This window comes from Lederbergia ruris, assembly GCF_018332955.1.
GTDB classification, from domain to species: Bacteria; Bacillota; Bacilli; order Bacillales; family Bacillaceae_C; genus Lederbergia; species Lederbergia ruris.
In genome coordinates this window covers 57,672-115,342 of the sequence record NZ_BORB01000003.1, presented here as the reverse complement: position 1 = coordinate 115,342, position 57,671 = coordinate 57,672, and the positions used below count along the sequence as shown (strand labels likewise).

The 57,671-nt window shown below is 39.6% G+C and carries 55 protein-coding genes and 2 riboswitches (2 of these 57 cut by a window edge); of the genes, 11 read left to right on the top strand and 44 right to left on the bottom strand.

The window, feature by feature from the left end:
- Nucleotides 1–118, bottom strand: partial view of a biotin synthase BioB gene (gene bioB, locus KI363_RS02980; protein WP_212965497.1) — the 5' end (the start) only. 911 nt of this gene lie to the left of the window's left edge; only the first 118 of its 1,029 coding nucleotides appear in the window; it begins with the start codon at nucleotides 116–118; its stop codon lies off the left edge, out of view.
- A gap of 12 nt (nucleotides 119–130) precedes the next feature.
- On the bottom strand, nucleotides 131–721 hold the full coding sequence (locus KI363_RS02975; RefSeq protein WP_373306707.1) for a biotin transporter BioY: 591 nt from the start codon (nucleotides 719–721) through the stop codon (nucleotides 131–133).
- Nucleotides 722–872: 151 nt separating this feature from the next.
- On the opposite strand from KI363_RS02975, the gene KI363_RS02970 reads away from it, so the two are divergent.
- Genes KI363_RS02970 through KI363_RS02960 form a run of 3 tightly spaced genes read left to right on the top strand, consistent with a single transcriptional unit; the run spans nucleotide 873 to nucleotide 2,617 of the window.
- Nucleotides 873–1,370, top strand: coding sequence for an RNA polymerase sigma factor (locus KI363_RS02970; RefSeq protein ID WP_212965457.1), 498 nt, complete (start codon nucleotides 873–875; stop codon nucleotides 1,368–1,370).
- Entirely contained in the window at nucleotides 1,363–1,932 is a 570-nt protein-coding gene (locus tag KI363_RS02965) for a zf-HC2 domain-containing protein (protein WP_212965456.1), read from the top strand. Before KI363_RS02970 ends, KI363_RS02965 begins: the two co-directional genes overlap by 8 nt.
- A complete protein-coding gene (locus KI363_RS02960) occupies nucleotides 1,901–2,617 on the top strand; it encodes a YfjL-like protein (RefSeq protein ID WP_212965455.1) in 717 nt (238 codons plus the stop codon). Before KI363_RS02965 ends, KI363_RS02960 begins: the two co-directional genes overlap by 32 nt.
- A 60-nt stretch (nucleotides 2,618–2,677) precedes the next feature.
- Here KI363_RS02960 and KI363_RS02955 read toward each other — a convergent pair whose 3' ends face one another.
- Both KI363_RS02955 and KI363_RS02950 read right to left on the bottom strand, forming a co-directional pair.
- Nucleotides 2,678–3,754: a lactonase family protein gene (locus KI363_RS02955; protein WP_212965454.1), complete on the bottom strand. Its 1,077-nt coding sequence runs from the start codon at nucleotides 3,752–3,754 to the stop codon at nucleotides 2,678–2,680.
- 127 nt (nucleotides 3,755–3,881) lie between these two features.
- The gene (locus KI363_RS02950; protein WP_212965453.1) at nucleotides 3,882–4,490 is read right to left on the bottom strand and encodes a nitroreductase family protein; all 609 of its coding nucleotides are present in this window, start codon (nucleotides 4,488–4,490) and stop codon (nucleotides 3,882–3,884) included.
- A 199-nt stretch (nucleotides 4,491–4,689) separates the two neighbouring features.
- On the opposite strand from KI363_RS02950, the gene KI363_RS02945 reads away from it, so the two are divergent.
- The 3 genes from KI363_RS02945 to uraA all read left to right on the top strand — a co-directional run bounded on the left by KI363_RS02945 (nucleotide 4,690) and on the right by uraA (nucleotide 8,039).
- Nucleotides 4,690–5,013: a winged helix-turn-helix transcriptional regulator gene (locus tag KI363_RS02945; protein WP_158322027.1), complete on the top strand. Its 324-nt coding sequence runs from the start codon at nucleotides 4,690–4,692 to the stop codon at nucleotides 5,011–5,013.
- 147 nt (nucleotides 5,014–5,160) lie between these two features.
- Nucleotides 5,161–6,390 (top strand): peptidase T, encoded by a 1,230-nt coding sequence (gene pepT, locus KI363_RS02940; protein ID WP_212965452.1) that lies wholly within the window; start codon nucleotides 5,161–5,163, stop codon nucleotides 6,388–6,390.
- 380 nt (nucleotides 6,391–6,770) lie between these two features.
- Nucleotides 6,771–8,039 (top strand): uracil permease, encoded by a 1,269-nt coding sequence (uraA, locus tag KI363_RS02935; protein ID WP_212965451.1) that lies wholly within the window; start codon nucleotides 6,771–6,773, stop codon nucleotides 8,037–8,039.
- A gap of 49 nt (nucleotides 8,040–8,088) precedes the next feature.
- Here uraA and queE read toward each other — a convergent pair whose 3' ends face one another.
- The 5 genes from queE to katA all read right to left on the bottom strand — a co-directional run bounded on the left by queE (nucleotide 8,089) and on the right by katA (nucleotide 14,050).
- A complete protein-coding gene (gene queE, locus KI363_RS02930) occupies nucleotides 8,089–8,811 on the bottom strand; it encodes a 7-carboxy-7-deazaguanine synthase QueE (protein ID WP_212965450.1) in 723 nt (240 codons plus the stop codon).
- Complete coding sequence (gene queD / locus KI363_RS02925) at nucleotides 8,808–9,245, bottom strand: 6-carboxytetrahydropterin synthase QueD (RefSeq protein WP_212965449.1); 438 nt, start codon at nucleotides 9,243–9,245, stop codon at nucleotides 8,808–8,810. The genes queE and queD overlap by 4 nt, the downstream gene beginning before the upstream one ends.
- A complete protein-coding gene (gene queC, locus KI363_RS02920; RefSeq protein ID WP_212965448.1) occupies nucleotides 9,242–9,907 on the bottom strand; it encodes a 7-cyano-7-deazaguanine synthase QueC in 666 nt (221 codons plus the stop codon). The genes queD and queC overlap by 4 nt, the downstream gene beginning before the upstream one ends.
- Nucleotides 9,908–10,289: 382 nt before the next feature.
- Nucleotides 10,290–10,336: riboswitch (PreQ1 riboswitch) on the bottom strand.
- Between the two features lie 550 nt (nucleotides 10,337–10,886).
- The gene (gene gnd, locus KI363_RS02915) at nucleotides 10,887–12,302 is read right to left on the bottom strand and encodes an NADP-dependent phosphogluconate dehydrogenase (RefSeq protein WP_212965447.1); all 1,416 of its coding nucleotides are present in this window, start codon (nucleotides 12,300–12,302) and stop codon (nucleotides 10,887–10,889) included.
- A gap of 281 nt (nucleotides 12,303–12,583) precedes the next feature.
- Nucleotides 12,584–14,050: a catalase KatA gene (gene katA / locus KI363_RS02910; protein WP_158322020.1), complete on the bottom strand. Its 1,467-nt coding sequence runs from the start codon at nucleotides 14,048–14,050 to the stop codon at nucleotides 12,584–12,586.
- Between the two features lie 853 nt (nucleotides 14,051–14,903).
- Between katA and KI363_RS02905 the strand changes: the two genes are divergently transcribed.
- Complete coding sequence (locus KI363_RS02905; RefSeq protein WP_212965446.1) at nucleotides 14,904–15,791, top strand: hypothetical protein; 888 nt, start codon at nucleotides 14,904–14,906, stop codon at nucleotides 15,789–15,791.
- Nucleotides 15,792–15,998: 207 nt separating this feature from the next.
- Here KI363_RS02905 and KI363_RS02900 read toward each other — a convergent pair whose 3' ends face one another.
- From KI363_RS02900 to KI363_RS21935, 11 genes are all read right to left on the bottom strand, one after another.
- Nucleotides 15,999–16,199 (bottom strand): hypothetical protein, encoded by a 201-nt coding sequence (locus KI363_RS02900; protein ID WP_212965445.1) that lies wholly within the window; start codon nucleotides 16,197–16,199, stop codon nucleotides 15,999–16,001.
- 1,102 nt (nucleotides 16,200–17,301) lie between these two features.
- Entirely contained in the window at nucleotides 17,302–18,315 is a 1,014-nt protein-coding gene (locus KI363_RS02895; RefSeq protein ID WP_212965444.1) for a ThiF family adenylyltransferase, read from the bottom strand.
- The gene (locus tag KI363_RS02890; RefSeq protein ID WP_212965443.1) at nucleotides 18,312–19,085 is read right to left on the bottom strand and encodes a thiazole synthase; all 774 of its coding nucleotides are present in this window, start codon (nucleotides 19,083–19,085) and stop codon (nucleotides 18,312–18,314) included. Before KI363_RS02890 ends, KI363_RS02895 begins: the two co-directional genes overlap by 4 nt.
- Nucleotides 19,086–19,087: 2 nt before the next feature.
- Nucleotides 19,088–19,288 (bottom strand): sulfur carrier protein ThiS, encoded by a 201-nt coding sequence (gene thiS / locus KI363_RS02885; RefSeq protein ID WP_212965442.1) that lies wholly within the window; start codon nucleotides 19,286–19,288, stop codon nucleotides 19,088–19,090.
- 27 nt (nucleotides 19,289–19,315) lie between these two features.
- A complete protein-coding gene (locus KI363_RS02880; protein WP_212965441.1) occupies nucleotides 19,316–19,918 on the bottom strand; it encodes a thiamine phosphate synthase in 603 nt (200 codons plus the stop codon).
- Between the two features lie 101 nt (nucleotides 19,919–20,019).
- Nucleotides 20,020–20,128: riboswitch (TPP riboswitch) on the bottom strand.
- Between the two features lie 194 nt (nucleotides 20,129–20,322).
- Nucleotides 20,323–21,177, bottom strand: coding sequence for a glycerophosphodiester phosphodiesterase (locus KI363_RS02875; RefSeq protein WP_158322015.1), 855 nt, complete (start codon nucleotides 21,175–21,177; stop codon nucleotides 20,323–20,325).
- Nucleotides 21,178–21,350: 173 nt separating this feature from the next.
- Nucleotides 21,351–22,466, bottom strand: a complete 1,116-nt coding sequence (locus tag KI363_RS02870; protein WP_212965440.1) for an NAD(P)/FAD-dependent oxidoreductase — start codon at nucleotides 22,464–22,466, stop codon at nucleotides 21,351–21,353.
- A gap of 190 nt (nucleotides 22,467–22,656) precedes the next feature.
- Nucleotides 22,657–23,625: a sugar phosphate isomerase/epimerase family protein gene (locus tag KI363_RS02865; protein ID WP_158322013.1), complete on the bottom strand. Its 969-nt coding sequence runs from the start codon at nucleotides 23,623–23,625 to the stop codon at nucleotides 22,657–22,659.
- A gap of 67 nt (nucleotides 23,626–23,692) precedes the next feature.
- Entirely contained in the window at nucleotides 23,693–24,715 is a 1,023-nt protein-coding gene (locus tag KI363_RS02860) for a Gfo/Idh/MocA family protein (RefSeq protein WP_158322012.1), read from the bottom strand.
- A 38-nt stretch (nucleotides 24,716–24,753) separates the two neighbouring features.
- Nucleotides 24,754–25,254, bottom strand: coding sequence for a carboxylesterase family protein (locus KI363_RS02855; protein WP_246516731.1), 501 nt, complete (start codon nucleotides 25,252–25,254; stop codon nucleotides 24,754–24,756).
- Nucleotides 25,251–25,415, bottom strand: a complete 165-nt coding sequence (locus tag KI363_RS21935; protein ID WP_246516726.1) for a hypothetical protein — start codon at nucleotides 25,413–25,415, stop codon at nucleotides 25,251–25,253. Before KI363_RS21935 ends, KI363_RS02855 begins: the two co-directional genes overlap by 4 nt.
- 192 nt (nucleotides 25,416–25,607) lie before the next feature.
- Between KI363_RS21935 and KI363_RS02850 the strand changes: the two genes are divergently transcribed.
- Complete coding sequence (locus KI363_RS02850) at nucleotides 25,608–26,585, top strand: LacI family DNA-binding transcriptional regulator (protein WP_212965439.1); 978 nt, start codon at nucleotides 25,608–25,610, stop codon at nucleotides 26,583–26,585.
- Nucleotides 26,586–26,709: 124 nt separating this feature from the next.
- Here the strand turns inward: KI363_RS02850 and KI363_RS02845 are convergent, their stop codons facing one another.
- The gene (locus KI363_RS02845) at nucleotides 26,710–27,039 is read right to left on the bottom strand and encodes a type II toxin-antitoxin system PemK/MazF family toxin (protein WP_158322052.1); all 330 of its coding nucleotides are present in this window, start codon (nucleotides 27,037–27,039) and stop codon (nucleotides 26,710–26,712) included.
- Nucleotides 27,039–27,170 (bottom strand): hypothetical protein, encoded by a 132-nt coding sequence (locus KI363_RS22200; RefSeq protein WP_281414050.1) that lies wholly within the window; start codon nucleotides 27,168–27,170, stop codon nucleotides 27,039–27,041. Before KI363_RS22200 ends, KI363_RS02845 begins: the two co-directional genes overlap by 1 nt.
- 204 nt (nucleotides 27,171–27,374) lie before the next feature.
- On the opposite strand from KI363_RS22200, the gene KI363_RS02840 reads away from it, so the two are divergent.
- Complete coding sequence (locus tag KI363_RS02840) at nucleotides 27,375–28,385, top strand: LLM class flavin-dependent oxidoreductase (protein WP_158322009.1); 1,011 nt, start codon at nucleotides 27,375–27,377, stop codon at nucleotides 28,383–28,385.
- A gap of 15 nt (nucleotides 28,386–28,400) precedes the next feature.
- A complete protein-coding gene (locus KI363_RS02835) occupies nucleotides 28,401–29,012 on the top strand; it encodes a phosphatase PAP2 family protein (protein WP_212965438.1) in 612 nt (203 codons plus the stop codon).
- A 155-nt stretch (nucleotides 29,013–29,167) separates the two neighbouring features.
- Here KI363_RS02835 and KI363_RS02830 read toward each other — a convergent pair whose 3' ends face one another.
- From KI363_RS02830 to KI363_RS02770, 13 genes are all read right to left on the bottom strand, one after another.
- Nucleotides 29,168–31,666 (bottom strand): phosphodiester glycosidase family protein, encoded by a 2,499-nt coding sequence (locus tag KI363_RS02830; RefSeq protein WP_158322007.1) that lies wholly within the window; start codon nucleotides 31,664–31,666, stop codon nucleotides 29,168–29,170.
- Between the two features lie 28 nt (nucleotides 31,667–31,694).
- Nucleotides 31,695–32,477: an HAD family hydrolase gene (locus KI363_RS02825; RefSeq protein ID WP_158322006.1), complete on the bottom strand. Its 783-nt coding sequence runs from the start codon at nucleotides 32,475–32,477 to the stop codon at nucleotides 31,695–31,697.
- 37 nt (nucleotides 32,478–32,514) lie between these two features.
- A complete protein-coding gene (locus KI363_RS02820) occupies nucleotides 32,515–33,291 on the bottom strand; it encodes an endonuclease/exonuclease/phosphatase family protein (protein ID WP_212965437.1) in 777 nt (258 codons plus the stop codon).
- Between the two features lie 199 nt (nucleotides 33,292–33,490).
- Nucleotides 33,491–35,116 carry an extracellular solute-binding protein gene (locus KI363_RS02815; RefSeq protein ID WP_158322004.1) on the bottom strand — a complete coding sequence of 542 codons (1,626 nt, stop codon included), beginning with the start codon at nucleotides 35,114–35,116 and terminating at the stop codon, nucleotides 33,491–33,493.
- 98 nt (nucleotides 35,117–35,214) lie between these two features.
- A complete protein-coding gene (locus tag KI363_RS02810; RefSeq protein ID WP_158322003.1) occupies nucleotides 35,215–36,828 on the bottom strand; it encodes an extracellular solute-binding protein in 1,614 nt (537 codons plus the stop codon).
- Nucleotides 36,829–36,863: 35 nt separating this feature from the next.
- Entirely contained in the window at nucleotides 36,864–37,748 is an 885-nt protein-coding gene (locus KI363_RS02805) for a carbohydrate ABC transporter permease (RefSeq protein ID WP_158322002.1), read from the bottom strand.
- 15 nt (nucleotides 37,749–37,763) lie between these two features.
- A complete protein-coding gene (locus KI363_RS02800) occupies nucleotides 37,764–38,723 on the bottom strand; it encodes an ABC transporter permease (protein ID WP_212965436.1) in 960 nt (319 codons plus the stop codon).
- Between the two features lie 91 nt (nucleotides 38,724–38,814).
- A complete protein-coding gene (locus KI363_RS02795) occupies nucleotides 38,815–41,403 on the bottom strand; it encodes a phosphodiester glycosidase family protein (RefSeq protein ID WP_212965435.1) in 2,589 nt (862 codons plus the stop codon).
- Between the two features lie 37 nt (nucleotides 41,404–41,440).
- Nucleotides 41,441–42,199 (bottom strand): Cof-type HAD-IIB family hydrolase, encoded by a 759-nt coding sequence (locus KI363_RS02790; RefSeq protein ID WP_212965434.1) that lies wholly within the window; start codon nucleotides 42,197–42,199, stop codon nucleotides 41,441–41,443.
- 310 nt (nucleotides 42,200–42,509) lie between these two features.
- Nucleotides 42,510–43,247 carry a glycerophosphodiester phosphodiesterase gene (locus KI363_RS02785; RefSeq protein WP_158321998.1) on the bottom strand — a complete coding sequence of 246 codons (738 nt, stop codon included), beginning with the start codon at nucleotides 43,245–43,247 and terminating at the stop codon, nucleotides 42,510–42,512.
- 57 nt (nucleotides 43,248–43,304) lie between these two features.
- A complete protein-coding gene (locus tag KI363_RS02780; RefSeq protein WP_158322051.1) occupies nucleotides 43,305–43,757 on the bottom strand; it encodes an MgtC/SapB family protein in 453 nt (150 codons plus the stop codon).
- Between the two features lie 602 nt (nucleotides 43,758–44,359).
- Nucleotides 44,360–45,049: a copper homeostasis protein CutC gene (locus tag KI363_RS02775; protein WP_212965433.1), complete on the bottom strand. Its 690-nt coding sequence runs from the start codon at nucleotides 45,047–45,049 to the stop codon at nucleotides 44,360–44,362.
- 29 nt (nucleotides 45,050–45,078) lie between these two features.
- Nucleotides 45,079–46,089 carry an asparaginase gene (locus KI363_RS02770; RefSeq protein ID WP_212965432.1) on the bottom strand — a complete coding sequence of 337 codons (1,011 nt, stop codon included), beginning with the start codon at nucleotides 46,087–46,089 and terminating at the stop codon, nucleotides 45,079–45,081.
- Nucleotides 46,090–46,232: 143 nt separating this feature from the next.
- Here KI363_RS02770 and KI363_RS02765 point away from each other — a divergent pair, with 143 nt between their 5' ends.
- Nucleotides 46,233–46,361 (top strand): small acid-soluble spore protein P, encoded by a 129-nt coding sequence (locus tag KI363_RS02765; RefSeq protein WP_158321995.1) that lies wholly within the window; start codon nucleotides 46,233–46,235, stop codon nucleotides 46,359–46,361.
- Between the two features lie 255 nt (nucleotides 46,362–46,616).
- On the opposite strand, the gene KI363_RS02760 is transcribed toward KI363_RS02765, so the two are convergent.
- From KI363_RS02760 to KI363_RS02720, 9 genes are all read right to left on the bottom strand, one after another.
- Nucleotides 46,617–47,546 carry an ROK family protein gene (locus KI363_RS02760; protein ID WP_212965431.1) on the bottom strand — a complete coding sequence of 310 codons (930 nt, stop codon included), beginning with the start codon at nucleotides 47,544–47,546 and terminating at the stop codon, nucleotides 46,617–46,619.
- A gap of 160 nt (nucleotides 47,547–47,706) precedes the next feature.
- Complete coding sequence (locus tag KI363_RS02755) at nucleotides 47,707–49,050, bottom strand: ABC transporter substrate-binding protein (RefSeq protein WP_246516730.1); 1,344 nt, start codon at nucleotides 49,048–49,050, stop codon at nucleotides 47,707–47,709.
- Nucleotides 49,051–49,221: 171 nt separating this feature from the next.
- Nucleotides 49,222–50,070: a Gfo/Idh/MocA family oxidoreductase gene (locus tag KI363_RS02750; protein ID WP_158321992.1), complete on the bottom strand. Its 849-nt coding sequence runs from the start codon at nucleotides 50,068–50,070 to the stop codon at nucleotides 49,222–49,224.
- Nucleotides 50,067–51,122, bottom strand: coding sequence for a Gfo/Idh/MocA family protein (locus tag KI363_RS02745; protein ID WP_212965429.1), 1,056 nt, complete (start codon nucleotides 51,120–51,122; stop codon nucleotides 50,067–50,069). Before KI363_RS02745 ends, KI363_RS02750 begins: the two co-directional genes overlap by 4 nt.
- Before the next feature lie 111 nt (nucleotides 51,123–51,233).
- A complete protein-coding gene (locus KI363_RS02740) occupies nucleotides 51,234–52,613 on the bottom strand; it encodes an ABC transporter substrate-binding protein (protein WP_212965428.1) in 1,380 nt (459 codons plus the stop codon).
- A gap of 242 nt (nucleotides 52,614–52,855) precedes the next feature.
- Nucleotides 52,856–53,782 carry an AraC family transcriptional regulator gene (locus tag KI363_RS02735; RefSeq protein WP_212965427.1) on the bottom strand — a complete coding sequence of 309 codons (927 nt, stop codon included), beginning with the start codon at nucleotides 53,780–53,782 and terminating at the stop codon, nucleotides 52,856–52,858.
- Between the two features lie 120 nt (nucleotides 53,783–53,902).
- Nucleotides 53,903–55,480 carry an FAD-dependent oxidoreductase gene (locus KI363_RS02730; RefSeq protein ID WP_212965426.1) on the bottom strand — a complete coding sequence of 526 codons (1,578 nt, stop codon included), beginning with the start codon at nucleotides 55,478–55,480 and terminating at the stop codon, nucleotides 53,903–53,905.
- A 36-nt stretch (nucleotides 55,481–55,516) separates the two neighbouring features.
- Nucleotides 55,517–57,079, bottom strand: coding sequence for a DUF4127 family protein (locus KI363_RS02725; RefSeq protein ID WP_212965425.1), 1,563 nt, complete (start codon nucleotides 57,077–57,079; stop codon nucleotides 55,517–55,519).
- Nucleotides 57,080–57,153: 74 nt separating this feature from the next.
- Nucleotides 57,154–57,671 carry the 3' portion of a MurR/RpiR family transcriptional regulator gene (locus KI363_RS02720; RefSeq protein WP_246516725.1) on the bottom strand. It continues 343 nt past the right edge of the window, so the window shows 518 of its 861 coding nt (coding positions 344–861); its start codon lies off the right edge, out of view; it ends in the stop codon at nucleotides 57,154–57,156.

The following is a 57,671-nucleotide window of genomic DNA, read 5'->3' as shown; positions in this document are numbered from 1 at the left end:
CCGCCTGCAATAAAGGAAGAAGCTCCTCATCAGAGCATTGCAATATCGCCATTGCCTCTGCATCCGATAATTCTTCTCCTGCCAAAACCCTAGCAGCCATTTCTTCAAAGCATTGCATTTCCATTCCTTCTTACCCTCCCCTTTTCACAATCTTCCGCATTCTGTGAGCGAACATACCAGCAAGAATCGCTAATAAAATATCTTTCGGTAATGGGAAAGCCATCCAAATCCAGACAAGTTTATAGGAAAATGCTTCTGGAGCTTGGGCCCATACTTTATAGGCTGCATACATCCAGTTCGGTCCAATTATGTAGCTAATCAATGTACCGATAAGGGCAGCCAAAATATAACTAGGTAGACTATTCTTTTTCTCAATCATTTTACCGGTAATATAGGCTGTTAAAATGAAGGCTAAAACAAAGCCAAATGTTGGATTGAGAATTTGCGCAAATCCTCCCTGAAACTTAGCAAACACAGGGGCTCCCACCAGACCGATAAATGCATAGACAGCCATGGATATAGCACCAAGGCGGCTACCTAGAATAGCACCAGCTAAAACGGCAAAAAAAGGCTGCAAGGTAATCGGAACTCCTCCTACCACAAGAAACGGAACAAAGGAAGTTATGTTTGCTCCGATCATCATAAGTGCCGCAAACATCCCTACATATGTGATATCTAGTGCGGTTAACTTATTATGAGTTCTGGTTGTTACTGTATTCACTTTCTTCACCTCATTTTTTAATATAGTTTAAGAATAAAGGAAATAGAATATATGTCAACCTTATTTTAAAAATGGTTAACATATATTTCTATGAAACGAATCTGTCATTCATGCTACTACAATATTGAAAAGGGAAAACGGAGGGGGCATTATGCAAGAGCTTGAAAAGCTATATAAGGAGATTCAACCTAAGATTTTCGCCTTCTTTTATGTAAAAGTACAAGATCGATCGATTGCAGAGGAATTAACACAAGATGTATTTTATCAGGCAGTGAAGGGTTTTCACTCTTTTTCCGGAAAATCTACATTAAAAACTTGGATTTTTTCGATTGCCAACAATCGTTTAAAAACCTATTATCGCTCTAAAAAATATGCGCGTTCCCTAAATGAGAAAATGACCCTTCAAACTGAGCAGCACCAAATTTCTCCAGAAGAATCGTTTATTCATAAGGAAGAATATTATCGGCTTCAAACACATTTAGAGCAATTACGCTCTTCGCTAAGAGAGATTGTGATTTTACGTCTTTACGGCGAATTATCTTTTAAAGAAATCGGTGAGTTAGTGAGTCAAAGTGAAAATTACGTGCGCCTTGCCTTCCATCGAGCGAAAATCAAACTCAAAAAGGAAATGAGGGAAAAAGATGAATAGAGATTGTTATATTGTAGAGGATTTACTCCCTCTTTATCACGAGGGGTTACTGCAAGAGGAAACTACTCATTGGTTAGAGTCCCATTTACAATCGTGTGATCACTGCCAAGAGCTCTCTTCCCTTTCCCAAGAGCCGATTGATCAGGAACCCATTTGTTCGCCCATAGATAATGAAAAGATGCTGAGAAAAATTCATTTGAAGCTCTCATTTTATCAAATTATTTTGATTGCGATTTCTTTCGTTGTAGCAATCAAAACATCACTATTAAACGAGAGTTTCGGGTTTATTTTAACCTATACGATTCTCGGGTTCATCACGTATCTTTTCTATAGAAAAATGGCCATTGTCCTGATCATTGCCTTTTTACCCAATTTTATATGGTCGCTGGTCGATAGCTTGTCTAATGAATCAACCCTTGTAAACGCCATGATCGGCTCCATCTTTCTAGCCTGTCTCCATTTAGTTTTTGCGATCATTGGCGGCGTCATTGGATTTCTCGTATTAAAATTAAAAGAAAATGGTGATGAGAATGAAAAAGAAGAAAAAATGGATATACGTTAGTTTGATTATGATTCTTGTTCTACCGATACTATTTTTCTATAACGCATTTAATGGAAATCCTCTCTCAAAATGGATAGCCGCTTCTACCCTTGATAAATATTTGCAAGACACCTATCCAAACCAGGAATTTAACGCAGATAAAGGCTTTTACAATTTTAAAATTGGCGGGTATTCCTTCGAGGTCAACAAGATTGGGGCAGAAGACCAACATAACTATGAATTTGAAGTGACTGGGTTCTTTCGGCCAACCGTTAGCTATGATGAAATCTATTACGCTAATCTGGATGAACCACTGATTGAAAAGTGGGAAAAGGAGGTGGCCGTTGAAATACAAGACATTTTCCAAGATATAAAAGGGGTTGTCCGCACCAATGTTCAAATCGAGGTTCTCAAAGGATCCTATGACCCTGAAACAGATTGGAACAAGGATTTACAGCTTGAAAAGCCGATGTATATTGATGTTTTAATGGATGCCAAGCAGCTATCTAAAAGGGAGCTTGTCGAAGAAATGAAAAAGATGCAAAGTCATTTAAAGTCCGCAGGATACACATATGATATGGTCAATATCAATGCCAATCTATTTGATGAGGATTCCAAGGACGATCAGGGCTATGTCAAATACGCAAGCTCTTTTACGGAAGGCCAAAAGATTTCTTTGCGGGATATTGAGGAATATAATCAATAACAAACGAGAGACCATCGATATTTGTCGATGGTCTCTTAGAAACATAGGTCGATCACGTTTTTATAAAAACTTTACACAAACTCCCTCTGGAACTTTTACTTCAGAATCCAATTTAGTTAATGTTCCAGTCTCTTGATCACGAGCAAAGAGGACAAGATTGCCCGTATGCTGGTTTGCTACAACCAGATAAGCGCCACTTGGATCCAAGCAAAAATCGCGTGGCCATTCCCCACCTGTTGCTGTAAATTCCACAAATTCTACTTTACCGTTTGCTTCATCCACTTGGAAAACAGCAATGCTATTGTGACCACGATTTCCAGCATACACAAAACGACCGTCAGGAGAAATATGAATAGCGCTCGCATCATTTTGTCCTTCAAAATCCTCTGGCTTAGCCAAAATCGTTTGTTTTTCAGTGAAGCTTCCTGTTTGTTGATCGTAATCAAGAACGATCACCTCAGTGGATAACTCTGTTAAAAGATAAGCCCATTTGCCATTTGGATGGAAAGTAAGATGGCGAGGACCACTTCCTGGTTTTACATGAAGCGTCTGAACTTTTTTGAGCTCATTGTTTTCGACTTTATAAGTCACGACCTCATCTGTGCCAAGGTCGGCTACGACAACATAATTTCGATCAGGAGTTAGCCCTGTAAAATGAACATGTGGTTTTTCTTGACGCTCATGTGGGCCATTTCCTTGATGGTTATACACATCTAATACAGGCTCTATACCGCCTTTATGATTAATATTGTATAAGTTCACTCTTCCTTCATGATAATTACCAGTAAGAAGGTGGTCACCATAAACATCTAAATGGCAAGGGGGAGCCCCTTCCTCTACTTGAGTGTTCAAAGGCTTTAATTCTCCAGCGTCATTCATAATTTCAAAAGCCGCAACTCCACCGAATTTCTCCTGCTGAGCAACAGAATACAAAAATTTCTGATCTTCGCTGATGGCAAGATAAGTAGGACTCCCGACCTCAGCCGCCACTTCAGGCACACTTAATTTTCCAGCAGTGGTGTCAAGCGTAAAACGGTAAATGCCTTTACTACTTTGTCGTGTATAAGTACCGACATATCCTATGTATTGTTTTCCCAATATTACCGCTCCCTTCAAAATACCTTTTACTGACTCCATTATACCATTCGAAGAGGAAAACAAAATAGAAGAGCTATTCTTACTCGTTTTTGCAAAGTGGGAGCAGGGATGAAATTTTCATCATAAAAGAAGGAACGCCCATTAAGACGTCCCTCCAAATCATTTTTTACTTAAAAACTTTCATTCTTTCCTCTACACTGTTAAATTGTTTTTCACCAGCAGCGGCGGTTGGTTTTCCGAATGGCATTTGTGCCACTAAGCTCCAGTTGCTTGGGATTCCCCATACCTTTTGCACAGCTTCGTCAATAATTGGATTATAATGTTGAAGAGAGGCACCTAATCCTTCTATACGCAAGGAAGTCCAAATGATATATTGTAACATCCCTGAAGATTGCAAGGAATAGTCAGGCATTTTATCTTGATACAATGGAAATCTTTCTTGTAAATCTTTGACTACTGATTGGTCTTCAAAGAATAAAACTGTTCCATATCCATTACGGAAAGAAGCCATTTTATCAGCTGTCGGTTGGAAGTTCTCAGCTGGAACGATTTCTTTAAGAGCCGCTTCCGTTAAATTCCATAATTTATCGTGATTCTCACCAAGAAGAAGAACAGCTCTCCCGCTTTGTGAATTATATGCTGTTGGTGCATGTTTGATTGCATAAGCTACAATCTCCTCAATTCTTTTATCAGAAATGGGAGATTCCTTGCTAATACCATATGTGGAGCGTCTGTCCTCCACTGCTCTATAAAAGTCTTGTTTCGTTTCAATCATTTCATTCTCTCCTTACCTATATATGCTGTCTTGATTGCTTTGGTGGTTACTTTCCGTAAGTAACTATAAAATATATATGTTAGGATGTCAATTAGGTTGTTTTTCAACGATCATAGACGTGACCTTCGTTAGAATAACTGTAGAAAATCATATCGGAAAGATCGATCATGATATATAATCATAATATGAGGTGAGCATAATGAACAATAATTTATGCCCGAAATTTGAAAAAGCAATGGGGTTATTAGGCCAACGCTGGACCGGTCTTATTATTTTTCAACTATTAAATGGACCACAACGATTTTGTACGATCGAGTCATCTATGCCAATTAGTGCTAGAGTTTTATCGGAAAGATTAAAGGATTTGGAGCAAGAAGGAATTGTGAAAAGAAAAGTCTACCCTGAAACTCCGGTTAGAATTGAATATTCTTTAACGGATAAAGGAAAAGCGCTACAACCTTTAATGGGAGAAATCCAAAAGTGGGCAGAAGAATGGCAAGAGTTAGATACAGAGCACGGTTAAAAAGCCGACTGTTGATCCAAACAGGCGGCTTCTTTATGTTTTAGACATCATCATGACACTTTTGTTCTTTTTCTTAAAGTTTTACTGTAAACTAAAGGCGTGGTAGCATTTACATTAGAAGTTTTAAATAAAGGAGAGAAAAAATGGATGAAAAGTGAAATCATTAAACGGTTCACAACCTATGTTAAAGTTGACACACAATCAAATGAAAACAACAGCAATTGCCCATCCACTCCTGGCCAACTTGAATTAGCCAATCTATTAGTAGATGAACTGCGGGAAATCGGTATGCAAGAAGTGACAATCGATGATAATGGATATGTAATGGCGACACTCCCGGCAAATACCGATAAAAAGGTTCCTGTTATCGGATTCTTAGCACATATTGATACGGCAACAGACTTTACTGGGGCTGGCGTCAATCCACAAGTGATTGTTGATTACGATGGAAAAGACATCCCATTAAATGAAAATATGGTGCTATCCCCCACTCACTTCCCTACACTTAAAAATTATATCGGGCATACAATGGTGACAACGGATGGGCGTACTCTCCTAGGTGCTGATAATAAGGCGGGAATTGCCGAAATTATGACGGCAATGGATTATTTGATTAAGCATCCAGAGATTCAACATGGAAAAATTCGAGTTGCCTTTACTCCCGATGAAGAAATTGGTAGAGGTCCTCATAAGTTTGACGTGAAGGCATTTGGCGCTGATTATGCCTACACAATGGATGGCGGCCCACTAGGGGAATTACAATTTGAAAGCTTTAATGCCGCAGCGTTAAAAATTACTTTTAAAGGAACCAATATCCATCCTGGAACCGCAAAAGGAACGATGGTGAATGCTAGTAAAATGGCGATGGAATTCCACCAGGCTTTACCAGCGGGACAGGCACCAGAATTCACAGAAGGCTATGAAGGCTTTTATCATTTACTTTCTTTCAATGGGGATGTTGAAGTAGCCAAACTGGATTATATTATTCGTGACTTTGATAAAAAACAATTTGAGGCAAAAAAGGCTAGAATTGAAAAAGTCGTTACCATGCTTACTGAAAAGTATGGAAAAGACCGGATTCAATATCAAATCACCGATCAATATTACAATATGAGAGACAAAATTGAACCTGTCATCGAAATAGTCGAAATTGCTTCTGACGCTATGAAAAATTTAAATATCGAACCGATTATTGCTCCAATCCGTGGTGGAACAGATGGTTCTCAGCTTTCTTATATGGGCCTACCAACGCCAAATATTTTTACAGGCGGGGAAAACTTCCATGGCCCGTACGAATTTATTTCCGTCGATAATATGGAAAAAGCAGTGCGTGTGATTGTAGAAATGGCCACACTTTACGAACAAAGGGCGAAATAGAAAGGAATAGAGAAGGTTCTCTTTTTTATTATGATCTGGGTACCGGTCGATTCTATAAAAAAAGATTGACTTTTTTCCTCCTCCCTGTAATAATACTTATGACAAATGAATCAGACCTTTAAAACAGTCCCGTGAGGCTGACAAGGAAATACACTTACGATAAGTGTCGATTTTTTGCATATCTGAATGGATGAAAATTCGATTATTATGCACCTTGCCAGTCATTGGACAAGGTGCTTTTTGCTGTGTAAAGTTCTTTGACAAATACTTCAACCAGCAAGCTCCCCCCTCCAATGACATAGTCTGTATTCGCTAAAATAGTCATTATCTTGATTAAAAGTTAGTTATTCGATCAAGATAACTAAGAGGAGAGATGTCGGATGAAACAACGAGAAATACAAGTAGATGAACGGTTACCGCTTTTACAAAGCTTGCCATTAAGTTTCCAGCATTTATTCGCTATGTTTGGTTCTACTGTATTAGTTCCATTATTATTCGGGATCAACCCAGCGATTATTTTACTCATGAATGGAATTGGCACTCTCATCTATATTTTTATCACGAAAGGGAAAATTCCTGCCTACCTAGGATCTAGCTTTGCTTTTATTTCGCCGGTTACCGTCGTGCTCGGGAAATACAGTGGTCTTGACGGTTATGCACACGCCCTTGGTGGATTTCTTCTGGTCGGGATTGTATTACTACTAGTTGGCCTCATTGTGAAATTTATCGGCACAGCCTGGATTGATATCATCTTCCCTCCTGCTGCAATGGGGGCGATTGTGGCTGTAATCGGGTTAGAACTTGTCCCAACGGCCGCTGATATGGCTGGGCTCGTTACACCTAAAGATGTGGCACCGGATCCTAAAGTGATTACCGTTTCCTTATTAACATTAGGATTAACCGTCGTCTATTGGGTGACCTTGAGAGGATTTTTAAAAATCATTCCGATCTTGCTCGGAATTGTGTCCGGATATGTGATCGCAGCTTTTTCCGGATTAGTCGATTTCTCTCTTGTCAAAGAAGCTAAATGGTTCGCTTTACCGACAGTCTATTCCATGAAAATTAATTGGGCCGATATGCTAATTATCCTTCCAGCTTCTCTAGTCTTATTACCTGAACATATTGGTCACTTAATCGTCACTGGTAATATTGTTAAGAGGGACATGATCAAGGACCCCGGTCTTGATCGTTCTTTCATGGGAAATGGGATCTCAACGATCATTTCCAGTTTCGTTGGGGCTACACCTAATACGACCTATGGAGAAAATATTGGTGTTTTAGCCATTACAAGAGTATATTCCACATGGATTATCGGTGGAGCGGCCGTACTGGCCATCATCCTCTCCTTCTGTGGAAAATTGGCCGCATTAATTATGTCCATCCCTACTCCTGTCATGGGTGGCATCTCTTTGTTACTATTCGGAATTATTGCTGTGAGCGGATTAAGAATGTTGGTTGAATCAAAGGTAGATTATAGTATCTCGCAAAATCTGATCTTAACCTGTGTCGTCCTTGCCATTGGGATTAGTGGAGCAGCCATTAAAATTGGCTCTGTTGAACTATCTGGAATGGGCCTTGCTACCATTGTCGCCATCATCCTAAGCCTCTTCTTTAAAATACTAGAGAAGCTTAAGCTTTCGAATGATTAATTACGAAGCTATAATCGAAAAAAGAACCTCAGTAGGTTCTTTTTTCGATTTAAACACTGCGTTTATTTCCCCATAAATACGTATGTAATTGAGGTAAAACACGGACATTTTTTAATTCTTCACTTTTCATCACTTTATCTATCAGCCATTGATATCTTTCTAATAAATGGGCAAGGAGTTGCTGATCATCGAGGTTCGAAAGATCATTATTGCCAACTTGTAAAAAGAATCTTACGTTTGAATAACGCTTATACACATCAATGGCATAACTTAAATCTTGTTCATCAAATACGACAATTTTCAAACTAAAGTTGCCTTTTTGCTCATCTTGGAGGGATTGGATAATTTGATCGAGAATATCAAAGTTCGTTTGCATTCCTGAACTTGGCGGTTTGGGTGACAAGGTTAATTCATCAATCTCTGTAAACCATGATTGCCACCTACTTCCTTGGGTTTCTAATGCAACTTGAACATTATGTTCATGCAATAATTTCACCAATTCACCCACTTGTTTTAACAATGCCGGATTCCCACCTGAAATGGTGACATGGCTAAACGTATCGCCCCCCTGCTCTTTCAAAGCTTGCCAAATCTCGTCCGGTTCCATCATCCGAATTTTGTCCTTTTCAGAGCCATCCCATGTAAAAGCGGAATCGCACCAGGAACAGGAATAATCACATCCGGCAGTACGAACAAACATTGTTTTTTGTCCAATGACCATCCCTTCCCCTTGAATCGTCGGACCGAAAATCTCTAATACTGGTATTTTCATATTCGATCCTTCCTTTTCGGTCGATAAATACAATAGCTGGTGGGCGTTTCGCGTAAATAGACTTGTAGGCAAATGGGATGATTGGGTAATGAATCTAAGTATTGCTGCACAATTTCATAAATCGTGCGGGCCACGACTTCTGTTGTCGGGAATTGATCAGCCTTATCATCAGAAAAAGCTTGGTCTTGATTGAGAGTTTCATGATCAAATCGTTTATGAACAAGATCCTTAATTGTCTTAAAGTTTACTAAAAAACCTGTGTGGTCTAACTCATCTCCAACGATGGTAATATTGGTAAAATACGTATGCCCATGTATTTTTTGGCATTTCCCTGCATCTTCATGCGGGATATAATGAGCCGCCGCAAAATGAAAATCTTTATTTAATTCATAAGCGAAAGAATGTGGACCAACAGGGTAAATTTGCTGCATCATTTAGCTCCCCCTCCCTGTCGCTGTTTTTCATATTGCTCAAGCCCTCGATTACGTAACTGACATGCTGGGCATTCTCCACAGCCACTTGCCTTTATGCCGTTGTAACAAGTCAGCGTATTTTTCTTCACAAAATCAAAGGCTCCTAACTGATCACTTAATGCCCAAACCTCTGATTTATCTCGCCACATAAGGGGTGTATGGATCACGAATGTCTCATCCATTGATAAATTAAGCGTCACATTTAACGATTTAATAAATCCATCCCGACAATCCGGATACCCACTAAAATCTGTTTCACTTACTCCTGTAATGATATGTTTCGCATTAATTTGCTTGGCCAAAACGGCTGCAAAGGAGAGAAAAAGTAAATTTCTCCCCGGCACAAACGTCGAGGGAAGGTTATTGTCCCCTTCCTCAATTTCTATATCATCTCGTGTTAATGCATTGGGTGCTAACTGGTTTAATAATGTCATATCTAGTTCATGTTGACGGACATTGAGTTTCAGACAAATCTCTCTAGCACACTCCAACTCCGAAATATGGCGTTGTCCATAATGGAATGTAACAGCCTCCACATGTTCGAATTTTTTCAACGCCCAAAATAAACAGGTGGTGCTATCCTGACCACCACTGAATACAACAACTGCCTTACGATTATCCATTTTTATTCTCCTCCCTTTTAGAGAAGAGATTCGGATATTGCCATTAAGAAAAGCGCAAGGCGCCCGCCAAAGGATGAACGGCTAAGTTCGCGCCATCCTGTCGCAACGCCGTTCTGACCAACATCCTGTTGGCCCGCGACAAGCAAATGTTCTGAGACAAAGAAAGGCGTTCTTTGCCTTTCATTGGCTCAGGTTAAAGCAGAACATCGGCTAAAGGCGCGACGTCCTGTCGCAACGCCGATGGACTCGCTTCCTGCGAGCCTCTCGCTGATGGCGCCTAGAGCTGGGCAACACCTACACCCCATCACAAGATAGTCCTAAGGGGAATTTTATAGTCTCTTATCTTTCAAAAAAAAAACAACACTAAGCAACGTGTTGTTTCGTCTCCTTAGTTTTTTATAGAGGGATGGAATTGCGAACCTCTTCTGCAACTATGCAGTTTCTCTTTTACATTTCTAGTTTACCATATTTAAACCTTTAAAGATATTCGATAAATTCCGCGCATGCGAGTACTGGCCAAGTAAGAACAAAAAGATTTTTAGCAATTCCTTCTTATTCTTTCGAGAGCGATTCTTGATACATGGTTTTGTGATTTCCTAGGTTCTTCTGTACACCAAGAAAGGATCTACGTTTTAGTAACTCCTTTGCTTTTTCGTACATCCAAACGCTCTTTGGATCTACTTTTTTGCCGCTCCTTCGCTTTTTCGTACATCCAACCCCCTCTTGGGTCTACGTTTTTACTGTTCCCTCGCTTTTTCGTACATCCAAACACACTTTGGATCTACATTTTGGCTGTTCCTTTGCTTTTTCGTACATCCAAACGCTCTTTGGAGCTACTTTTTTGCTGTTCCTTCGCTTTTCGTACATCCAAACACTTCTTGGAGGTTCTTGGTACACGTTTTTGATTTTTCAAGTGTTTCGTAACCAAAGCAAAAAGCCTAGCTATGATAGCTAAGCATTTGCTTAAGGTATATTCCAATTAGTCATTCATCCATTCCGTATGGAAGACTCCCTCTTTATCCACACGCTGATACGTATGGGCACCGAAATAATCACGTTGGGCTTGTAGAAGATTAGCCGGCAGTGACTCTGTTCGATAACTATCATAATAAGCGATGGCACTTGAGAATGTCGGTACTGCAATTCCACGTTCAACGGCAACAGCGATCACTTTTCTTAATGCTCCTTGATAGTTCTCGACAATCTCTTTGAAGTATGGATCCAACATCAAGTTCGCAAGTTCTGGATCACGATCATAAGCTTCTTTAATTTTTTGCAAGAATTGCGCCCGGATAATGCATCCACCTCTAAAGATCATGGCAATATCCCCATATTTCAGATCCCAGCCATATTCTTCTGCCGCTGCTCGCATTTGTGCAAATCCTTGCGCATAGGAGCAAATTTTACTCATATAAAGAGCTTTGCGAATCGCTTCAATGAGCTCATTCTTATCTCCATCATACCCAACAGCTTCTGGACCAGATAGTACTTTACTTGCAGCTACACGCTCTTCCTTCATGGCAGAAATACAACGAGCAAAGACAGATTCGGTGATGAGCGGAAGTGGTACGCCTAAATCAAGTGCATCTTGGCTTGTCCATTTTCCTGTGCCTTTTTGACCTGCAGTATCTAGGATCACGTCTACAAGCGGTTTTCCTGTTTCTTCATCTTTCTTCGTGAAAATATCCGCCGTAATCTCGATTAAATAACTATCTAGTTCCCCTTTATTCCATTCGGAGAATACTTCATGAAGTTCTTCAGCTGTTAGACCAAGTACATGTTTCATCATAAAATAGGCTTCACAAATTAATTGCATATCACCATATTCAATTCCATTATGGACCATTTTCACATAATGACCCGCACCGTCAGCGCCAATATATGTTGTACAAGGCTCCCCATCTACCTTCGCAGCGATGGCCTTTAGAATTGGTGCCACAAGCTCATAAGCTTCTTTTTGTCCACCTGGCATGATTGAAGGCCCAGTTAATGCTCCTTCTTCTCCGCCTGAGACACCTGTACCGATGAAATGTAGACCTGCTTCACTCAATTCTTTATTACGACGGATCGTATCTTTGAAATACGTATTTCCGCCATCAATCAAAATATCGCCTTTTTCTAAATGAGGCTTTAATGATTCAATCGTTGCATCTGTGGCAGGGCCTGCCTTCACCATTAATAAAATTTTTCGTGGTTTTTCTAAAGAGTTAACAAATTCCTCAACGGAAAATGTTCCCACCACATTTTTCCCTTCAGCCTCTTTCTTCAAAAAGTCTTCTGTTTTTTCAGGGCTACGATTAAAAACGGACACAGAATAGCCGCGGCTTTCAATATTCAAAGCCAAATTTTTGCCCATAACGGCCAAACCAATCACACCAATTTGCTGTTTTGACAATGTTCTTTCCTCCTAAACCTTATGTATAATATACTTCCAAACATCTTTAAGCTAATTTTATCATATATTCCGCTAAAATCCGAAATATATCGGCTATAAAATGCAAGGAAGTTGCTGTTAAAAACATGTTTAATTTACGAAAGGGTTATAACTGGCAGACTTGGGGTCTTTATAGGGGGTCATAAAAGTGGAGACGGTGATAAAGAATAAGCGATATGGCGATTTAATTTTTAGAGAGGAATCTCCCTTATCAGAAAATTCCCCTCTTTTCCAGAGTTATATTATGAACGTGCTTCTTCTTTTGGAACTTCCAAACCAAGTCCTTCTGCAATCCGTGTACCATATTCAGGGTCAGCTTTGTAGAAATGACCAATTTGGCGAAGCTTAATATCTTCTCTTTCTACTGGTTTCATCGCATTTACGATATTTTCTACCAATCTTGTACGCTCTTCCTCGCTTAGCAAACGGTAGAGATCGCCAGCTTGTGTGTAATGATCATGGTGATCATAAGGAACACTTTCCGCTACGCCTGATACAGCAAAACCAGATTGTTTATTTTCTGGAGTTTCAGCAGGACCTGAAAAACTATTAGGTTCGTAGTAAACGGAACCTCCACCATTTGTATCAAACCTCATAGCACCATCACGTTGGTAGTTATTCACTTCATTTTTTGCTCGATTAATTGGCAGCATCTGATGGTTGGTCCCAACACGATAACGATGGGCATCATGATAAGCAAATAAGCGTCCTTGTAGCATTTTATCTGGTGATGGTTCAATTCCTGGGACAAGTGTTCCTGGTGAGAAGGTTGCTTGTTCCACTTCCGCAAAGTAATTTTCGGGATTACGATCTAAAACCATTTCCCCAACTTCAATCAATGGATAATCCTTTTGCGACCAAACTTTCGTCACATCAAATGGATCAAACCGATACGTATCAGCATCCTCCAAAGGCATGATTTGTACATAGAGCTTCCACTTTGGAAAATCGCCTTTTTCAATGGCATTAAATAAATCTTCTGTATGATAATCTGGATTTTCACCTGCTAGTTTTTCAGCTAGTTTTACGTCTAGGTTTTTAATCCCTTGTTCTGTTTTAAAGTGATATTTCACCCAAACCGCTTCACCTTCCGCATTAACCCATTTAAAAGTATGGCTGCCATAGCCGTTCATATGACGGAAAGTTGCCGGAATGCCCCGGTCAGACATAAGAATCGTCACTTGATGCAATGATTCTGGCGATAATGACCAGAAATCCCAAACCGCTGTTGGATTTTTCAAGTGTGTTTGCGGATCTCTTTTTTGTGTATGAATAAAATCAGGAAATTTAATCGCATCACGAATGAAGAAAACAGGCGTATTATTCCCAACTAAATCATAATTTCCTTCTTCTGTATAAAATTTAACAGCGAAACCACGTGGATCACGAACAGTATCAGCTGATCCTAATTCCCCAGCCACAGTTGAGAATCGGATGAACATCGGTGTTCTTTTTCCCACTTCCGATAGAAAATCAGCCTTTGTGTATTGAGAAACATCATTGGTTACTTGAAAATAGCCGTGGGCTCCTGCCCCTTTCGCATGAACCACACGCTCAGGAATTCTTTCCCGATTAAAATGGGCTAGTTTTTCTAACAAATGAACATCTTGTATGAGCACCGGGCCACGCGCCCCTGCTGTGATGGAATTCTGATTGTCTCCAACGGGGGAACCCCAACTAGTTGTTAAATTCTTACGTTCGTTACTCATATTATCCCGCCTTCTTTTTATAATTGCTATTTATAGTATATAAAACATAATAACATATTTTAATTAAAAATCAATGTCTAATTATAATAATTTTAAATAAAGATCGATTTCCATTCTAATTATGAATATATGTATCTCCTGGTGGAAAAATGAATAGGGTGATTGTGTTCATTGTAGGATCAGAACAATAGCGCAAGCGCCTGTTCAGTGACGTAAAAATTGGATAATAAGGTTGAACAGCTAAAATCGCGCCGTTCTGACCAACATCCTGTTAGCCTGAGATAAAGGAAACACGATGAACCCAAAGCACAAGATATTCAATTAGAGTTTTTTTAATGTCCATTTCAGGTTAGAAAGACGAAGAAATTATAAAAAAGCTTAGAAAAAAACTTAAAAGGTGAAACTATTTCAATTTATTTTCGTCTTTAATTATGAGATCTACCAAATAGGGAAGGAGGAGAAATAATATTAGGAGAAAGCAGGTGATGGCGTTTTCGGTTTAATTGCTTTATGGAATTGGGAAAGAAGGAATTACTTTGTGAAAAAGTAACGATTGCTATTCCTTTTTATTTCTCTTTTACTTAAATATAGATTAATAAAAAGGGTGTGATGGAGATAATTTCTGAGATAATCTATTGTTTTGTAGTTGGAAGTTTAATGTTGTTAGTGGGATTTATTGCAACAATTAGACGAAGATTACCATGGGTATTTAGGTTTTTAATTATTCTCTTTGGTCTTGGTTTTGTTGTATATTCAATTTTTCAACTATTTAATCGGATGTTTCCAGGGGTAGTTCCGGGATAACTGTTTTTAAAGTAAGGTATTTTCAAAATAAAAAATGGAGGTTTTTATTTTGCTTAAAAATGTATCTTCTTCTTTGTTATTGTTGTGTTTTGTATTTGGGCTGTTTTTTGTTTCAATGCCTATATCTTCTTCTGCTGCGGAAATAGACGTTCTTAATAAAGAGCAGAAAGTCGAATTAGCGAAAAATTATATAGAAAATAATGTAACCAACTTGAATGAAATTTTAATGAATATGCAGACTCAAGATCCGGATTTGGAAGATGTTCAGACTGTTATTATGGAATACTTAGATGAAAACTCCGTGCCGGAAGAGATAGTAAATGACTTGACAATTGATGATATTTTTCCATTAGAAAACGAGAAAGTAGAATATAAGCAGAAAGAAAATGAAGTTTTACAATTTGAGGACATAGTTGCTTATGCTAAGGATAACGATGAAGGAAATATTTATGAGTTTAAGAATGAGGATGGCAAAGTTACTGTTTATGTTGCAGATACTGGAGAGGTAATGATTCATGAACAAAGTATTGTACCAACCTTAGATTTAAATGATAATAATACACTTGCAGCCTGGAAAACAACAAAAACCGAAAGAAGTAATGGAGTTGCTGTTAATGCAGTTGGAAAGACCATGTTTACATATTGGGCCTCAGGTAATTTTGAATACAATGGAAAAAGCGCAAGACATCTTAATAACGATGGAAATATTGAAAGGAAATTGTGGGGTTCTTCTTTAGTTATTGAGAAAAAAGCCGAGGGGGCAAAACGTACTGTTGCAGTGGGAAGTTACAAGTATCCAGAAGTGTATTCACGTGTATACTTCGAAGCAACATTTGGAATCAGATGGCTGGGAGTTACAATGAAAAGTGGTACATTTGAAGCTTATGTTGGTGGGACTTATGCAGGGAGCGTATATGGAGGATTAAGGGCTATATAAGTTTAAAAAATAATCATTATAGTGAGATTGTTTTAGAGTTTTTTTCTACAAACAAAAATCGAGTAGGAGAGGGTGATTAACCCTCGACCTCTCACACCACTTATCCCGACTTCTAAATTATTCCGACTTTATAAGTTAGCCATTAAAACCAAAAGGTCTTTATACGTTTTTGATGACTCATAGCTTAAAAGGTCGGAATAATTATTTTTATAATAAACCATAAAGACTTTTGATTAATTCATCATCATTCTGCCATAAAGTAACTTTCTGATTCTGTGACAGTGGATTTAGGCTACTTGTTGCTTTTTCTATAGCATCCCGTTTCATTTGTGTATCCGTATATGAATAAATCTTAATTGTTTCCAACTGTGCATCCCCCGACCATTCCGATAAGAGTACAAGCGGCATTCCACCGCGGTAAAGATACATTGCTCTGGAATGACAAAATATCTGACGGAGATCGTTCTTGTCACATGCTTTTGGCACGAAAAGGACTGGTTAGAAACGTATTTCAAGCAGTCCTTCAGCCCTAAAATAAGTATGAAGTTTTCTAAGTACCGTTACCACATAACCCATACTTTTTTGACGATAGTCAAACATGTCAACAATGAAACTGCGAATATCTGTTGGTAACACACTCTTTATAGAATGGTGTCCCTGTGTGAACAAAAATAGGAAGTACCTCTCGATAATGGATTTATATATCTTTTTTGTTTATAAAGACTTTCCATTCAAAACTACCAGTTTTGTACAACCTATTAAGGACTTCGAGACCTCATATACGCCAACGAAAGGTCTTTCGTGATATATTACCATTTAAAAATAGTTCCATTAAACCCAGGCTTGCCCTTATTCTTTTTAACCTTTTTATACGCTCTGTTTTGGTTGTCACGGTTAATGGCTTCCCAAACCAGTTCCGTCATTCTCCTATCTCTTCTTCCAAGTTCGCCCTAAAGCATACTACACGTTTCCTTCATATTTTCAGATTCCATCCTATCTTTTGGAAAACAGCCGTCTTTAGATGTTGTCTGTGGTTGCCGCATGCCTTATACCTCCTTTGGTTCCAAGATTCCTATTGTTCGATCCTTCGTTTGGTAGACTACTATAACCTCTGCTGACTTCTTACAATTCACAATATCATCACTGATATCGTTGTTCCTTTAAGGAATTCCTCCTCTTTTCAGTAACCCTTGTAAGAGCTCCCTGGGGAAGAGCTATAACCTTCCACCATGTAACTGCTGTATTTACTGTATGAAATTCGTGCAGTATTGGACTTTGTTTTGTTCGGCAAACTCGGCCATTCCAATTCAGCCTTGTATACATTTTCTATTCGTCAGTTTGGGATTTTGCCTTCGGCTTCCTTCAGATTCCACCTCGCGATGGACATCCATGCCGTCAGCTAACATTTCCTAATGTCAAGCCTGTAGTGGACTTTCACCACCAAGTTATAGCCCATGCTGGGCGCACCGACAAAAAATGCACCTCTTATTTGAGATGCATTTTGACGTTTTTAACCGAGTAATTTTGCTGTTAAAGCTTTAGCCTTTACAATATCCTTTGTACCATGTACCAAGATGCGTCCATCTTTAAAGAGTACCATGCGATGGTCAAGATATTGGCAAGCAATTAAATGTTCATTATAGATAAGTTTGCTAACAACTGACTGAATGGCAGTAGCTAGGGGCCTTAATTCTAGTTTTCTCATATGCGGAATCGTTAATTGTACCGTATCACGACCGCATAATACCGCAGCCCTCGTTTGACGATCGTCTGATAAGAAAGGATAGGTAGCCTGATCACAACAGCTTGGACAATTTGGACGCTTAAGTGTCGTCACATTAATTGCTGCATGTTCCCCTGTCCAGAGGTCAAACGATTTTAGCTTCAAATCTACTTCTGCTCCCACAATATATTGAAATACATTGGTAACTTGATGGGCGGCAACCACCTGAACAATCGGACTTATGACCCCTGATGTGTCACATGTGAGCGTATGGGGAGGAAGCGCATCTAGTAAACAGTGCAGACAAGGTTGATCCCCAAATCCAATCGGATAAATCATTCCATAACTCGCCACAATCGCCCCCATGAAAAAAGGGATATCTGCTTTTCTTGTTGCATCATTCACTAACAGTCTTGTCTCAATATTGTCGGTAGCATCGACAACTAACGTTTTTCCCTCTACTAGCTTCTCTACATTTTTAGCTGTCACATCCGCAATAAACGTTTCGACCTCTATCATGCTATTGATCTCACTTATTCGTTTCTTTGCGGCAACCGCTTTGGGTAGTTGATCTAGGACATCCTGTTCTTTATACAGTTGCTGCCTCTGAAGATTACTCCAATCTAAAATATCTCGATCGACAATGGTTAATTTTCCGACGCCAGCTCGAGCAAGCATTTCGGAATTCGCCGATCCAAGTGCCCCAGCTCCAATAATTAAAACATGAGCATCTTGGATTTTCTTTTGTCCTTCCTCTCCAATCGGTTGGAATAATTGCTGTTTTTCATAGCGACTATTCATGTAGGGAGTAATCCCTCCATCGGACTACTGGCTATCCCATAATCACGTTCCTCGATTCTGCCGGCTTCATATCCAATACGGCCCGCCTTAATGGCTAAATTCATCGCTTCCGCCATTTTCACAGGATCTTTCGCACCGGATACGGCTGTATTTAGTAAAACTGCATCCGCACCAAGCTCCATGGCATAGCATGCGTCCTTTGGTGATCCAATGCCTGCATCAATGATAACTGGTACTTGAGCTTGCTCTATAATTAGTTGCAAATTCAACGGATTCAAAATGCCTTTTCCCGAACCAATCGGGGATGCTCCCGGCATAATAGCATGAACTCCTAGCTCCTCTATTCTTTTAGCAAGAACGACATCATCCGAAGTATAGGTTAAAACGGTAAACCCTTCTTCAAGAAGCATTTCCGATGCCCTTAATGTTTCGACTGGATCGGGTAAAAGTGATTTTTCACAGCCAATGATTTCAACCTTTACCATATCGCATAAGCCAGAAGCCTTCGCTAATTTAGCCGTTCTCACCGCTTCTTCTGCTGTTTTCGCACCTGCCGTGTTTGGGAGAAGAGTGTATTGGGACAAGTCCAGCATTTCTAAAAAATTAGGTTGGGACGGTTCAAACACATTCATTCTTCTTAATGCGAAAGTTAAGATTTCCGCCTCAGAAACTTTAACAGCCTCTTTTTGTATTGCAAATGATGGATATTTTCCTGTACCTAATAAAAGTCTGGATGTAAAACTTTTTTCTCCTATTTTTAGTGAACTCATCTTCATCCTCCTCCTACAAAATGGATCATTTCTATTTCATCCCGCTCATGAATCGCACGTTGATATTCCTCTTTGGGAACAATTTCCCGATTGACTTCCACAATTACAACCCTTTCAGACAGTGTCAAATGTTCTAGAAGTTGTTGGACACTCTGGATGTTTTTTGGCAGTTGATAAGATTGTCCATTTAAAATAATCTCCATCCAAGATTCATTTCCTTTCATCAACTATTAATTTAGCGCTTGACAGGCATGATAATATTGTTCTGCCATTCTTGCAGGCTCGTGTGCTTCAAATATTGTCGACATGACCGCAAATCCTTTAATACCTAGTTTGGCTAAAGTTTGCAGATGTTCAGGCTTGATTCCGCCAATCGCATATACATCGATTGGTACTTGATCAGTGATCGCCTTAAGCGTTTGAACTCCTCGGGCTGGAACTCCTGGCTTGCAGTTTGTTGGGAACACATGACCATACAGCAGCCAATCAGCTGCAGAATGGCTTGCCTCGAAAGCCTCTTGTTCAGAATGAATCGATTTTCCAATTTGAAGATGTGGAAAATTATTTTTTACTTCTTGAACATCTAAACCATGACCCGGTAACTGCACCTTGGGAATATCCATCACAACCGCAACATCTACCCGATCATTGACCACTAACTTCTCTCTTTGTACTCCAGCTGCGATGACATGTTCAAGCAAGCGGATTTGTTCTCGAACTGTTTTCGATCGCTCTCTAATGATAAAGAAATCAACATACGGATCCATTTCAATCATATGTTGAGCTAAGGTATTAACATCCAAGCAGTCATTCGTGACAACCAATCTCTTCAATACAACCCTCCTTAACAATACAAAAACCACTTTCCAACAGTAGGGAAAGTGGTAGATGAAAAGCCCCGCTTACTCAGCAAAAGGCTGATCCATGACGGGTTGTTCGCTATTCCACACTTCCCTACGCAGGCACCAACCTGTTCAGGTTATAAGGGTATCAGAGTTCCACTCTTCTCTCAGTCCTTTTCAAGGATTCCCCTAGTGATTTTTTATATGAAATTATGATACTCACCAATATACTAGCATAAAGAATAACTAAATGTAAGGGGTTCAATATAGAGCCATTAATATGATACTTATTTTCTATCCCCCTCAAGAATTGATTTATTCAAACGTTTGTTCGATTACCAGTCTTTCTTCCAGATGTCACCGTTTATTTTAGATAAATAAATATAATATTGCTTCTAATTCATTTCCACTCCTGCCGGATTGGCATCGACAATCCATTTCGTATAATCGGTTATGATTCCATCTACTCCCAGGTTAAGGGCCTTCTGCATTTTTCTTGGATCGCGAATGGTCCAAGCCATTACCTTTTTATCTCTTTTATGAATTTCTTCCACATCTCTTGGTCGTAAGTAGTGAATGTTATAATTCACATAGGTTGCATAATCGGCAATGTCATCTAATTGTTGACTTGAAAGTGGATGCTCAGCTCTTGAAACAAGTACGGCCACTGGAATTTTCGGGAGTAACTCGTGCATTTTCTTCATCGATTCAAAATTCATAGATTGGATGATTACATTATTTGTATTATTATATTGCTCAATAAGTTCGGCAAGGATTTCCTCAATCCCTGCATTGGCTTCTGGCTCCTTAATTTCAATAATAATCCCAATTTGGTGGAGCATAGTGTCCAATAGCTCCTCTAGCGTAATGATTTTTTCCCCTTTAAAAGAAGCATTAAATTTGCTTCCCGCATCTAATTCCTTTAATTCTTCTAATGTAAAATTTCGAACATATCCTGACCCATTGGTTGTTCGGTTCACTTTATCATCATGAATAATAACAAGTTGATTATCTTTTGATAAATGAATATCCAGCTCAATATAATCCATTCCATGATCAACGGCCTTCTGAAAAGCAGCCATCGTATTCTCAGGAGCATAACCTGAGGCGCCACGATGGGCAACACTTATCGTCCCTTGCAATTCAAAACTGGTATTTGGCTTTTCTGTAAAACCGATTAGGAGAGTGAGACTCGCAATTCCAATGATTGCAAGCATGTATGCTTTAAGTGCTCTTGGTGTGATTCTCATGAAACTCCCCCTACCCTTTATTTGTAAACGCTTTCTAATATTATTGTATCATATTTTTCGCCAAAATGCTCCACTCTTTCAATAAATTCCCTTTAAAATAAGCCTATTTTTTTCTACGAAACTCCGTATCTTTTTGCAAATGAAGCGACCAAGGGAATCAGCCCAAGGTTCGCTTAGTTGAATGCATTTAACACAGAATAATGTTCTAATGAGATATCCAACTTTTCATTCTGTGCCAGTTTTGCTAGCTGAGCACCGAGATAGGGGCCAACGGTTAAACCGCTTGAGCCAAGTCCGTTTGCGAGATAAATCCCTTCATAATCGGGAAGCGCCCCGATGATAGGTAAGAATCCAGGTGTAAAAGGCCGAAACCCCACTTTCACATCAAGGAAGTAACTTTGTGATAAACCTGGTGCTACTTCTAAAGCTTTTTCAAAAATTTCATGCATACCTGAAACAGTCGGAGTTACATCAAAACCTGTATGATTTTCGTGTGTAACACCTACGGCGATTCTTCCATCAGAAAATGGCACCAGATAATGAACCCCTGGGGGCATAATAACAGGCCAATCTTTTGTGCTCTCATTTTTTACTTGCATATGAATAATTTGGCCCTTTTGAAAATCAACATTCATTTGAATATCCAGCGGTTCCAATAATCCCTTCGCCCATGCCCCGTTTGTCACCAAAACAGCATGACAAAGGAATTCCATTTCATCTACACGAACACTGACGATTTTCTTTCCACTCACTTGTAAACGGGCATTTCCTCGTACAATCGTCGCACCATTTCTCTCTGCCGCTCGTAATAACGCATCGCGAATGGATCCACCATCAACGCGAGCTGCTCCACTTACATACACGGCCCCATATCCATCCGCAAGTGGCGGGAACATTTTTTTCGCTTCTTCTGCTGTTAAGAGCTGCACATCGCCAATCTCTGGTGCATCTTTTCGTCGCTCGATCGCTCTCATCTGCATTGCTTGTAATTTGTATGGATCCGTATGTATACTTAGGGCGCCAACTTGAGCATAACCAGTGTCGGTCTCCCCTTCGTTTTCAAGTTCTGTAATCAATTGTGGATAATAAGTCGCTCCAGACTTAGCAAGCTGATACCATGCTTGATTGCGACGCTGAGATAACCATGGGCAAACAATTCCAGCTGCTGCCTGTGTCGCTTGTCCTTCGTCTTTTCGATCAATGACCGTCACATCAGCCCCTGATTTGGCTAAATGATACGCTGTAGAAGCACCAAGAATCCCGGCGCCAACGACGATATATTTTTTCATAAGAATATCCTCCTGCCCCAATTTTAAAGGTTATGGAGATGAGATATCAAGAGGGGCGGCTATCTATTTTTTGACCTGGACGGTCAAATTCCTAACAGAAAAGAAAGAGATATCCGCGAGGCAATCTTCTTTTGCCTTTCGAATATCCCTTCTACATTTAAATATACCTTTTGGGCAATCCTCTATTAATTTACGCCCACCACATCTCGGCTGGCTGTTCTTTAATTAAGACGGATTGCAGGTTGCTAACTGCGCGTTGGAATCCCTCTTCAATAGACATAAGTGGATCTTCATGTTCAATCGAAACAACATAGTCATAACCATATAAACGAAGGGCACTCATCATATCAGACCATTCTTTCACATCATGACCACAGCCAACAGAACGGAATGTCCATGCTCTTGTTTGCATTTTGTCATAGGGTTGCATATCTAAATAACCATGCATGTTTAGATTATCTGGATCAATGTAAGTATCTTTTGCATGGAAGTGATGGATGGCATTTTTCTCACCAAGAATTTTGATAGCAGCTACTGGGTCAATGCCTTGCCACCACATATGACTTGGATCGAGGTTCGCCCCAATTGCATCAGAAGTATTTTCTCTCAATTTCAATAAAGTATATGGAGAATGGACTAGGAAACCGCCATGAAGCTCAATGCCGATTTTTACGTTATGTTCTTCTGCATATTTGCCAATTTCCTTCCAATATGGGATAAGCTTTTCTTCCCACTGCCAGTTATAGACATCCAAATATTCTGGTGGCCATGCAACTGTAGGCCAATTCGGTTGTTTTGCACCTTCATGGTCGCCAGCTGTTCCTGAGAAAGTATTCACAACAGGTACATTCATTAATGATGCCAGTTTAATAGTTTTTCTCAAAGTTTCATCTGCTTCTTTTGCAACTTCTTTATTAGGATGAATTGGGTTATTATGACAGCTGAACGCACTGATCGTTAAGCCCCGTGATTCCACTTGATGCAAGTAATCTTTCCGTTTTTCCTCACTTTCAAGTAAGGCATCCATGTCACAGTGTGCATTTCCTGGAGAACCACCTGTCCCAATTTCTACTGCATCTAGACCGGACGCTTTCACATGATCAAGCATTTCCTCAAAAGATTTCTCTGCAAACAGTACTGTAAATACTCCTAGTTTCATAGCTACAGTCACCTATCCCTTCCATATTATTAATTGATTAAACACAGTTTCATTTTAACGTTTATTTCTAGATTTGCACAATTTTCTTTGTTTCGCTAGACTCTAATGCGGCCAAGACAACTTTTAATGATTTCATGCCTTCTTCCCCATTAATTGGCGGTTCTGTATCCTTCACAATACTGTCAACGAAATGGTCAATCACCTGTGTACTGGACTGGCCACCATCTTCATTCGATTGGATTTTTCCAAGATCAAAATTCTCTGTCTCACCACCAACATGATGAACAATCAAGGAGTGATCTGGATCATCTTCCAAACGTAATACCGCCTTTTCTCCATAGATAATCGTTGCATTATCTTCTTTCCCATAGGCCCAGCTTGCCGCAAGTGTTCCAATAATCCCCGTCTCTGATTTCAAAATACAAACAGCATTATCATCTACTGTACTATCTTCTTTGGCACCTGATTCCACGAAAGAACCTACTTCTACAAACTCTTCCCCTAATAAATAACGCATAAGGTCTGTTTTATGGACGCCGAGATCTCCCATTGCCCCAATAAATGCCTCTTCTTTTCTAAAGAACCAACTATCTTTCCCATCAATGCTCCATGCTTCTGGGCCAGGATGGCCGAAAGCTGTACGGAAGCTATGAATTTTTCCAACGGTTCCATCCGCAATGAGTTCTCTCGCCTTTTCATGGGAAGCAACAAAACGTTGGTTATGGGCAATCATCAACTTTTTGCCATTCTTTTCTGCTGCTTGAATCATATCCAATGCTTCTTTCTCAGATGTAGCCATTGGTTTTTCACATAAGACATGTTTTCCGGCTTCTAATGCTGCAATGCTGATAGGGGCATGCAAATAATTAGGCGTACAAACAGACACAATATCTAATTCTGCATCACGAAGCATCTCTTCATAACTTGTGAAAGCTTGACCACCATATTCCTTTGCCATTTTATTGGCTCTTTCTTCTACAATGTCACAGACTGCCACAATCTCAACTTGATCATTCATCGCATATTCTGGAAGGTGGCGGAATTTCGCAATACTTCCACAACCAACTACTCCAACTTTTAATTTGCTCATATCCATTCCCCTTTTCTAAGTATGTACCTGATGTAAATTCATTTTTTCTCCTGTTGTAAAAGCCAGGTATATAAATCTGGATTACGATAAGTGTCTGTCCAAGAATCATGTGCCGCATCTGGATAAACGGTTAGTTTGACATTTCCTCCAACATCTTGAAGAGCTTGTACCATCTTTTCCCCTTCATCTAATGGGACAACATCATCTTTTTCCCCATGAAAAGCCCAAACTGGAACATCCTTCAAACGTTCAATCCCTTTGATAGACCCGCCCCCACATATCGGCGCGGCAGCAGCAAATCGATCAGGATATTTTTTGGCTAATTCCCATGTACCATATCCGCCCATGCTCAAACCAGTGACATAGATTTTTTGTGCATCAACCCGGTAAACAGTAGAAATATGATCGATTAAGGCCATCAAATCATCCAAATACAAGGTCCATGTCGAATAACTTAGCTCTAATGGACATTGTGGGGCAAGAAGAATAAATGGGAACGATTGCTTTTCAGCCAACTTAAGTGGGCAATGACGTTTCACCAATTCCAAATCATTGCCTCTTCCCCCATTCCATGTAAAAATAACAGAAGCGGAAATTCCTTTTCGTTATCGTTATAATCAGTTGGGAGGGAAAGTAGATAGGCCAATTCCACCTCTTTTGTCACCGTTATCTCTTTTTGAAATAAATGCTCGCTTAACAATCCGTGTCTTCACCTCCAATTAGGGAAAGCCCTATCATTAACAGAGATGTTTTTCAGTAAAGTTCTCTTTCATGATCATTTTACCACACATATTTAAATTTCGGAATAGAAACGTTTCGAAAAATCACCTTGTAAAAAATTCGAACAAATTATACAGTATGAGTAGGAATATTTGAAACGGGGGAGAACACCATGGTTAGTATCAAAGATATTGCCAAAAAAGCAGGCGTATCTATTTCAACTGTCTCCTATGCACTAAATGGCAGTCCAAAGGTGACAGAAAAAACAAGTAAAAAAATACTAGCGATTGCAAAAGAATTAAATTATGTTCCTAATGCAGCTGCCCGTACACTAAAAAACCGGGCCTCAAAAATCATTGGGGCCTTTATGCCCGATTACGGGGGTCCTTTTTTCGGTGATCTTTTACGGGGGATGAGAAAAACATTGAATCAACAAGGTTACGATCTCATTGCCTGTACAGGAAAGGAATCTCATCGTTTTCTACCTGAAGGAATTATCGATGGGGCGGTCATATTAGATTGGAATTTCCCAGACGAGGAAATTCTCCGATATGCGGATCTTGGCAGTAAAATGGTTGTAATGGATCGGGAACTCCATCATCCCAACATTGAGCATGTCCTACTTGATAATCAAACCGGAACCGAATTAGCGATAAACTACTTAATTGAGAAAAAACATCAAAATCTTATCTTACTCACAGGGCCAGATGGAAATTTTGACTCACAGCAAAGACTTCAAGCCGCCGTAAGCATTTTACAAACACATCCTTCTATTCACTATACAATCTACTCGGGAAATTTTGATCAATCATTCGGCAAAAAGATTGTGAAAGATATTATTAAAGATTCGCCTATTCCAACGGCTATTTTTTCTTTCAATGATACTATGGCGATTGGCCTATATCAGGGATTCCGAAACTCATCCTTTAAAATTGGTCAAGACATACACATTATTGGTTTTGATAATACAGAGGTCTCTCAATATCTCCAACCGCCTCTTACAACGATTAACTATTCTAAAGAAGAGTGGGGATCTGTGGCAGCAGACAATTTGGTCCAATTACTGAACGGAAAAGAGACAAGTCCACAAACAATACCTGTTTGTTTGTTAGAGCGAGAGTCTGTTAAGAAAGCGGGAACCGGACTATGAGGCAAAAGGAAAATAATTATGGTATTACCACTAGTGGAATTTTTAATTATAATTAGAACAATTCAAGTTACTGATGATCACTTTTTGTATTTTCGATATCGTTATCAATATTGTTATTGAAACCTTAAGATAAAAAGGTATGTATTTTCTCTATACACTCTTGAACAATATCCTCTGGTGCTTGGCCTTTTATCTGGATATCTGAAGCTGACCAATCGAGATTTCTAAACTGGTCGGTCAATATCACCCCAGTAAATACGCTGTCATCGGGCAATGAAACTTCAAACCCCCAACCCCTTGAGGTATTCGTTATCGGACATAATGAAGCAAATTTTGTTACTTTATTAAATTCTTTTGGGGACATTACAATTGCTGGTCTACGTCCCCTTTGTTCATGTCCTGCCTGTGGATCGAAATTTACATAAACTAAATCTCCTCTATCCGGTGTCTCCATTACCAAATTTCATTCCCTTCTGGTTTTCCCCAATTAATTTCTTCGTGTCTATTTTCTCCCATGGATTTTATTCCATAAAGGAAGATCCCTAGCCCCCCGAAAAATGTAAAAAGCACTGTTTGCAGATCCATTTCTTCTCCCCTATTTATGTAGTTTAATCGACATTGTTCATTCTTCATCTTAGTGAAGAACCTTGAAAAAGCAAATACGAAGGAATGTAAAGATTGTGTAAAGATATTTGCGCAATCGCCTTACTTTTGACGATGAGTGCAATCATTGGACGAAAGTTTCCTTACACCTTATTCTTTATTTAATTCATTTTGAGGAGGGTAAACATGAGCCATATAAAATATTTCCAAGGTATTCCTTTATCTGTTTTAGACCTTGCCCCTATCACGGAAGGAAGTAATGCAACGCAATCTTTTAAAAATAGTGTTCAATTAGCTCAGCTTACAGAAAAGCTAGGCTTCAATCGTTATTGGTTAGCTGAACATCATAATATGCCTGGCATTGCCAGTTCCGCTACATCCGTTTTAATTGGACATATCGCTGGTGCAACCAAGAGAATTCGTGTTGGCGCTGGGGGAATTATGCTACCAAACCATGCGACTTTGGTGATTGCGGAGCAATTTGGCACTTTGGAATCCTTATACCCCGGACGGATTGATTTAGGGCTTGGACGTGCTCCTGGAAGTGATCAGGCTACAGCCTATGCTTTAAGAAGAACACTACAAAGAGGGGCGGAGGAATTTCCCTTGCAAGTAGAAGAATTGGAGGCATACTTTGCAGGAAGCTCGGCTGCTCGAGTGCGGGCGATCCCTGGAGAAGGATTAAATATTCCTATTTGGTTGCTGGGTTCAAGTGGTTTTAGTGCGCGCCTTGCCGCTCAAAAAGGATTACCTTTTTCCTTTGCGAGTCATTTTTCTCCAGACTATACTTTGCCGGCTTTACAAATCTACCGAGAAAACTTTCAACCTTCAGAGACTTTGGGTAAACCTTATGCAATGTTGGGGGTGAATATTATTGCGGCTGACACGGATGAAAAAGCGCAATGGCTATCAACATCTCAACAACAGCAATTTTTAAGCTTGGCTAGAAATGAGCCAACACCATTGAAGCCACCGATTGAGAATATGGAGGAAATTTGGTCACCGATTGAAAAAGCACATATCGAAAAAAACCTTGATTCTCGTTCAACGATTGTCGGCAGCCCGGAAACCATCCGAAGAAAACTAGAGGCTTTTATCGAAGAGACAAAAGCGGATGAAGTCATTATTAACTCACAAATTTTCGATCAAAAAGATCGACTACATTCGTATGAAATAGTCGCTGGGATGATGGTTTAATAGGGGGATTGGATGTTGAAATGGACTTTCGTGTTTTTATGTCTTTTCATTTTCGTCGGGCTAGTATTTGCTTATCCTACCCCATTTCTGACCGATTTTGATGTAAAGATCCTGTTATTTTTCGAAGATATTCGTACACCCTTTCTCAATCAATTTTTTACGATTATAACTGCATTGGGCTCGATCAAGGTTCTTTTTCCAGTGTGTATCGGGGCTTCCATTTACTTAGCTTTCAAAAAATATTATATTGAAATCGGCTATTTGTGGGTTTTATTCTGGAGTTCGCGAGGCCTCAATTTTATTTTGAAGGAATGGATCAAACGAGACCGCCCTTCCCTGCATCCATTAATCGAAATAGGCGAGTATAGTTTTCCCAGTGGCCATTCGATGAATGCCATTGTCGTACTTGGCTTTCTTTGTTACTTACTATTAACTATGTTGAAAATCAATAAAACGTGGCGAATCATCTGGTTTTTAGTGACCGGAGTTACCATTTTACTTATTGTGATTAGCAGACTTTACCTCGGGGTTCATTATCCTACAGATGTACTTGCGGGATTGGCAGTGGGGTATTTATTACTCGTATCCTTTCTCCATTTTTTCACTGGCATGCGAAAAAAAGGCTAGCAGACCGCGTATAGCGAGTCGGCTAGCCTTTTTAAATGTTCTATTAGGCGTTGTGGGTGTTCTATTAGCTGTTAGACACTTTTCTAGAATCCGCTGGTCTCGTACCGGCTGTTTTTGCTCATTACAATCTAGATCAAGTTTTTAGTCGCCTATGCTTAGAAGTTGAAGGCTTCCACTGTCTTCTGATTTAAATCTAATCTTGCTTCTTTTGTAATCATCTTCTTATTTTTAGGATCATTTACACATTCTAAAAAGTCATCGATAAACTTTTGCGCTTGCTTGTGTGAGCCATTATTCAAATGATGATTGGCTTGCTTTAATTGATTCGTTAATTGTTTCGCTAGAGGATGTTGAATATTACCGGCCTGAATCATATCCTCCAATATTAACTCGATATTGGGCCTTTGCTCTGGATCAGAATAAATAGCCTCAAATTGATCGTAATAAATCATCCCAGCTGTTTTATTATGCTGATTCTTTTCCTCTAAGGCGAAATAGCGCACTTTTAATGGGAAGACGGTATCTTCTGGTACTGTCGCATAAACATATTTCCAACCTTCCCAATTCACGCCACCAATGGTCGTCATGTTCCACAAGGCATTTTGGCCATTGCCATCCGTAATACCTAGTCGAAGGTGATGATATTGTTGATCCCCATACACCCAGACGCCAAATCGTGTCGGTTCTCCCTTTATTTCCTGGCCAAGATTGCCTTCATCATCTAGAAAATGTATATAAGCTGCGGATGTTCCTTCTGTTCCTGTAAAGTCATAGGTTAATTGAGCCGCTCGCTCTCCATATAATACATGTTCAGGATCGGAAACAAGTGTCATTTTAACAGAACCCGGCACTGTCCGTACTTCATTAGAGCGAATATGGGACTCATCTTCAAAATCCTCTATGACTGGGGAAGGCCCTACCTCAACAGTAGTCTCCACACGCAAATTTTGGTACTTAGCCACTACCTTTCCACTTGTCTCCTTGCTTCCAGCATGAAAAATACCTTCCTTCGTGATCTTTCCAATATCACCTTCCACAGACCATTCAAGTACATCTGGAGAAATCATCAATCTTTGGCCCGATTCATCATAAGCCTTTGCGGAAAATTCCTGGGTTTTCCCGGGTTCTATGACAAAAGAAGTTGGTGCAATTTCCAATGACGCGACTTCATCTGTAACCATGACGGTTTTATTTGTAGAAACAGAACCTTTCTCAACGATCACCTGTCCTTGTTTCTTCGCTTTTCCTGCCACAAACAAACCGGAACGGGCGATTTCTCCAATTTGGCCCTCAACCTTCCAATTCAATGATTTTGGCTCTATTGCCACTGGGTTGATAAATTCATCATACCCCTTTGCTTGTATTCTTATCTTGCTTCCTGGAACGATTTTGAGATCAGAAGACGGATATAAACGAATACCAGCCAGCTTTGATTGTTGCGGTGCCTTGGAAATCACTAATAAAGAACTACCAACTGGTCTTTCGTGTCCATCAGAAGGGCGATTTTGCAACGTTGGTTTTGATTCCCCGGGCTGTCGCACATAATACGTCGTCGAACCTCCACCATCAATATTGATCGCATCTTCCATCCCTAACGATTGCAAATAGGCAGCCGCCCCTGGCAAAGTCATCCCATCTGAATGCCCCTCTTGTCTCCCATCTACTGCAAATATATATAGTTTCCCGTTTTTTGTGGCGAGCATCGTACGTGGATGCTTATCTGTATTATTTTTATGATCTTCAAGCAATTCTTCCCAAATCTCCCCATCTTTTAAAAGTACCGTCCCTAGAGTAGAATTACCTGATAAAACATGTTTAGCTTGATTAATATTTTTTGTAAAATTAAGGTCTATACTAATCTTTTCTCCAATGGACAAATGATTCATAAGCCAATCTGCCTTTGTTCCTACTGCCGATAATACGATTTTTCCTTCCTCTAATTTTGTATCCGCTGCTTCTTTCATCGATAACACTTTTCCTTGCATCGTTTGCCCGGCAATAAAATGATCTTTCCCTTGCCCTACATCTATAACAACTTCTATCCCACCATCTGGCGTTTTGACGGATTCACCAAATCGATCATTAAATAAGAAAGCACGATCATTATGGGTCGCAACGCGAGAACGGTTGACCATATCTAACTCTAATGTATCTCCATTATGATTCTTGAATTCTGCTGTCATCTCCACTGAATGCTCCAATTTTATGGAGTTATCGGGAAAAGTAACCATAAGTGCCTTAATATTTCTGGAGGAAGTATAAATCTCTCCATCCACTATTTGCAGACCTGATGGGACACCTACAGAGCTAAAGAAATCGCCATTCACTCCTCCAACCACTTGTTCACCTTGCTCCATCATTTCATCAATTGTATTTCCCACTGTTTCCAGCCCGTACACTTCGCCCTTAGATGAATAAGGAGTAACTTGTACGTAGGAATTCCGCGGATCGACTTCCATCATATGAAAAGAATTGGTGGAATCTCCTTCCCTCAAGTTTATATTTTCGTGATACACGCCAGGCGAAACCTGATATTCTTCCTTAATTATAACTTCATAATCTTCCTTTGTTTGTGCGGTTATGACATTATTTCCAACCATGATAGACAGGAGTAGAATGCACGTAAAGAATATAGATGATTTTTTTATTCGCATGGGACCACCCTTTTCAGAATTTTCGGCATTACTGCCTGGCCGCTAGTTTCGGCCTTTCCAACTTGATTTCAAGCAATTCTTGGATGGAATAGATCATAATCTTCGGAACATAGTCTTCTTTAGGAGTAAGATCATGGTAAATCTTTCTTTGGAAAATTTTCATTAAGTAGTCTTTCTGTTGTGCCCTTTTTTCAGGGGGGATGTTTCGTAATTCTTCAGGCATTTGATGATCGATTAAAATCGATAATGCCCCTAATTGGTTAGCAAAAAACACATCATGATCTAATCGGTCTCCTACATGGGCAATTAATTCTCCATCTTTTAATAAAGGATCCGCCATGCTCATTGCCGGTTTTGAGCAGCCCACTTTACAAGGTGTAATGACTCTATCAATTTGCTCGGCCAATTGAATGGCTTCCATAACAGGATATTGATATTTATAATAGCCATTTGTCACCACTCCCAGTGAGTAGCCTTTTTCTTTTAATTCGGCTAATACAGTTAAGGCATTATTCTCTAGCAAATATACCTTAGGATCCTCTGCGTGCTTTTGCACTAATTCCGCAATATTGATTTTCAGTGGAATCTTCTGATCAGCCAGAATCTGTTCTAAAATATCATCCCAGTCATAAGCAGCTGCATCCCTTTTCTCTTTTAATCGTTTTTTGTGCTCTTTTCTAATTTCTGGAAATATACCATCTTCCAGTGTTAAATGGGAGGCTACTAAACTTTCAATCTCAGGAAAAACCCACTTACTAAATGGATTTTGCATCAGTGTTTCATCCAGATCGAACGTGATGTATTTTTTCATCTTTTGCCACTCCTTCAAACTTTACCTATTTACCTTACTACTTATGATCGAATTGCCCCTGCACAGGGTAATGATCAGAAATAACATCCACCTTCTCACCATGAATAATCGTTGATTTCGGATTTAGCTGCAACATAGCCTGATTGACCAGCATATAGTCAATCCTGACATAAACGGGGTCATTTAGCTCACCTTTGATTTTCGTTGGCAACGAATAGTCTAAGGATTCACCAACCCCTATGTCATGTAGTCCCGCATCCAGTAAAGTCTGCATCGGTTGATAATTAATCTCTCCATTTAGAATATGTTGTCGGTTTGAAAATTTTCGCTGAATCATCTTTTCTTTGCTACGATTGTTTATATAGTAATCCTGATCAAGGGGTGATAATGTATTTAAATCCCCCATTAACATAAGGGGCTCGTAGATGGACTGAATATAATCGGCAATTTCGGCTGTTTCCTTCTCTCTGATTGTGGATTCAAATGGGGACAGATGTGTGACGAGAAAGTGAATTTGTTGAATTTTGACATGTAAAAGCCCATGATGAAAAGGAGCCTCATCTGTCTTATGAATTTTTTCAATTGGAAACTTAGAAGCAATACCAATGAAATAGGGACTCGTTTTCATTTGATAAAGAAACGTATAGGACATTCCCAACTTCTCCATTTCCCTTTGGAATTCCGCCTTTGTCCAATCATTCATTTCATTGAAGCCTGCAATATCGTAATCTTGCTGTTTCAACCAATCGAATAGCAAAGCATAACGTTCATCCGTTCGACAACCATCCAAAATATTGTATTGTACGACTTTCATAGGCAGTTTCATCCCCTATTAGGTTTAATGATTTTGTAAATCTAAATGATCCTATTTCGCATAGCCATGAAGAATTCATACCATTTCAGTATTCAAACATTGGGTATTGCCACTTAAATACAATGAGTCGCCTCTTTAACTAACATAATCAGGGATGGAAGTTGTCTCCCATCCCATTCATTTTTTCAAGCTCAAATCATTACTCGGCCTGTTCTAGATAGCGTCCATAGGCATCTTGATAAATTTCCATATACTGATCCAAACCGATTTTTTTCACGGTTTTGACATACTTATCCCATTCATCAAACGATGTTTTTCCAGTAATGAATTTAGCTTGGGATTCTGTGATATAATCTTCAATATCCGTACCAACGGAAGACATGATTTCACTTTCTTCATTTGTGAAGTTAAATGGTGGCCAGATTTCCTCTGGTCGGTCATTGACAAATTTCTCCGCTGCCGCTTTCGAGGATTCCAAACCTTCGGACCCTTTAAAATACGCTTCTTTTACGATCCCTGGATATGAAACGCCACGCCAGGTCATATACTTGGAGATCGCTTCTGTATAAGAAAGGCCATCTGGGTTATCATTAATAAGATCTGTATATTCTACAGAGCCATCCTCATTTTCAACATAGGTTTCCCCTTCAACACCCATGAAATAGAGCTTACTGCCTTCATCACCATAAAAATAATCTAGCCAACGCACTGTTTCTTCTGGATACTGATTTTTATCTGTGATCGCAAATGCACCAGCATGAACGAGCGGCGCACGATAGTTTGAATATAACTTATCCCCATGCGGGCCCTCTAGAGTGTAAGCACCGATATATTCATCGCGGCCATATCCTGATTCCGGACTCGTCGTCAACGTTGCTGCAAATAAACCATCTGTTCCACGCGCATTCGTTTGTTCGGATTTTACTGTGTATAAATCTTCAATAATCAGCCCTTCTGAATATAACTTATTTAGATATTGGAGCATTTCCTTATAACCGTCCTGAATCGGAATAAACCTTAATTCATCTGTCTCTGGATCCACATCGACATAGGGGTGTCCTGTTCCCCTATTTCCTAATCCAAATGATCCTTTAAAGTGATTAATAATATTGCTGTCACCACTAGCACTTAAACCAATCTCATCGGCCTTTCCATTGCCATTTGGATCGTTATTCACCGCTGCTTTCAAATATTCATAGAAATCGTCTAAAGTCTTTGGCTCTTCCATATCCAATGCTTTTAAGAAGTCCCCATTAATCCACAGTTTCCAACCTGCCATAACGGAAGTAAACTCTGGGTCAAATATTCGTGGAAACGAGTAAATGTTGCCGTCTGGCATCGTAATCCCGCGTTTAATATCCGGATTTTCGTCCAAGATTTTCTTTAAATTAGGGGCATACTTGTCAATTAAATCATTTAACGGAATCAGAACACCCTGTCCTCCGTAAGTGATTAAATCCTGTGTAGACAAACCAACACTATGAAAAGCATCAGGATAGTCCCCACCCGCTAGCATTAAGTTTGTTTTTTCTTCTAAACCCTCTTTTGAAATCATTTGCCATTCAATATCCACGTTTGTCATTTCTTCATATTTGTTATACACAAGGATATCATTCCAGTCCGGAGCTGCGTCTGATGGCGCAACAAAGGTGAGCTTAATTTTCTCATTTACAATCGGGAATCCCTCTTCATTAAAGTTCGCTTTTGCTTCATCATCTTTCTCTTTTTCTCCATCTTTTCCTGCTGAATCACTACTACAAGCTGATAATATGGAGAAGATTAGCAATAATACAGCCGCAAAGACAGAATACCTTTTAAGCTTCAAGATAAAACCCCTCCTACATGATTTTTATTTATATAAAGGTGATCAGTCTTGAGAAGTCTGATCATAACCCCTTTAGCAACTATTTTTGATAAAGATGATTACTTAGTTTGTTCTAAATAGCGATTATAGGCATCTTGGTAAATGTCCATATACTGATCCAAGCCAACCTTTTTCACTGTCTCTACGTACTTATCCCATTCATCAAATGAAGTTTTGCCCGTTATAAACTTTGCTTGAGATTCCGTAATATAATCTTCAATATCTGTTCCAACAGAAGACATGATTTCACTCTCTTCATTCGTATAGTTGAATGGTGGCCAGACTTCTTCTGGCCGATTTTCTTTAAACTTTTCAGCTGCCTCGTTAGAAGTCTTTACTCCAAAATAATCTCTCTTTACGAATGCTGGATAGGGACCTGCCCTCCAAGTCAAATACTTAGATATTGCTTCTGTTCGAGTAAGGCCATCAGGGTTGTTCTCAATCAGATCCGTATATTCAACTGTTCCGTCCTCATTTTCAATATAGGTCTCTCCTTCAACACCCATAAAAAAGAGTTTACTTCCCTCATCACTATAGAAATAATCGATCCAGCGTATCGTTTCTTCGGGGTATTGATTTTTATCCGTAATCACAAATCCGCCGACATTGTTAAGTGGCGAACCATAATTTGAATGGATCTTATCACCATGGGGTCCTTCCAACGTAACCGCACCAATATATTCATCACGGCCATATCCAGTCTGAGGGTTTGTTGTGACGGTTGCCGCAAACAATCCATCTGCCCCACGTGCATGGGTTTCCTCTGATTTCACCGTATATAAATCTTCAATAATCAACCCTTCCGAATATAACTTATTTAGATACTGAAGCATTTCTTTATATTCATCCTGAATCGGAATAAATCTTAACTCATTTGTTTCTGGGTCCATATCGACATATTTATGGTCTATTCCTCTATTTCCTAACCCAAAAGAACCTTTAAATATATTGATAAGATGGCCATCGCCACTTGCACTTATCCCAATCTCGTCGGCTTTTCCATTACCATTTGGGTCATTATTCACCGCTGCTTTAAGATAGTCATAGAACTCATCTAGAGTCGTAGGCTCATCCATGTCTAATGCTTTTAAAAAGTCTCCATTTATCCACAGTTTCCAGTTCGCCAATACCGCGTCAAAATCCGGTTCATATATGCGAGGAAATGAGTAGATATTTCCATCTGGCATCGTGATTCCGCGTTTAATATCCGGATTTTCTTCTAATATTTTCTTGAAATTAGGGGCATATTTGTCAATTAAATCATTAAGAGGAATCAGAACCCCCTGCCCTCCATACGTAATTAAATCCTGTGTCGACAAGCCTACACTATGGAAAGCATCTGGATAGTCTCCACCGGCAAGCATTAAATTGGTTTTCTCCTTCAAGCCCTCTTGTGAAATCATTTGCCAGTCAATATCCACATTGGTCATTTCTTTATATGTGTTGTAAATCAAGATATCATTCCAATCGGGGGAATCAGATGAGGGAGCAACAAATGTCAGCTTAATTTGATCGTTCACAATCGGAAATCCCTCTTCATTAAAATTCGCTTTTGCTTCATCATCTTTCTCTTTTTCCTCTTCTTTTCCAGTAGAATCACTACTACATGCAGACAACGAGGAAAAGACCAGCAATAACGTGACTACGAATGTGGAAAACTTTTTAAGCTTCAAGACGAGCCCCTCCTAAAATTTTTATATAAAGGTGATTAGCCCTTAAGAGAGCCAATCATAACCCCTTTAACGAAGTACTTTTGGACAAATGGGTACATAATCAAGACGGGAATATTGGCTACTACGACAAGAGCATATTTCATTCCTTCTACAGACATAGCCTGTTGAACGACCGACTCCACCATTGTCGCATCCATATCTGCTACATCCTCTTGAATCAGAATTTCCCGTAAAATCAATTGCAATGGGAATTTGCTACGATCTGTTAAATAGATCAAACCATCAAAAAATGAATTCCAATGACTCACAGCATAAAACAAAGTCATTACGGCGATAATCGGGGTCGAAAGCGGCAAGACAATTCTAAATAGCGTCTGTAAATTCGAACAACCATCAATATGAGCAGCCTCTTCAATTTCATTGGGAATACTTGTTTGAAAGAAGGTTCTCATGATGATCAGGTTATAAACCGAGATCGCCCCAGGAATGACCATTGCCCAAATCGTATTTAACATATGAAGTTCTTTTATAACTAAATAAGTAGGAATCATCCCGCCACTAAAAAACATCGTAAAAATAAGCAAGGCGGTAATGACATTGCGCCCATAAAGGTTTTTTCTTGACAACGCATACGCTCCAGCGGTTGTCATCATTAAATTAATAACTGTCCCCACACCTGTATAAATAAAGGTATTTAAATATCCACGCATCACATCCTTGTTTTTGAACACTTTGGCATAACCATCAAAAGTAATTTCCTTTGGTAATAAGCGAATCTCCCCTTTCAGCAATAATTCTGGATTACTAATGGAGGCACTAAGGACAAATATTAATGGATAAATGACAATTACTAGAATAAGACAAAGTAATAAAAAGTTTACTATTCCAAAGGCACGGTCACCGATCGTTTGTTTTTCCATTCTCTCATTTCCCCCTTACCACAGACTTGTCTCACTGACTTTACGCGATATTTGATTCACTACGACAAGTAAAATAAAGCTGATCACTGAATTAAATAATCCAACTGCGGTCGAATAGCTATATTGCGCACCCATAATCCCTGTTTTATAAACATGGGTCGCAATCACATCAGAAGCTTCCATATTCAATGCATTTTGCATGAGGAACACCTTCTCAAAGCCTACGCTGATAATATTTCCGACATTTAGAATAAGGAGAATGATAATGACCGGAACAATCGCCGGGATATTAACGTGCCTAATTCGTTGAAGCCGACTAGCACCATCCATTCTTGCAGCTTCATGTAATTCTGGAGGTACCCCCGCCAATGCTGCTAAATAAATGATCGAGCTCCAGCCCATTTGCTGCCACACATGAGATAATACATAGATTGTTTTAAACCATCCCGGTTCTGTCATAAAAGATATAGGCTTTATGCCAAAGGCAGATAATAAATTATTCACCATTCCATATTGCGGGTTTAGAAATAGGAACAACATTCCCACAATGACAACGGTTGATAAAAAGTGAGGGGCATAGGTCACATTTTGTACAAGTTTTTTAAAGCGATTTAAGCGAACTTCATTAATCATTAAGGCTAGAATGATGGGGATAGGGAAAGCGACTGCTAATTCGTAAATTCCGATCCCCAATGTATTTTTGATTAAACGCCAAAAATAATAGCTATTAAAAAAACGTGTAAAATGTTTCATGCCTACCCATTCACTGCCTGTAATCCCCTTCGTTGCAATAAAATCTTTAAACCCAATTTGAACACCATACATAGGAATATATTTAAAAATAATAAAATAGGCCAAAACCGGTACGAGAAGCAAATAGATATCCCAATTATTCAAAATTCGTCTCCGTACATTAAATTTCTTTTTTATCTTAATTGTAGTGTTTTGTCCTTTCTCGGCATAAGTACTTTTCATTGTCAATCACCCCTTATTCCAGTTTCGATTTATACATAAACCCTTTGCCTTGTTTCAATTCTATTTTAATAAATCAATTTGATTTTCTTATTCAGTTCTCGTTAAGATTTCGTAAAGGTATCCATTCAAATTCCCAACTGGCTTTTGGTACCATCGGATTTCCACACATATCCGCTGCTTCAATCATTACTTGGTATGTAGCCATTTGGGAAGCAGGAGTGATTGGAGCAGATACTAACCCAGTTGTGGGATCAAAGGTATGCTCGACCATTTTTCCATTGATCCATACTTGAATCGATGAAGGGTCTATACCACTATCGTCATCTTTTAGAGTTAAACTAACCATTGGGTGTTCGTCTTTTATCGTTTGGTTCGGAACAGGCATAGGATGACTAAACACAGGCCCTTCCAAATCTTCTTCTATTTTGACGTATTCAGCTCTCAGATGATCAAAATAAAGCACACCTGCATTTTTATTCGCATCATTCGTTTCTGTAATAAATAAATAGCGAACCGTAATCGGGAATGCCGTATTTTCTGCTATATCAGCATAGACATATTTCCATCCCGTCCAATTCAAGCCACCGGGTTCTGTGAAATTGAGAGACCGACTTTCTCCGTTTGCATCAGCGATTCCTATACGCAACCAATGATCATTCGAATCCCCGTATACCCATAGTCCAAACCGATAGGGCTCTCCTTCAATTTCTAATCCCTTTTTACCGTTATCATCTAAAAACTGGATCACGGCTTTCGAAGCGCCAGATATATTCGTAAAGTCATAGGTTAATTTTCCGGAAAATGTTCCGAAACGAACGGGCTCAGGTCTAGGAGCTAGCGTCAATGTAACGGAATCAGCAACCGCCCTCTCTCCGTATACGGTCAGCCCTTTCAGCGAATCAAAAGTAGCCAAAGTCTTTGGAGGTTTTCCTACACTGACCTGAATTTCCACTTCTAAGTCCTTATATTTCGCCGTGATCTTTCCCTGTTTGATGTCTTGACTAGCTTGTAAAATTCCCATTGTTGAAACGCTGCCAATCCCCCCTTTAATGGACCAATCTAATTGGTCAGGGGAAACCCATACCTTGTTGCCGGCTCGATCAAAACCGCGAATATCTAATGCGATTTCACCGCCAGGCTCAACAACAATTGTAGGCGGATTCACCTCTAAACGAGTGATTTCTTCGACTACTTGTATAGAACATTGTTGTGAAACCGCTCCTGAATGTACCGTTAGCTCACCGGATCCCTTACTTGACCCTGCTCTAAAGGTGTGATTTTCCTCCATATATCCAATTCTGCCATCCACAGACCAAGTAAGTGTGGAGGGACGAACAGGAACAGCGTTAAAGAAACGATCCTGCCCTTTTACTTCGAATTGGACCTTACTACCTGCCATCACTCGGATTGGAGAATCCGGTTTTACAACTAAACTATTTAATGTGGAAATAGGCGCCATCGTTTCAAAAAACAGTCCATTTCCCACTGCCCGTTCAAAGCCATCAGAAGGGCGATTCACAATGATTGGCCGTTCATCCCCAGGTTGTCGAATGTAACAGGTAGTTGAACCGCCCCCATCAATATTAATGGCTGCTTCCATACCAATGCTTTGCAAATAATAAGCTCCTTCTGCCAGTGTGATCCCATTTGAATGTCCTGGCTGCCTTCCATCTACAACAACAATATATAAACTGCCTTGCTTAATCGCGATCATTGTCCGTGGATGTCGATCACGATTAAGCGAGATCTCCGGATCAAGTATTTCTCGAGGTATTTCTCCATCCCTTAGGAGTACAAACCCTAAAGTTGAGTTACCTGAGATGACATGACGTACTTCATTTAGACCTTGATTCAACGAAACATTGATGTTGACCTTATCCCCGATCCGCACTTGCTTTTGGATCCAATCTGCCGCAGACCCACTTACAGATAGCACAAGTTGCCCTTTTTCAATTGGCGTATCAGCGGATTGAATAATGGATTCTACCACTCCTGTAACCTGTTTATTAGGAAAGATACGCCCATCGGGAACTTGAATCACAACTTCCACTACACCTTCGGGGGTCCGGGTTGATGAACCGAAACGACGATTATAGAGGAAAGCATGATTCGTATGCTTTAAGTATCTTGTGCGGTTGATTGCCTCTACCGCCATACTGCAACCGCATTCAAACGAAACAGTCGCATTCATCTTCACTCGGTCCTTTAGCAAGGGTTGCCCATTTGCCATAATGGCTAATAACACCTTAATCCTTGATGGAGAGGTAAATATTTCACCATTACAAATTTGTAACCCCGTTGGGACTCCTAACCAACTAAAGAAGTCTCCATTTACTCCAGCTACGATATTTTTTCCCTGCTCTATGAGTTCCTTTTGCATATTTCCAACTGTCTCCAAAAATTCTACTTTTCCTTTCGATGAAAATACAATCGGGTTAATATACTGATTATGTGGATCTACTTGAAGAATGTGTATGGATTGCTGGAACTTTTCATTTTGTAAAATTTGCTGGGAATGAGTCATGCCTGGTGCTATCTGAAAGGTGTCCTCCTTCTGTAAACTCCAGGATGACTCATTTGGAGATTCCTCTCGCCTTATATTCTTTTCGCCTCCCAATTCTGGACTTTCTAATAACTCAATATGCTCCGGTATATGAACTGATTTGTTTGACTTGAGCAATTTCTCATCCCCACTCTATGCTAAAATATCGAAAACTTTACGCCTTTATCGGAGAATATGATCCTAATAAATAACGCTCTATGGCCTTAGCCACACCGTCTTCTTCATTTGTCTCTGTGACAACATCGGCGATTTGCTTTAATTCATCATCTCCATTTCCCATGGCAACACCCAATCCTGCCGCTCGAATCAAACGCTGATCATTCAGGTTATCCCCAACAGCCATTACTTGATCCATGGTAATCCCGAGAAGTTCGCAGACTCTTCGTACTCCTGTTTCTTTGGAGATTCCTTTTAACGATATTTCGATATTAATAGGAGCTGAGCGCGTAATCTCTATGCTCTCTCTCGTTTTTAATAACTCTCTTAATCTCTCAATCTCCTCTCGATCTGGATGATGCATCCCGAATTTCAACCAATCTCTTTCGAACATTTCTTCCGTCCAATCTTTTTTATGCGTCAGGCTCTCGACACTATAACCCCAGAATTTTGCTCCTGTCCTCATTGCTTGTTCATGAAGCCAACGAATATCCTCCCTCTTAATAAAATGACGTTCCCATAATTGACCCGGCCCCTTCCATATTTCTGCCCCATTCACTAAAACCATAGGTGCATCAAGGGCTAGGTCATCCCAAATGGCTTCAGTAGTTTGGATTCCCCGTCCAGTTGAAAAGATGACCGTTACGCCTTCATCCACTGCTTTTCGTATCCATTTCCTTGTTTCTTGCGTGATTTTCTTATCATCCGTTAAAACTGTTCCATCCAAGTCAAGCGCTAGCAATTTGTAATTAGGCATTAAATTCAACACTCCTTACCATTCTTTCATCCAGATGAGGTGGTGGCACCTACTGTATGAGTCTCTCTTCTATCACTTTATATCTCCCTCAAAATATAAAGTAATCTTAAGCTAATGTCCGCAGTTGATTCAATCGGCTTACATTTTGAATAAAGAACCCACTTTCTATAAATCAATTTGATTGATTAAATCATAATGTAAACATATGGCAATTTCAAGTCCCTTTTTAAAATCTTTTGAAATTTCTTCCCTCTCTATTTTAAAAATAAACAGGGAAGAGATCGCACATAGAGACAATTTTATAAGTATTTTATTCCTCCTTCTCCACTTCTTTTAACAGTTTCATAGCCTTCTCCGGATAATCCGTAAAAATAGCGGCTACTTTTGTTTCGAAAAACTTGGTCATATCCTCCGCCTTATTAATAGTGAATACTCTCACAGGAAAACCTTTATGTTGGGCCTCTGTAACCATTTCGCGGTCTGTTTCCGGCCGATATGTGTGAAGTGCTTTAGCTCCTATTTCTGCAGCGTATTCCCATGGGTTCTCGAACTTTTTCATATACAAAATAGCACATTCAAGATCTTTATTGATCGAAATGACCCTTTTAAGAGAATCATGGTTAAAGGAGGAGATGATCGACCGATTGCTATACTGATATTTTTCCAGTTCCTGAATCATTTTTTCCTCAATTCCTGTATCTTCTTTGACAGGTTTCTTAATTTCAATATTTAACTCTATATTGGTATCTTGAAGTAACGCCAATACTTCCCGAAAGGTAGGAATCGTTTCACCAGCAAACTCAGGTGAAAATTTAGAGCCAGCATCAAATGCTTTAAGTTCTTCCACCGTATAATCCAAAATCTTCCCGGTCCCATCTGTTGTACGGTCTAATGTATAATCATGAATCACGACCAATTCCCCATCTTTTGTCAGTTGAATATCTAATTCGATTCCATCGACCCCAAGTCTAACGGCTTCCTTAAAAGCTGTGATCGTATTTTCAGGATGAGTCCCTGAACTACCACGGTGTGCAAAAATTTTCGTCATGAATAAAACTCCTTTATATAGAATGTTGCTTTTTTATCTTATATGGGTTCTACCAAACTATGATTCAATATCAATTTCCGCTTCCTTATGACTGTCTAGTTTATTTTTTTCTAGTAAAAGTCCTACGTTCGTAGTCAAAAATGAGACAACAACGGCACATATCACAATCGCGTAAAATCCGGCTCCTATTCCAATTCCAACTCCACCAGCAAATAAAATCATCGCTGCGGATGTAAGTCCTTTTACCTTTAATCCATCCTTTAAGATCATTCCCGCTCCTAAAAACCCTAAACCCGAAACGATTTGCGCCGCCAAGCGCATCGGATCCATCATTTTTCCGCTATTATGTTGACTTAACATTTCTGCACTTTGAATGGATATTATTGTGATAAGCGTACAAGCGACGCAAACATATGTATAGGTTTTGATTCCAGCGGGTTTGCTTTTAAATGATCGATCCAACCCGATTAAAAATCCAAGAACAGCACTAATTACGACCCGCACGAACATCTCTAGATGACCTTGAATATATTCTTCAAATAGAAAATGTAAAAATGACACAATACCCTCTCCTTTTCGCTTTTTCTAGCCTGGTTTCATGATCAACAAAGTAAAAGCATATGTTTTTGCAAGAGGGATAATGTTCATCCAAAAGTAACCGATATAAAGACACCCAAAAAAGAAGATTTATAACACTTCATAAATTTTCAATCATCACTGCGAACTAATTAAGGAGGAATGGGATATTTTAAAATGACATCTTTTCAGATCGTCGGACAATTAACACTGGCAAAAAGACTTCTAAGGGATTTTTATACAAAGGAAAACCCTTAAAAAAACTTAATGGACTGCATGGCAAAATCGGCCCATTAAACTTTTCTAAGGGTTCTCTTCTTCTCCACCCGAATTATTAACAAAAGGGATCAGCACATCCACTAAACTCAAAGTATATGGACGCGCTTTCAAGAATAATTATATAGCCGAAAAGCAACCCTTGTCAATCTTTTTAGACATTCGGAATTAAAAAGATTGAAACGTATTCTAATTCTTCGCTTTTATGGAAAAGCGATGGCCCCGTGTTTTGGACTAACGGGGGCATCCATTAAGTTATGCTATTTTAAAACAGCTTGTAATTTCTGCATTTTGTCTACATCAAATGTATTTTGAAAAGAGTTTTGCACCCGAACACCTTTCCCGAAATGATATTGGCCTGCCTTAACCTGTGCATGGATTTTCTCTATGTTATCAGGATCGAGCCCTCCACCTAGTAAAATCTCCGGTCCATTCAGCTCTTTCGCAAGCTGAACTAATGATGTCAATTGGTCTAAACCCTCTAAACACGATGACTTTCCACCAGATGTTAAGATTCGTTTTACATGATCTTTATATGGAATAAAGGTTTCATAAGCCTCATGTAACGAACGTACTTCATCGAAGGCTCGATGAAATGTGATATCCAAATCTGGGCGAGCATTAATGATCGATTCTATCAATGAAATATTTACTGTGTGATTAGGATGAATCGCACCAATCACAATTCCCCTTACTCCTACTTCATACATATACTTGATCTCTTCCAATATGATCTTTATTTCCTGATCCGAATAAATATGACTATACCCGTGTGGTCGTACCATGACTTGAACAGGTATGGTAACATGCTGAAGCACACTTTTAAGAATTCCATAACTAGGTGTTAGACCGCCCTCTTCAATCCCTATCACAAGTTCTAGACGGTCTGCCCCTAATTCTTGCGCCTTTATTGCATCGACATAATTTTGAACAATCACTTCAATTTGCAAAAAAACTACCTCCACATTTCTGTTAAGTCTTAATGAACATTAGATAATGAAAAGACTGTTTTTATTTCTCCTACCTTAGTGCCTGCATCATTTTTTATAGCGGACGTCCTCAGCTCCTTTAAGGCAGCTATTGTCGCCTTATTTTCATAGGCGATTTGCTCCAAGATCGAGGCCAAAATGTTAGGCCACACATCTTCCGAGCCACTTAGAACTTTTAAGGCAAAGGCCATTCTTTCCTTTTTTAATCCGAAACAATAGACTCCTTGAGCGCCACCTTTAGCGACAATATTGGAATCTCTTAATAACACAGAACAGACAAAACGTTCCGACGCCACAATGTCAGGGTTCTCATTCATTAATTTTGTCATTTGGATTACAGCATTTCTTACTTCCATGTCCTCAATGAGATCCGGACAAGCAAGCTTTAAATAGGGTGTGGCCATGTTTTTCAAGGGTAGTGCAAAGACTGGAACTCCACATCCATCCACTCCGACCTTTATTTTTTCAGTAGAAATTTCAGCCAAATCAGCAAGAATGCTAACAATTTTTTGTTGAAGGGGGTGATCGATTTTCCAATAGCCTTCAATTGGGTAGTCTAATTCTCGACATACGGCAAGGAACCCTAAATGCTTCCCAGCACAATTATGATATAATTTCCGCTTCTCCTGACGGTTTCGAATCATTTCATTCCTTGGCTCTGAATTTAAAGCAAGGGAGGGGGCACAATACAAATTTTTCTCTTGAACCTTCAATTTCTTTAATAAAGATTCCAATGCATTGATATGATACGTTTCTCCGCGCTGTGAGGCTGTAAATAAAGTAGCTTCCTCATCGGTTAATTGATATTTCTCCTTAATATCTATCATAAAAGCTGGGATCGCTTGAATCGGTTTAGCGGCTGAGCGATAATAAACATACTGTTCCACATTTCCCACTGTATAAACTGTCTCAAGTTGATGATTGACACCACAGATTATCCCTTCATGGATGTTTTCAACTAAACCCGCTCTTCTTTCTTCTATTAAGGCCTTCATAATCATGACTTCCTTCCTTGCTGTGAATATCTTTTTATTATACATGATTGCCAATGATTCGACAGATACGTTTTACCTGAAAAGCCTGTCGAGATTATATTTTTAAAGGTCATGGGAAACATACGCGTATACGACAAACATCGGAGGTGATGGATATGGCTAAAAGCCAAAACAAGGGAAAGGCGAATCATCAAGGACAACCTGAACCTTTAAGTGGGTCAAAAAAGGTAAAAAATAAAAATCATTCACGGCAAAATCATGCTGGAAAAGGCATGTAGCTTCCACATTATAATAAGGCGCCATGGCTATCCCCTTGGCGCTCTTTTTCTTGGTTTAGCGTACTATAAAATTCTAGCTTGCGGATAAGTTGCTTATGTTGTGGTTGACATCCAGGTCCAGCGCCTAGCGGCTAGCAAATTTACGCCTTCCTCCTGCGATAAGTCAACATCAGCTCCTTCGTCGCCGTGTTTCCTTTATCTTGTCAGAAGTCTTTAAATTTGTACGTCGCTGAACAGGCGCTTGCGCTTTTGTTCCTATTTATATAACCACGTTTGCATTGCGGCCCCAATCAAACCCGAATTAGAATGGAGTTCAGAAAGTTTTATTTCCACTTCCTCTACTAATGAGTTCATTCCCATTGTACTGATCTTCTTTTGAACTGAATCAACAATCCATTGCCCCTCACTCATCACTCCCCCACCCAAAACGATTGCTTGAGGATTGAATAGGTGAATTAGATTGACAATGCCATAGCTTAGACCATGGATCATTGTCTGAATGACTCGCCTAGCGAGCGGGTCATCTTGTCGATAAAGTGCAAAGACATCACGACTTGTTACATCAGCAGAGAGCCCCTGTTCTTGCCGTGCTTTCTGCATTCTTTTGGCAATCCAAGTTCCTGATGCATATGTTTCTAAGCAACCATTGAGTCCACAATTACAAAGGTCGCCATTCAAATTAATCGACATATGGCCAAGTTCCGCACCTCCGCCCCAATCGCCTCTAAGCAACTGCCCGTTGGTAAAAATTCCACCACCTATTCCTGTACCAAGAGCAAGGCAGATCACCTCTTCATACCCTTTTGCAGCCCCAAAAACAGATTCCGCTAAGGCTAACACATTGACATCATTATCAACGTAAACAGGTAAATTCGTGTAAGTTCCGATATCCCCCCGCAAATTGACACCATTCCAGTCCCTTATATTCGGTGTTCCGGAAATCACCTTTCCTTCATAAAAATGAACTTGTCCCGCTGTACCAATTCCTATCCCTGCAAGGGACAATCCTTGCAGTTCGGACCATTCCACTAGCTCTAAAATAATTGTTTTTAATACAGCTAAAATTTCTTCTCTTCCCATTTTTGGAGTAGGAACTGTTTTTTGATACATCACCTTACCCGTGTCGTTGACAATACCTGATGCTATTTTTGTGCCGCCAATATCTATACCGATACCGTAAACCATGTATTACACTTCCAATTCTCTTTCATTTTTCCGATTCTTTGCAAATTCTAGCTTCGCACTATTTTCAAGTGAGATGATTTTATTCTTTTTACCCACAACGAAAGGGACTTAGACTGAAGTTCCAGTTAAATAGCCAATCGAGTTTATGGATGTGAAGAAATTACTTTTGCGACATCGCCTCCTGTATTTTCGCATTGGATTCTTCTTCAAGCTCGCGCATAAGTGTATTCACGTCAATGTCTGTCTCTGCCAGTTTTTTTAAAGCGCCACCAATATCCACGAAAATATCCCACCGACTTTGCGTCTCTTCATATAGGGCCGGTTCTCCTGTAAACCAGGCAGCCCGATTTTTATTCTTATAGTACTCATTATCCACCGCAAATTGTTCAAGAATTGCTGGATCACTAAGCACACTGGCTGATGATCCGTTTTGCACCATCTCTAATTGATTTTCAGGAGAAATATACTCCATTAACACTTGAAAAGCCTCATCTTTATGCTCGCTGTAATTTGCAATGATCATCGGGGAGGAACCTAAATAGGGTGTGATTTCTGGCGCATCCGCCCAGACAGGCGTTGGTAACATATCCAAGCTATCTTGATCTTCGAGATCCCCCATTCCCTCATTCAAGAACAAATTTGAAGCGAGCGACATGGCCGCTCTTTTTTCACAAAAGAGACACGAGCCTTCTGTTTCAGGATCATAAATATCAGGGATATTGTAGAAGGTATCCATCATATTAAAATACTGCTTAAATTCTGGTCGATCATCAAATAAAAATTCTCCTGTTTCCGGATCGGTCATATTGATCGCAAACTCTCTTAACGGCATTTGAGCACCGGCTGCAGTATTGCCCCAAGCAAACTCAAAGCCAACATAGTTGAGACCATTTCTTTCACCTGTCATTTGTTTTGCTAATGCAAACACCTCATCCCAAGTCATACTTTTTTCGGGATCAGGGTATTCCACTCCAAACAAATCAAATATCTCTTTATTATAATAAAGGGCAACATGTGAAGAACCATCCGGCAAGCCAATCATTTTTCCATCTTCATCAAGCGAACGAATATAAGCCACAAGGGAGGGGCGTAGCGTTTCTAAATCTAAACCATGTTTAACAGCTAAATCATCGATAGGCTCAATCACATCTAATTCTTTAACCGGCGTCATGTCGTTATATTGAATAATAATATCCGGTTTAACGTTATTAGCATAAATTTCTTGAAGCGACTCCAAAGTATTTTCATAGGGTACATACTCAATCTCTATATTTTCTAATTTTTCATCAATATGATCAAATCTACCGTGAAAGGATTCCTCTCCAAAAGCATAAGCAATTTTGATTGTAACTGGGGCTCTATTCTTTTCAGTTAAATCAGTTGTATCTGATTTATTTGATTCCCCTTTTGAATCACTCCCTGTTTGGTTGGAACAGGCAGCAAAAAGGATCGTAAAGAAAATGAACATAAGGAATGCAAGCCTATTTTTTCTAAGTTCATACATTTTCACAAAATGATCCCCCTTCATCATTTTTCAATTATTAATGCCTTTCTAACGCGAAGTTATCGCTTTGGAGTGAATTATCGTGATTCGAGGCTGAGTCTTCTCCATTTAATCCCATTAGTTCACAATCCTCCCGAGGATTTAAGTTCAGTGTTAAAAGTCCCTATCCCGCTATTTGACATCTATCCAAGTATCTCTAGTCTCCAATGCCTTTTTCCCAGCATCCAGTAAGGCCATCACTTCCAATGTCTCCGCTTTCGGAACAGGGGAAGCTCCTGTCTCAAAGAAAGTAAGGACTGAATCTACTAATCTAGGAAACATGTCGGAACATTGTGGAATCCAAACCCCCTCTCCATTATCAAATTGTAAATGGACTTGAAATTCCGCGTGCTGTATTTGGGAAAACGAGGCCTGGCTTCCATTGTCATATTCTACATGGAGCAAATTGACATGATTTGTGGATAGACTTTTAACACGTTTGGCCCCGACTCCCATCAACGATACAATCATTTCAAATTGATGGACGGCATAATTTTTAAATGTGCCTGGCCCTGTTGTTGCCACATATTCCAATTGTTTTTCGTCTTTTTTATAATTGAACAATTCCGTGGAGAAGCGCAAAGCTGAACTAGAAAATAAAGGAGTACCATATTGCTCAGCTAGCTCAAACATCCGCTTCCCCGTTTCTAAATCAGGCGAAAAGGTTTTATCCATATAAACGGGCTTTCCGGACATGAGCGGAATCTGTCCTAATCGTTCGTGGTGTTCTGGATGATCTGGGGAAAGAACAATTAGATAATCCGACTTCTCCACGACCTCTTCAATCGAAGATAATTCTTGCACCTGCTGCTTTTCACACCAGCTTGCTGTATCCAAACCGCCTTCAAGATCAGTCTCTGCCCAGGCATAAGCAACTTCTATATCTCTCCCTGACTCCCTAGCATTCTCTCTAATCCAATTTGGGTAGTTGTTCGCATGCCATTCATCAAGATAAAAGTCGATAAAGCCAATCTTTTTCATAAAACAATCTCTCTCCCCTTTTCTGAAGATGTATATAAAGCTTCCATCACTTCCGAGGTAACAAGTACATTGTCTATATTTGATCGGCTTTTCACATTGCTCATAGCCGATTGAATAAACCCATCAATCTCCTCATAGAACATGTCTGCCTTGGTATAAGAGGGAATCGTTTCATACAAGACACCATCTTTAGCGGAATAAATTTTAAAATCCCCGCCGTATTGCCATTTGATGCCGGCCTTATCTCCGAGAAATTCAACAAATGTCGCTGATTCTCCGATATTTTGTGCCCATGCTCCATTTAAGCTGACTGTAGGTCCTGATGTCCGGATCAAGCCTGTGACAAAATCGTCCACATCATAGATTCCATTATAATCAGGCGGGCCTGCCCACATATTGAGATAGGTGTAGTCCTTCATATTCTTTGCCAATTCACTGTGAGCAGTTCCAGATACGGTAAGTATTTTCGGCTGGCCTAAACTATAAAAAATCAAATCAAGATAATGTACACCCCAGTCAATTAAGACTCCCCCACCTGATTTGGACTTTGTTGTAAACGGTCCGCCAAGCCCCGGGATAGAGCGATGGGCACGGAAAGAACAATAAACATGATACACTTTACCGAGTTCCCCATTATCAATCAGATCTTTAATCTTATTAACCGCTGTGTTATAACGGTTGACAACACCAATATTCAAAATCCGATTATTTCGGTCAGCCGCCGCCTTCATTGCATTCACTTGGTCCATATTTATAGCGGCCGGCTTTTCACATAACACATGCTTTCCTGCATCCAAGCACGCAATCGCAATCTCTGCATGTGTATCATTCGGCGTACAAATCGATACAGCTTCTACTTCTTCATCATTCAGAATATGCCTAAAATTCCCCATAGTATTTGGCACATTAAATCTCTCTGCCAATGTTTCGGCACGCTCAGGCCGAATATCTACAAGGTATTTGACCTCCGCCCTTTCGTTTTCAGTGTAAGCTTTTATATGGCTTGGTGCTATTGTCCCACAGCCAATCACTGCCACTTTCACCTTCTTCATTTCTAAAAACCTCCATTTTTTGTGCTAAAGTAATTTTCTAGTAGAATTCCCCACAACTAAAGGGAGGGAAGCTAACACTTCACTTTCTTTACAATGAAGTGTTCCCTCGCCCTATTCTTGAGCTTTTATCTCCTCTACAAACGCTGCATATTCTTCTCCCATTTCGCGAATATAGGTGACAACATCTTGATCAGAGGTTAAAAATTCTTTTGCTTTTGTATTCATAAACGGCTCAAATTGCTCATCATATTTTGAATAAGGTGGTAATGGAGCCAATGTCTGTTTGAACGGTGCCGTTGCATGATAGGTTTGATCCCGATCCTTTATACTATTTGCTGTAAATTGTTCAAACGCAGTTTGATTTTCGATAACAGGAGGGCTGCCCGCTTGTGATAAGTGAATTTGCCCTTCCTCCGATGCCAAATAGGCAATGACTGACCATGCTGCATCTTTATGTTCACTATGCTTAGTAATGTTTAAGGGTAATGCCCCCCACGTTGGTGCAATATCGGGAAGATCCTCCCATGTTGGGACAGTTGATAAATCAAAATTGAATCCTTCTTCCCGTGCTAATAATTCAAACCATGGGGCATTCAAAATACTCATGGCAATATTCCGCGGACCATCATGAAAGCCGTCAGGTGTATCACTTGTGTTAATTATATTCGGAATGTTTCGGTACTTATCCAGCAAATCAAAAGATTTTTTCATATTAGGGTCATTTACAAATAGGATTTCTCCCGTCTTAGGATCTGTACCTGGAACACTTAATTGCATAACAGGTGTGTTAACAGGATCAATCGCTAACCCCCGATATTGAATACCATTTCGCTCCTGTGTTAATCGACTCGCCAATTCTAGTACTTCCTCCCAGGTCATCCCATCTTCAGGATAGGGCTCACCAAATAAATCAAAGATATCTTTGTTATAGAACATTGCTCGAACACTATTTTCTAACGGTAATCCATATAAATGCCCTTCACCAGTAGGGTCACTAGCACGTAGGTTTTCAACGATGCCTTCTTGAAAAATACTTAAATCAAATCCAAACCTCTCAATATAATCATCAATAGGCTCTAGAAAATCAAGTGATGTTACAAGATCTGCCCTTGGTCTTCCAATATGAATATCTGGCATGATTCCTTTGGCAAAGAGTTCCTGTAAATGTTCTTCACTGTCACCACCGCTAATTAATTCTAAAGTGATTTCAGGAAATATCTCCTCTATTTTATCTTTATATCTTATTCTAAAAGTCTCATCATCTATCCAAATCATCATTTTTAGTGTGACAGGATCACCATCATAGGCCCATGGGTCAAGCGATGTTCTCCCGTCTGCATTCCCCCCTCCAGTATCGTCCACCTTTTCCCCTTGTGTTTTTCCCGAATCACCTTTCTCTCCCGCGCTATCTGAAGAACAGCCGTAAATAAATATAATGCTAAGAAAAAGCATCATTCCTAATAAAAACCACTTTCTAACCCCCACATTCATCAGCTTCATCCTCCTCTAAATTGTTTTTGAAACTGGTTTTAAAAGAAACTCAACCTTATGGGAATAAGACCTATTTCCCCTGACAAACAGGAATATACGTTAATTTTTGTCGGACTCTTGGAAGGTATGAATGCGCTATCATGTAAAGTTTGAAAAAATTCCATTTTTTACTCATCCGATCGTTCAAATGATCGCGTATCTGGAATGTATTCCCATTATAACAGGGCTTCAAATTAAAAAGTTTATCCCTTTTTGATATTGCATTGTTCCTTTTTTGTACTTCCTAATAAAGCTTGGTATTCGGTTGGGGAAACGCCGAAGTTTTTTCGAAAGGCTTTGCTGAATGAATGGATGGATTGATATTGAAGTTTTTCGGCTACCTGTGTCACATTCCATTCTCCACTTTGCAGCCACTCAACAGCCTTATCAAACCGTTTACGATTATAATACTCTTGAATCGTCATTCCCATTTTTTTTGCAAAAATTCGGGAAAGATACGAATAATTATAATGTAACTGCCTTGAAATCTCTGTGAGATCGCCAATTTGAAGGAGATAGGAATCGATATAATTGATCATCCTGTAGACAATTTGTTCCGTTTTATTGGTATTACTATGAGGATCATAATCAATGGAAAAATTCTTCTGGAAATTCCGATAAACCATGACGATAATTTGCCGTAAATACATCCCCATCATATGGGTGGAATATTGGTCTAAACTAATCAATTCTTTGAAAATATGAATAAAAGGAAGGTCAATCCCAAGATGATCTCGTACGATAGATTGTTGTTCTTTATCAAACATTTTTTTAATAAGAAAAAGCGGATCTTTTTCATCCATCCCTTTCGAAAAGCCAAACCCCATATAAAAAAATCGAAATGGATTGATTTCATCCGCCTTACCACTGTGAAGCTGTTTCGGTACATTTAAAATAATATCTCCCTCCCGAACCGGATAGCTTTTCTTGTTCACTGTAAAAAGTCCAGTTCCGGAAACAATATAACTAATCTCATAGCAAAATTGCTTATGCTCACGAACAACATATCCTCCCTTGCAACTCAAATCACCAATTTGATATAAAATTATCGATTCAAATGGCTGCGGATTGATAAAATAATCATGATCAAAGTGAAAATTAGTATCATTTTTAAGTAATTCTTCAGACATCAATGCTCAACCTCCCATTGAGACTCCCACACCTAAGAGTGGTACTAGTGTGGGAGTGTCAATTTTTTCTGATTCCCAAAAGGACTTAGTTAGTCATTGTGTAATTTTCACATTAGCCGCCTAAACAGGACCGATCGATGGCCACTCAAGTTCAATTCCCTCGCTCACGAGCAACATCTGAAAATCTTTTAATAAGCTTTCGTCATCTCGTACTTGACGCGGTTTTAGCTGATTTCTTAAACAATAAGCAGCCAAATAGCCACTCACTTCCCCAATATTCCACTCAACGGGGTGTAAACGGTAACAACCATTGGTAATATGAGTAACCCCCAAATTTTTACAGGCGGGTAATAAATTATTAACTCTAACGGGAATTAGACTACCCAATGGGATTTGAAAAGGAAGACTGGAAATATCAATAAAAGAACGAAGTCCTGTGCTCGGGTGGAGATCGATACGATAACTGCCAATTCCAACACTATCCTTAAAAACCTCCGCGCCTGCTTCTCCCCTTACAGCTGTGCTAACATGCTGCTCGAGAACAGTAAATTCCGCCTTTATTCGTCGTGATTCTCGTATATAAGGAAACATCGCCAATCCATCTTCTGTTCCTACTACATCTGATCGCAACCGCAATCCTGGATAACCTTGTTTTCCATCAGGACGGGGTGCTTCGGTTTGCATCCAATATAATAGTGAAAGGCTCAGTTGTTTGGCCCCTTCCAAATGCTTCCGCTTTTCCTCCTCACTGACATCAATAATTGGACCTAACCAATAATCATTTTGTGGCCAATTTATAAGGGAGATATCACTGTTATATAGACCTTCTGAAAAATTAGATTGATCAATTAATCTTCGATACTCCCAGAGAGAAAACTTATCCTCTTCTTTAAAAAATCCATATGTGATCGGATCTAAGGTAATTGGGCTTACGCCGGTCCAATCAAGTTGTTTATTCGGCCAAAACGGAGCCTGATATTGCCGCCAAAAATCATAATCCTTTGGCTTGGGAATTGTAAAGTCTTCCCCTTCTATATAATCAAGCGCAAAGCAATGGGTAATTGCCTGCATATCCATTGGATCAGCCGCTCCCGCTAGAGCATGTGGTTCTCCTGTTTCTTTTTGTGATTCAGCGCCTGTTACATACTCAACATGAGCTAAGGGCAATACCTCTCCCGTATCTGTTGCATCTAAAAAATAGGGTGCTGTCAACACGAGGGTCCTGGCGATTTGCCTATTTTCAACTTCAACAGCTAGCACCTGATCTCCGGTTGTTTCTGCTGCCTTTATTGTCGTTTCTTCCATAATCGTCAGTTTCCCACTATGAACATAAGGAGCCAACATATCCCTTAAAACAGCTAATGCCGCCCGCGGCTCATGGGAAACTCTACTAACACTCGCATTCCCTGGATTGAAAAAATTTTCCCTTCTCGCCTTTTCACTTAGCAGAAAATGATGGCGATAATACCGGCGCACATTTTCCCGAAAACTGCGATAACTATGGGTACACCCGAATTGTTCAATCCAACGATGTTCATCCGGTGGGACAGCCTGATTTGTCAACTGACCACCAATCCATTTCGTCTCCTCTGTCAGGATAACGCTACATCCTGATTTACATGCCGCCAAAGCGCCTGCACATCCTCCTAGACTGCCGCCGATGATCACGATATCTGCTGATAATTCTTGTTTATTCATTAGATTGGTCCTTTCCAGCTTGGAATTAATTACGGTTTATTGACCTTTCTTCAATTTGAGCGTAAATCCAACCTCAAACATTCTTCTCCACGGCAAATGCACATTCTCTAAAGAGATTTCTCCCTCTTTTATCGCCGACAAATGGGTATCGATAAACTGATTTAATAAATCTTCTACCTGATCTGTTATTTCAGCCTCTCTGTCCTTTAAAAAGCGAGGTGTTAATCCTAGTGATGGAAGGATATGCTGAGAAAGATGCGTTCTAACAATTGATTGATAGCCCCAATCCTCCACAAGGCGTAAATAGAAAAATTCTCTACTCGCCTTTTCATGTCCAGCAGGAAACTCAACTTCGGTCTGTTTATAATAAGAAGCGATAATCGCATGGGCAATCACTGTTCCCATTGTATTTCCATTCGTGTTCCAGCCTGCATAGGACATAAGATGATCGAACATATCCTTTTTTGCCAAAAGCTGCATCAGCGAGTGATCAGCTCCATTCGTTACAGCTACATCTGCCAATGCAATATTTTTCCCTTTATTTGCATACCAAATAAGAGCTTGGACAAATTCTCTAATATTGATTTCTGAAAAGTAGGTACGATGCCGCTTTTCAACTTCTAAACTAGCTTGGGCCATTTCCCTTTGTTCGATTGCAGGTGAATGGACCATTAAAATAAAATGATTTTCTCCCTCATTATGTACATGAACCCCACCTGCAGCTGTTATATGCGATTTAATACTTTCGGATAGTGTCCGATCCTCGTATTTAGGAACGATAAAAGGACCTTTTGTGGAAGAGTAGCGAATAAAAACTTCCGGAACATATTGATAAATATCACAAAATGCTCTAGCAAATAATGTGCATCCTATTTCGTCAGCTCCTGGATAAATATTCACCCTATCTAGTAAATTACGTCTAGCAATCTCGTACATTAATTGCCGTTGTTCCTTTGGCGAAAATCCAAATGGAGCGTTATCATCTAAAGGAACAATCAAGTAATCAATGATTCCCTCCTCCACCAAATTCACCACTTCTTGCGTAACTAAAAAATTGTTTGCTCTCCGAAGGGTAAAATCTTTTTGTACTTCAGCAGGAATCTCTTTTTCAATTTGTGTAAGCTCCAAATATTCCTTTTCACTTAATAAGTTTTGTTCTCTTTTATCCAGTAACCATCCTAGTTGAAAAAGCTTTTCCCCATAATCTTCGTAATAATCGGGCTCTTCTTCACTACTGTTATAAGCAGGAACTCTCATGATCAAATCAAAAGCAAAGATCTTGATATCAGGATGCTTTTTCTTCATTGACCTTAAAGTGGATAACCTCTCCATGCACATCTCATATGTTAGTTGATGAAGACGTGAAGGAACAATCCCTCCATATACAAGCATATCAATCGAAACAAGCAAATGACTAGCTCCCTTCACCTTCTGATCCATCCATGAAACCAATAAGTCTGTGTTAGCAGTTTTTTTCATATTTCCCAATATGGATTTCTCAGGGACAAGCAGCTCTAATTCTGTCATTTTTGCTAATAACTGCGGATATTGATAGTTACACGGTCGTTCATCTAAAGGAATATAGATCATCCTCTTCATTTTCATCCCTCCAAGTGTATTACCAGTCATGCAATAGAACGCCAAAAAATGTTTATACCTTAGATAAACCATCCCTAATACAGTTTGTTCGACACTGCTTTCGCCGTTATTTTCAAAGCATTCAAAGAACGTTCTTTCTCCTGAATTTCAATATACTTTGTTAGTATATCCAAGACATGCATCTGCGAAATGGATGATGAGAAAGCTCCACCATGTAATGGGCTTTCTTTCGTTGAGGTTAATAATACAATGTCGCCGTATTTTGTAATCGGTGATTTTAAATGCTTCGTAATACAAATAATAAAAGCACCATTATGTTTAGCGATTTCCAAAGCATCCACTATATCTTTCGTACTCCCCGACGTGGAGATGCCGATAACCACATCTCCTTTTGTTGCGACCGCGCAATTCATAGCAATAATATGGGAGTCTGTTGCTGATTCTGCATTTAACCCTAGTCTCATGAATCGATATTGTGCTTGCTGTGCCATAAAACCAGAGGCTCCAACCCCAAACAAATATAATTTATTAGAATGGATGATTTCCTTTCCCGCCTGTTCCAGATCTCTCGTTTGAATGGTTTTCAATGTAT

Coding starts and splice junctions, on each gene's coding strand:
- KI363_RS02970 (WP_212965457.1), top strand. CDS start 873: ATGCAAGAGCTTGAAAAGCTATATAAGGAGATTCAACCTAAGATTTTC.
- KI363_RS02965 (WP_212965456.1), top strand. CDS start 1,363: ATGAATAGAGATTGTTATATTGTAGAGGATTTACTCCCTCTTTATCAC.
- KI363_RS02960 (WP_212965455.1), top strand. CDS start 1,901: ATGAAAAAGAAGAAAAAATGGATATACGTTAGTTTGATTATGATTCTT.
- KI363_RS02955 (WP_212965454.1), bottom strand. CDS start 3,754: ATGGAGTCAGTAAAAGGTATTTTGAAGGGAGCGGTAATATTGGGAAAA.
- KI363_RS02950 (WP_212965453.1), bottom strand. CDS start 4,490: ATGATTGAAACGAAACAAGACTTTTATAGAGCAGTGGAGGACAGACGC.
- KI363_RS02945 (WP_158322027.1), top strand. CDS start 4,690: ATGAACAATAATTTATGCCCGAAATTTGAAAAAGCAATGGGGTTATTA.
- pepT (WP_212965452.1), top strand. CDS start 5,161: ATGAAAAGTGAAATCATTAAACGGTTCACAACCTATGTTAAAGTTGAC.
- uraA (WP_212965451.1), top strand. CDS start 6,771: ATGAAACAACGAGAAATACAAGTAGATGAACGGTTACCGCTTTTACAA.
- queE (WP_212965450.1), bottom strand. CDS start 8,811: ATGAAAATACCAGTATTAGAGATTTTCGGTCCGACGATTCAAGGGGAA.
- queD (WP_212965449.1), bottom strand. CDS start 9,245: ATGATGCAGCAAATTTACCCTGTTGGTCCACATTCTTTCGCTTATGAA.
- queC (WP_212965448.1), bottom strand. CDS start 9,907: ATGGATAATCGTAAGGCAGTTGTTGTATTCAGTGGTGGTCAGGATAGC.
- katA (WP_158322020.1), bottom strand. CDS start 14,050: ATGAGTAACGAACGTAAGAATTTAACAACTAGTTGGGGTTCCCCCGTT.
- KI363_RS02900 (WP_212965445.1), bottom strand. CDS start 16,199: ATGCCGCTTGTACTCTTATCGGAATGGTCGGGGGATGCACAGTTGGAA.
- KI363_RS02895 (WP_212965444.1), bottom strand. CDS start 18,315: ATGAATAGTCGCTATGAAAAACAGCAATTATTCCAACCGATTGGAGAG.
- KI363_RS02890 (WP_212965443.1), bottom strand. CDS start 19,085: ATGAGTTCACTAAAAATAGGAGAAAAAAGTTTTACATCCAGACTTTTA.
- thiS (WP_212965442.1), bottom strand. CDS start 19,288: ATGGAGATTATTTTAAATGGACAATCTTATCAACTGCCAAAAAACATC.
- KI363_RS02875 (WP_158322015.1), bottom strand. CDS start 21,177: ATGAGAATCACACCAAGAGCACTTAAAGCATACATGCTTGCAATCATT.
- KI363_RS02870 (WP_212965440.1), bottom strand. CDS start 22,466: ATGAAAAAATATATCGTCGTTGGCGCCGGGATTCTTGGTGCTTCTACA.
- KI363_RS02865 (WP_158322013.1), bottom strand. CDS start 23,625: ATGAAACTAGGAGTATTTACAGTACTGTTTGCAGAGAAATCTTTTGAG.
- KI363_RS02860 (WP_158322012.1), bottom strand. CDS start 24,715: ATGAGCAAATTAAAAGTTGGAGTAGTTGGTTGTGGAAGTATTGCGAAA.
- KI363_RS02850 (WP_212965439.1), top strand. CDS start 25,608: ATGGTTAGTATCAAAGATATTGCCAAAAAAGCAGGCGTATCTATTTCA.
- KI363_RS02845 (WP_158322052.1), bottom strand. CDS start 27,039: ATGGAGACACCGGATAGAGGAGATTTAGTTTATGTAAATTTCGATCCA.
- KI363_RS22200 (WP_281414050.1), bottom strand. CDS start 27,170: ATGGATCTGCAAACAGTGCTTTTTACATTTTTCGGGGGGCTAGGGATC.
- KI363_RS02840 (WP_158322009.1), top strand. CDS start 27,375: ATGAGCCATATAAAATATTTCCAAGGTATTCCTTTATCTGTTTTAGAC.
- KI363_RS02830 (WP_158322007.1), bottom strand. CDS start 31,666: ATGCGAATAAAAAAATCATCTATATTCTTTACGTGCATTCTACTCCTG.
- KI363_RS02825 (WP_158322006.1), bottom strand. CDS start 32,477: ATGAAAAAATACATCACGTTCGATCTGGATGAAACACTGATGCAAAAT.
- KI363_RS02820 (WP_212965437.1), bottom strand. CDS start 33,291: ATGAAAGTCGTACAATACAATATTTTGGATGGTTGTCGAACGGATGAA.
- KI363_RS02805 (WP_158322002.1), bottom strand. CDS start 37,748: ATGGAAAAACAAACGATCGGTGACCGTGCCTTTGGAATAGTAAACTTT.
- KI363_RS02800 (WP_212965436.1), bottom strand. CDS start 38,723: ATGAAAAGTACTTATGCCGAGAAAGGACAAAACACTACAATTAAGATA.
- KI363_RS02790 (WP_212965434.1), bottom strand. CDS start 42,199: ATGCCTAATTACAAATTGCTAGCGCTTGACTTGGATGGAACAGTTTTA.
- KI363_RS02785 (WP_158321998.1), bottom strand. CDS start 43,247: ATGACGAAAATTTTTGCACACCGTGGTAGTTCAGGGACTCATCCTGAA.
- KI363_RS02780 (WP_158322051.1), bottom strand. CDS start 43,757: ATGTTCGTGCGGGTCGTAATTAGTGCTGTTCTTGGATTTTTAATCGGG.
- KI363_RS02770 (WP_212965432.1), bottom strand. CDS start 46,089: ATGATTATGAAGGCCTTAATAGAAGAAAGAAGAGCGGGTTTAGTTGAA.
- KI363_RS02765 (WP_158321995.1), top strand. CDS start 46,233: ATGGATATGGCTAAAAGCCAAAACAAGGGAAAGGCGAATCATCAAGGA.
- KI363_RS02760 (WP_212965431.1), bottom strand. CDS start 47,546: ATGGTTTACGGTATCGGTATAGATATTGGCGGCACAAAAATAGCATCA.
- KI363_RS02755 (WP_246516730.1), bottom strand. CDS start 49,050: ATGTATGAACTTAGAAAAAATAGGCTTGCATTCCTTATGTTCATTTTC.
- KI363_RS02750 (WP_158321992.1), bottom strand. CDS start 50,070: ATGAAAAAGATTGGCTTTATCGACTTTTATCTTGATGAATGGCATGCG.
- KI363_RS02745 (WP_212965429.1), bottom strand. CDS start 51,122: ATGAAGAAGGTGAAAGTGGCAGTGATTGGCTGTGGGACAATAGCACCA.
- KI363_RS02740 (WP_212965428.1), bottom strand. CDS start 52,613: ATGAATGTGGGGGTTAGAAAGTGGTTTTTATTAGGAATGATGCTTTTT.
- KI363_RS02735 (WP_212965427.1), bottom strand. CDS start 53,782: ATGTCTGAAGAATTACTTAAAAATGATACTAATTTTCACTTTGATCAT.
- KI363_RS02730 (WP_212965426.1), bottom strand. CDS start 55,480: ATGAATAAACAAGAATTATCAGCAGATATCGTGATCATCGGCGGCAGT.
- KI363_RS02725 (WP_212965425.1), bottom strand. CDS start 57,079: ATGAAGAGGATGATCTATATTCCTTTAGATGAACGACCGTGTAACTAT.